The sequence below is a fragment of the Streptomyces sp. NPDC037013 genome (genome assembly GCF_055607265.1).
On sequence record NZ_JBVJRV010000001.1, the window covers coordinates 273,726 to 330,213 of the forward strand.

The window sequence follows — 56,488 nt, forward strand, 5'->3', positions numbered from 1 at the left end:
GGCCACGACGGGCTTCTCGACGCCCCGCTCGCGGAACTCGGCGACCACGCGCGCCGTCAGCTCGGCGAAGACCATGGGGGGCGTGACGATGGTGTGCCAGTAGCCGAGTACGAGGGAGTGGATGCGCGGGTCCTCCAGGCCGAGCCTGATGGTCGCCTCGTACGTCGACGGCGGCTCGCCGCCCGTGATGTCCACGGGGTTGCCCGCGGCCCCGAACGGCGGGATGAACGCCTTGAAGGCCGCGTCCAGGTCTTCGGGGATCTCCATCAGCCGCAGGCCGTTGTCGGTGACCGCGTCGGAGAGCAGCACCCCCGACCCGCCGGCACCCGTGATGATGACGATGTTGTCGCCCTTCGGGGTGGGCAGCACCGGCAACGCGCGCGCGTACTCCAGCATTTCGTTGAGACCCGGCGCCCTGATGACACCCGCTTGCGTGAGGATGTCGTCGTACACGGCGTCGTCGCCCGCGAGCGCGCCCGTGTGCGAGCCGGCGGCCTTGGCGCCCGCCGCGGTGCGCCCGGCCTTGAGGACCACGACCGGCTTCTTGGGCACCGTCGCCCGGGCGGCCTCCACGAAGGCACGGCCGTCCTTGAGGTCCTCCAGGTGCATGGCGATGCACTGGGTGTTGGGGTCCTCGCCGAACCACGTCAGGAGGTCGTCCTCGTCCAGGTCCGACTTGTTGCCGAGCCCGACGATCGCGGAGACACCCGTCTTCGTGGTGCGCGCGAAACCGAGGATCGCCATGCCGATGCCGCCCGACTGGCTCGTCAGGGCGACGGGACCCTTGACGTCGTACGGTGTGCAGAACGTGGCACAGAGGTCCTGCCAGGTGGAGTAGTAGCCGTAGATGTTCGGCCCGAGGAGCCGCACTCCGTGGCGTTCGCCGATCGCGACGATCTCGTCCTGGAGGGCGTGCTCGCCCGTCTCGGCGAAACCGGAGGGGATGAGGACCGCGTTGGGTATGCCCTTGCGACCGACCTCCTCCAGAGCCGATGCCACGAACTTGGCGGGAATGGCGAAGACGGCCACATCCACCTCACCGGGAACGTCCGTGACACTCTTGTACGCCTTGCGGCCCACGATGTCATCGGCCTTGGGGTTCACCGGATGGATCTCTCCGGAGAAGCCGCCGTCGATGAGGTTGCGCATCACCGAATTGCCGATCTTGCCCGCTTCGTTGGAGGCGCCGATGACGGCGACGGAGCGGGGCTGCATGAGCCGGCGCATCGAGGCGAGCATCTGCTCGCGCGTGTAGGTGCGCCGCGGTTTCGGCACCTCTTCGGAGAGGATGACCCGGATGTCGGCGGCGATGGCGTTTCGGGGCGTGGCGATGACCGGATTGAGGTCGACCTCGGCGATCTCCGGAAAGTCGGTGACCAGCCGGGAGACGCGGCGGATCTGCTCCGCCAGGGCCCACCGGTCCACGGGCTCCGCGCCGCGGACCCCGTGCAGGATCTCGGCCGCCTTGATCGAGTCGAGCATCGAGACGGCTTCGTCGGCGTCCACGGGCGCCAGGCGGAAGGTGACGTCCTTGAGGACCTCCACGAGGACCCCGCCGAGCCCGAAGGCCACGACCTTTCCGAACGTCGGGTCGGTCACCGCCCCCACGATGACCTCCTGCGCGGAGGGGCCGCTCGGCAGGAGTTCCTGCACCTGGACGCCGTCGATGCGTGCCCGGGCGTCGTACGCGCGGGCGTTCTCCACGATCCGGTGGAAGGCCGCCCGTACGTCGGCGGCGCCCTCCACGCCGACGACGACGCCGCCCGCGTCGGTCTTGTGCGGGATGTCCGGGGAGACGATCTTCATGACGACCGGGCCGTCGAAGCGGGCGGCGTGCGCCACGGCCTCGTCGACGTCGGTGGCGAGTTCCTCGCCGGGGACGGCGATCCCGTAGGCGTCCGCGATGACCTTGCCCTCGGGGGCGGTGAGCGCCGTGCGTCCCTCGGCGCGCACGGCGTCGAGGAGCGCGCGCACTCTCTGCCGGTGGTCCTCGGCGGTCACTCAGATCACCCCTTCCGTCTTGAGCAGGCGCAGTTCCTCGTCGCCGAGGCCGAGCTCGCCGATGAACACCTCTTCGTTGTGCTCGCCGAGCAGCGGCGAACTGACCATCTCTACGGGGGAGTCGGAGAGCTTCAGCGGGGAGCCGACGGTGGTGAAGCTGCCGCGTTCGGGGTGCGGGACCTCGACCACCATCTCGTTGGCGATCAGTGAGGCGTCCTCGATGATCTCCCTGGTGGAGAGGATCGGGCCGCAGGGGATGTTGTGGGCGTTGAGCCGCTCCAGGACGTCCCACTTCGGCAGCGTCGCGGACCACTCCTCGATGAGCTGGAACATCTTGCCGAGCTTGGGGAGGCGCGCCTCCGGAGTGGCCCAGTCCGGGTCGTCCGCCAGCTCGGGGCGTCCGATGAGCTCGGTGATCGGCCGCCAGCCCACGGGTTGCACGATGACGTACACGTAGTCGTTCGGGCCGCCCGGCGCGCACTTGACGGCCCAGCCGGGCTGGCCGCCGCCGGAGGCGTTCCCGGAGCGCGGGACCTCGTCCCCGAAGTCCTCGTTGGGGTACTCCGCGAGCGGCCCGTGGGCGAGCCGCTGCTGGTCGCGGAGTTTGACGCGGCACAGGTTGAGCACGGCGTGCTGCATGGCCACGTTGACGCGCTGGCCCCGTCCGGTGTTCTCCCGCTGGAAGAGGGCGGCCAGGATCCCCGCGACGGCGTGGATGCCGGTTCCGGAGTCGCCGATCTGGGCGCCGGTGGCGAGCGGCGGGCCGTCCTCGAAGCCGGTGGTCGACATGGAGCCGCCCATGGCCTGGGCGACCACTTCGTAGGCCTTGAAGTTGGTGTACGGGCCTTCTCCGAAGCCCTTGATCGAGGCGTAGACGATGCGCGGGTTGATCTCCTGGATGCGGTCCCAGGTGAAGCCCATGCGGTCGACGGCGCCGGGCCCGAAGTTCTCCACCATCACGTCGGAGCGCCGGATCAGCTCGGTCAGGAGCTCCTTGCCGCGCTCGGTCTTGGTGTTGAGGGTGATGCTCCGCTTGTTGCAGTTGAGCATCGTGAAGTACAGCGAGTCCACGTCGGGGAGGTCGCGGAGCTGCTTGCGGGTGATGTCACCGGAGGGTGCCTCGAGCTTCACCACGTCCGCGCCGAGCCAGGCGAGCAGCTGGGTGGCCGAGGGGCCGGACTGGACGTGCGTCATGTCGAGGACACGAATGCCTTCTAGAGCCTTGGTCATGGCCGTCGGGCTCCTCACTTGTACATGGTCTGGTTCATGGTTCCGGGGGCGTACGCGTCCGGGTCGACCCAGACGTTGATGAGCGAGGGCTTGCCGGACTCGCGGGCACGGAGCAGCGCGGGGCCGATGTCGGCGGGGTCGCGGACCTCTTCGCCGTGGCCGCCGAGCAGCTGGGCGAACTTGTCGTAGGGGACGTCGCCCAGGGTGTTGCCGACGCGTTCGCGCTCCTCGCCGTACTTGGCCTTCTGGCCGTAACGGATCTGGTTCATCGAGGAGTTGTTGCCGACGATGCCGACGAAGGGGAGGTCGTAGCGCACGAGGGTCTCGAAGTCCCAGCCGGTGAGGCTGAAGGCGCCGTCTCCGAAGAGGGCCACCACCTCCTTGTCGGGCCGGGCCTGCTTGGCGGCGAGGACGAAGGGGATGCCGACGCCGAGCGTGCCGAGCGGCCCGGGGTCCATCCAGTGGCCCGGTGACTTGGGCTGGACGACCTGGCCGGAGAAGGTGACGATGTCGCCGCCGTCCCCGATGTAGATGGAGTCCTCGGTGAGGAAGTCATTGATCTCGCTCACCAGGCGGTACGGGTGGATGGGCGAGGCGTCGGACCGCAGGCTCGGCAGCCGCTTCTCCACGGCGGTCTGCTCGGCGGCGCGCAGCTCGTCGATCCACTCCTTGCGCCGGGAGGCGCCGCCGTCGACCCGTCCGGACGCGGCCTCGGTGACCGACTTCAGGACGAGCCCGGCGTCCCCGACGATGCCGAGGTCGATGTCGCGGTTCTTGCCCACGGTGCGGTAGTCCAGGTCGATCTGGACGACGGTGGCGTCCTGCGAGAGCCGCTTCCCGTACCCCATGCGGAAGTCGAAGGGGGTGCCGACGACGACGATGAGGTCGGCGTTGGAGAAGGCGTAGCGCCGCGAGAGCTGGAAGTGGTGTGGGTCCCCGGGTGGCAGGGTGCCGCGGCCCGCCCCGTTCATGTAGGCGGGCACGTTGAGGGCGCGTACGAGCTCGATGGCGGCTTCGGTGCCCCGGGTCGTCCACACCTGGCTGCCGAGCAGGATGGCGGGCTTCTCGGCGTGCACGAGGAGGTCGGCGAGTTTCTCGATCGCCTCGGGGTCGCCGGCGGAGCGGGTCGACGCGCGGTACCTGCCGGCCGCCGGGACGCGCGCCTTGTCGGCGGGCACCTTGGCGTCGAGCACGTCGCGCGGTATCTCCAGGAAGGACGGTCCCGGGGCGCCGTGGTAGCACTCGCGGAAGGCCATGGAGACCATGTCGGCCGCGCGGGCCGTGTCCGGCACCGTCGCCGCGAACTTGGTGATCGGCGTCATCATGTCGACGTGCGGCAGGTCCTGGAGGGACCCCATCTTGTGCTGCGTGTGGGCCCCTTGGCCGCCGATGAGCAGCATGGGGGACTCGGCGCGGAAGGCGTTGGCGACACCGGTCACGGCGTCCGTGGTGCCGGGCCCCGCCGTCACCACCGCGCAGCCCGGCTTGCCGGTGATGCGTGCGTAGCCGTCGGCGGCGTGGGCGGCCACCTGCTCGTGGCGCACGTCGACGACGTCGATGCCCTCGTCGACGCAGCCGTCATAGATGTCGATGATGTGGCCACCGCAGAGGGTGTAGATGACCTCCACACCTTCGGCTTTGAGTGCTTTGGCGACCAGGTGTCCACCGGAGATGTCCTTCTGGCTGTTGTCGTCGGGCATGGCGAAGTCCTGTCCCTTCGTAGGGGAGTTGGAGTGCGCTCGCACGCTCTCTGGGCGCCCTCGCGGTAGATTGCATACAGTCGACGAATACTGTATGAAGCTTGTTATCCCGCATCCGGTGGGTTGGTGTCCAGGGGGCGTGCGGCACTTTTCGGGGGCTTTGGGATCGCACCCGATCAGACACAGCGGTCAGGAGCCGAAATGGATCTTTTCGAGCACCAGGCAAGGCAACTCTTCGAAGAACACGGCATCTTGGTGCCACGCGCCGAGATCGCCCGCACCGCCAAGGAAGCACGCGCGGCCGCCGAACGCCTCGGCGGCCGCGTCGTCATCAAGGCCCAGGTCAAGACCGGAGGACGCGGCAAGGCCGGCGGCGTGAAACTCGCCGCGGACCCGGCGGCGGCCGAGATCACGGCACGCCAGATCCTGGGCATGGACATCAAGGACCACACGGTGCACACCGTGATGGTGGCCGAACCCGTCGACATCGCCGCCGAGTTCTACGTCTCCTACGTACTGGACCGCGCCGCGGGACGCTTCCTCGCCATCGCCTCCGCCGAAGGCGGCATGGAGATCGAGGAGGTGGCGGCAAGCCGGCCCGAAGCGGTCGTGCGGATCCCGATCGACCCGGCCACAGGGGTGACCAAGGAGACGGCCGCGGAGATCGCGGCGGCCGCGGGTCTCCCGGCCGAGACGGCCGACGTGCTGGTCGGCCTCTGGCACGTCCTGACCCGCGAGGACGCCCTCCTCGTGGAGGTCAACCCGCTCGTCCGCACCACCCGGGGAGCGATCCTCGCCCTGGACGGAAAGGTCACCCTCGACGACAATGCCCGCTTCCGCCAGGAACGGTGGGGCGCCGAACAGGAGACGTACGACGAGGAACTGGAGGCGACGGCGGCCGCCAAGGGCCTCAACTACGTGAAGCTCGACGGCGAGGTCGGCATCATCGGCAACGGCGCGGGACTCGTCATGTCGACGCTCGACGTGGTCGCGGGCTGCGGCGCACGCCCCGCCAACTTCCTCGACATCGGGGGCGGCGCCTCCGCCGAGGTCATGGCGGACGGCCTCACCGTCATCCTCTCCGACCCCTCGGTCAGATCCGTCTTCGTCAACGTCTTCGGCGGCATCACCGCCTGCGACGCGGTGGCCGACGGCATCGTCCGGGCCCTGGAATCGGTACGGCTGACCAAGCCCCTGGTGGTCCGGCTCGATGGGAACAACGCCGCCGCGGGCCGCGCCATCCTCGAGAACCGCGCCCACCCCCTCGTCCAGCAGGCCACCACCATGGACGGCGCCGCCCGCCGCGCCGCCGACCTCGCCGACGCGCGCTAAGGAGCCGGGACATGGCGATTCACCTCACCAAGGAGAGCAAGGTCCTCGTCCAGGGCATGACCGGCGCGGTCGGCATGCAACACACCCGCCGCATGCTCGCCGCCGGCACGGACATCGTCGGCGGCGTCAACCCCCGCAAGGCGGGCCGCACCATCGACTTCGACGACCGCGCCGTCCCCGTCTTCGGCTCGGTCCAGGACGGCATGGCGGCCACGGGCGCCGACACCACCGTCATCTTCGTGCCCCCCGCCTTCACCAAAGCCGCCGTCATCGACGCGGCGGACGCCGGCATCGCCCTCGCCGTCGTCATCACCGAGGGCGTCCCCGTCCACGACTCCGTCGCCTTCCTCACGTACGCGAAGGAGCGGGGCACCCGCGTCATCGGCCCCAACTGCCCCGGACTGATCACCCCCGGCCAGTCCAACGTGGGCATCATCCCCGCCGACATCACCAAGCCCGGCCGCGTCGGCCTGGTCTCCAAATCCGGCACGCTCACCTACCAGCTCATGTACGAACTGCGCGACATCGGCTTCTCCACCTGCGTCGGCATCGGCGGCGACCCCGTCGTCGGCACCACGCACATCGACTGCCTGGGCGCCTTCCAGGACGACCCCGACACCGAACTCATCGTGCTCATCGGGGAGATCGGCGGCGACGCGGAAGAGCGCGCGGCCGCCCACATCAAGGAATCCGTCACCAAGCCCGTCGTGGCCTACATCGCCGGATTCACCGCGCCGGAGGGCAAGACGATGGGCCACGCCGGCGCGATCGTCTCCGGCTCATCGGGCACCGCGCAGGCGAAGAAGGCGGCGCTCGAAGCCGTCGGCGTACGCGTGGGCGACACCCCCACCGAGACCGCCCGGCTCGTGCTGGACCTGCTCTGACGTCGGCGGGCCCGGCCAGAGTCCCGCACCGGGCCCACCGACGCCCCTCCCCGCCCCGACCGTGCACCGTGAGCGGAGACAACGAGATGACACCTTCGACCACCCCGCAGGACGCGCTCGTCCGCAAAGCCGGGACCGCCTGGTCCGACGCCTGGCAACGCTGCCTCGCCGTCGCACCCGAGGCCTTCCGCGAGGACCGGGTCCTGAACCTGTGGAACAGCACGTGGCAGGCCGACGGGCGCACCCTGCCCGCCACCAGCCCCGTCGACGGCACCCCCATCGCGGGCCCGCCCCGCCTCGACGCCGCCACCGCCCGGCAGGCCGTACGCGCCGCGCTCGACCAGCACCGCGCCTGGCGGCACGTGGCCCTGCCCGAGCGCCGCGCCCGCGTCGCCGCGACGCTCGACTCCCTGAGCCGCCACCGCGAGTTGCTCGCGCTGCTCCTCGTCTGGGAGATCGGCAAACCCTGGCGGCTCGCGCAGGCCGACGTCGACCGGGCCATCGACGGCGTCCGCTGGTACGTCGACGGCATCGAGCCGATGGTCGACGGCAGGACCCCGCTGGACGGCCCGGTCTCCAACATCGCGAGTTGGAACTATCCGATGAGCGTGCTCGTTCACACCATGCTGGTACAGGCACTGGCAGGGAACGCGGTCATCGCCAAGACCCCGACCGACGGCGGCGTCGCCTGCCTCACCCTGGCCTGCGCCCTGGCCGCCCGCGAGGGAGTCCCCCTCACCCTCGTCAGCGGCAGCGGCGGTGAGCTGTCCGAAGCGCTCGTCCGCGCCCCCGAGATCGGCTGCGTCTCCTTCGTCGGCGGCCGCGACACGGGCGCCGACGTCGCCACGGCCGTCGCCGACCTGGGCAAGCGACACATCCTCGAACAGGAAGGGCTGAACACCTGGGGCATCTGGAACTACAGCGACTGGGACGCGCTCACCGCACTCGTCCCCAAACTCTTCGACTACGGCAAACAGCGCTGCACCGCCTACCCGCGCTTCGTCGTCCAGCGCGCCCTGTTCGACGAGTTCCTCGCCGCGTACCTCCCGGCGGTCCGTACGGTACGCGTCGGACACCCGCTCGCGGTCGCGCACCCCGAAGACCCGTACCCCGAACTCGACTTCGGGCCGCTGATCAACGCGGCCAAGGCCAAGGAGCTCACCGACCAGGTCGCCGAGGCCGTCGACCGGGGCGCCGTGCCGCTCCACCGCGGCGACCCGGCGGCCGGCCGCTTCCTGCCCGGCCAGGACACGGACGCGTACTTCCACCCCGTCACCCTCCTCAACCCGCCGTCCTCCTCACCGCTGCACCACGCGGAGCCGTTCGGCCCGGTCGACACCATCGTCCTGGTCGACACCGAGGCGGAGCTGCTCGCGGCCATGAACGCGTCGAACGGCGCGCTCGTCGCCACGCTCTCCACCGACGACACCGCCACGTACGAGCGTCTCGCGCCCCAGATACGAGCCTTCAAGACCGGCAGGGGCAAACCCCGCTCGCGCGGGGACCGCGAGGAGCTCTTCGGCGGCTTCGGCGGCTCCTGGCGCGGCGCCTTCGTGGGCGGCGAGCTCCTGGTGCGCGCCGTCACCCAGGGCCCGGCGGGGGAGCGGCCACCGGGGAACTTCCCGAGCCACCACCGCATGGTGTAGCGGGACGGGCGGGACGCGCAGGCATGCCCGGCCGTGCGTCGGGCACGGGTGTCAGCCGATGCCCTGCCGGTCCGGCAGCAGCGCGAACGCGCGGTCCGCCGCCTGCGGCACCGAGCGCTCCACGGCCTGCGCGAGGAGCTCCCGGTGCCGCAGCAGCGGCTCGCGCCGTTCCTCCGGGACGAGCAGCAGCAGATCGTCGAGCCCGGCCAGCATGCGCCGGGTGACCTGTGGGTTGCCGACCGCACTCCCCCTGATCTCGGCGAATCCCAGATCGACCAGGGCGGTCCAGTCCGGCACCGACTGCACGAGCCGGAGCGCCCCGCGCCGGTCTCGGTGGCCGAGCGCGCCCAGCGGGTACGGGGCGATCGACGCCAGGAACTGCACGATGCGGTCCAGGGCCTGCACGGCGGTCGTCGGATCGTTCACCGCGGGGGAGAGGGCCCGCAGGGCGATGTCGGACAGCTGCCGCAGACCGAACGCCAGATCCTGGTGAAAGGTCCGTTCCACCCCCACGAAGACGGTGTAGCTCAGCGCGCGGCGTGCGGGGGCCGGGCCGCCGTGCACCGAGAACACCGGCGTCCCCGGCACCACGTAGTCCCCGATCCGCGGGATGAGGCGCAGCACGACACCCTGACGGCGGGCCGCCCGGACGGCCCGCGCGATGTTCACGTCCCGCAGCACGCCGGCCCGCCCCTGGTGCGTGACCAGGGCGGTCTCCGGCCCGAGGAGTGCGGTGTCGACCGGCAGCTCCGTGGGCTGCTTCTGGGCGACCCGGAACGACTCGCGGGCGATCCGGTCGATGACGAAACCGATCCGCATCATCCGGACCGTCCCGTTCACGTACGCCACGAACAACAGGAGGCTCAGGAGCACCATCAGCATCGCGAGCACCGACTCGACCAGCGGCACCATGGTCAGGAGGCGGGGATCGCGCTCGCTGTCGAACGACGTCAGCGTCATCAGGGAGAAGAGGAACGTCGCCATGAACCCGGTGAGCGTGATCTTGGTGATGCGCGACCGGACGTACAGCCGCACCACTCGCGGGCTGAACTGCCCGCTGGCCATCTGCACGGCCACCAGCGAGATGCTGAAGACGACACCGATGAAGGTCATCATGGCGCTGCCGATGGTGCTGATCACCGTCTTGGCGTCGTCGGCGATCCGCTTCAGGTCCTTGATCACGTCGTACTCGCCGGAGTTCCGCAGCTCCGAGACGATCTGCGTGTCGATCTCCGAAGAGACCCACCACAGGAGCATGGCCCCCACGAGCCCCGCGGTCGGCGCGAACCACATGGTGTCCCGGAGGTGCTCGCGCAGCGGGGACAGCATCCGGGGGCGGCGCCGCTTCATGTCGCCGAGCGCCCCGGCGGCCTCGGTAATCAACCCGTCACTCATGGTGAGACTCTAGGGCGAATGGCCCCGACCGCCGGGCATCCCGTGGTCGGGGGCCGGATACGCAGGTGAAAGGCACTCCGAAACCTTGGTATTGTTGTCCATGTCGCCGCGGGGAACGCCCCGCGAAGACAGACACCTTGTCCGGGTGGCGGAATGGCAGACGCGCTAGCTTGAGGTGCTAGTGCCCTTTATCGGGCGTGGGGGTTCAAGTCCCCCCTCGGACACCAGCAAGAACCCCAGGTCACCTGGGGTTCTTTTGCGTTTCGGGGGCCCTCACCGCGCCTGGCGCGGGAGGCTCTGGAGGCTCGGCGCGGGCGCCGCGGACGCGTTCTCGGCCCACAGGGACCTCACATGTCCCAGATGCCGCGCCATGCACCGCTCCGCGGCCTTCGCGTCGCCGGACAGCATCAGGTCGAGCAGCTCGATGTGCTCCTCGGCGGACGGGGTCAGCTGGTCGCGCTCGTCGAGCGTGGTCAGGCCGTAGAGGCGGGAGCGCTTGCGCAGGTCGCCGACGGTCTCGACCAGGCGGTCATTGCCCGAGAGGGCGAGCAGCGAGAGATGGAAGCGGCGGTCGGCCTCCAGATAGCCGATGAGGTCGTGGTCGCGGGCGGCGCGCACGATCTCCTCGGCGACCGGACGCAGTACCTCCAGGTCCTCGCGGGCCGCCGTCGCGGTGATCCTGCCGATCATGGGGACCTCGATGAGGCCGCGGATCTCCGTGTACTGGTCGAGGTCGCGCTCATTGACCTCGGTGACCCGGAAACCCTTGTTGCGGACGGGCTCGACCAGGCCCTCCCTGGCCAGGTCGAGCATCGCCTCGCGGACCGGCGTCGCCGAGATGCCGAAGTCCTCGGCGAGGCCGGGCGCGGAGTAGATCTCGCCGGGGCGCAGTTCGCCGGAGATCAGGGCGGCCCGCAGGGCGTGGCCGACCTGATCGCGCAGCCGCTCCCTGGTGGTGATGAGGTTCTTCTGCTTCAGGTGCCCCATGATCTTCCCTCCGGTGGTCCCGCGCCCGCGCGGATCACCAAAGTACAATGTCACGTTGCCCGTTGGGGGTGGGAGGGCTCGGGACGGGGATCAGAGGAGGAAACCTGCGGGGAAAGGGTCGTCCGGGTCCAGGAAGTACTGCGCCGTGCCGGTGATCCACGCCCGCCCGGTGATCCGGGGGATGACCGCGGGCACGCCCGCCACCTCCGTCTCCGCCACCAGCCGGCCGGTGAACTCCGTGCCGATGAACGACTCGTTCACGAAATCGCGGTCCAGTGGCAGCTCCCCGCGGGCGTGCAGCTGTGCCATCCGTGCCGAGGTGCCCGTCCCGCACGGCGAGCGGTCGAACCAGCCCGGGTGGATCGCCATGGCGTGCCGGGAGCGCCGGGCGTCGGAACCGGGTGCGGCCAGGTAGACGTGTTTGACCCCGGCGATGTCCGGCTGCCCGGGGTGCGTGGGGCGCTCCGGCGACGCGTTGATCGCGTCCATGACGGCGAGGCCCGCCGCGAGCAGCTCGTCCTTGCGCGCCCGGTCGAACGGGAGCCCCAGCGCGTCGAGTTGCACGAAGGCGTAGAAGTTCCCGCCGTACGCCATGTCGTACGTGACCGTGCCGTGGCCCGGCACCTCCACCTTGCGGTCCAGGGCCACGCAGAAGGCCGGGACGTTGGTGAGGGTGGCCGAGACGGCCGCGCCGTCGGATACCTGGACGTCGACGGAGACCAGGCCCGCCGGGGTGTCCAGGCGGACCGTCGTGACCGGCTCGGTGACCCGGACCATGCCTGTCTCGACGAGGACGGTGGCGACGCCGATGGTTCCGTGGCCGCACATGGGCAGCAGCCCGGACACCTCCACGTACAGGACGCCGTGGTCCGCGTCGGGGCGGGTCGGGGGCTGGAGGATCGCGCCGCTCATCGCGGAGTGGCCGCGCGGCTCGTACATCAGGAGCGTGCGCAGGTGGTCCAGGTGCTCGATGAAGTGGAGCCTGCGCTCGGCCATGGTGGCGCCGGGGATCACCCCGACGCCACCGGTGATCACGCGTGTCGGCATGCCTTCGGTGTGCGAGTCCACGGCGTGGAAGACGTGACGGGTGCGCATCGTGCCCTTCCGTTTCTCGGCCGGCTCGCGCCGGTTTCCTTTCGGTCTTGCCGGGCTGCTGTGTCCGGGCTGCTCCCGGGCTCAGCGGTGTCCGGCCGCCATCGCCTTCTCGGTGGCCGAACGCACCAGCGCGCGGGTGGGGTCGGACAGTGGTGAGCGCGGCGGCCTGGTCGGGCCCCCGCGGCGGCCCACGATGTCCATCGAGAGCTTGATCGACTGCACGAACTCCGTCTTGGAGTCCTGGCGCAGGAGCGGGTGCAGCGAGCGGTAGAGGGGCAGGGCCGTCTCCAGGTCGCGGGCGCACGCCGCGTCGTAGAGCTCCGCGCAAGTGGCGGGGAACGCGTTCGGGTAGCCGGCGATCCAGCCGACGGCACCTGCGACGGCGAGTTCGAGCAAGACGTCGTCCGCGCCGATCAACAGATCGAGATCCGGGGCGAGTTCGGCGATCTCGTACGCCCTGCGGACGTCCCCGGAGAATTCCTTCACGGCCACGACCGTGCCGTCGCCGTGCAGCCGGGCCAGCAGCTCCGGCGTCAGGTCGACCCTGGTGTCGAGCGGGTTGTTGTACGCCACGATCGGCAGGCCCGCCTCGGCGACCTCGGCGTAGTGGGCGCGTACGGCCGGCTCGTCGGCGCGGTAGGCGTTCGGCGGCAGCAGGAGCACCGAACCGCATCCCGCCTCCGCGGCCTGCTCGGTCCAGCGGCGGGACTCGGCGCTGCCGTAGGCGGAGACGCCGGGCATCACGCGGGCCCCGTCGCCCGCGGCCTCGACGGCGGTACGGACGACACGGGCGCGCTCGTCGTCGGTGAGGGTCTGGTATTCGCCGAGTGAGCCGTTGGGCACGACGCCGTCACAGCCGTTGCCGATGAGATGGCGCACGTGCTCGGCATAGGCGTCGTAGTCGACGGAGAGGTCGTCGCGCAGGGGGAGCGCGGTGGCGACCATGATGCCGCGCCAGGGTCGCTCGGGGGTCCAGGTGGCGGAGGTCATGACGGGTGCCCTTCTGTGGGGTGGCGGGTCTCGGGGTGCTGCGCCTTCGGGGGATGCCCTCCCGGGAGAGGTGCCTCGGGGGCAGCGGTGCCGGGGAGGGAGTCTTCGGGAAGGGGCTGCTCCGTTGTCTCCGGCAGTGCCGCGAGTGTCGCGAGCGGTACCGGGACGGCCAGCGGGCGCCGGTCCGGAGGAGGAGACGGGTGGGCCGGTGGTGGTCCCTCGGGGGAGGCCGACGCGGCCAGGCAGGACACGGCGGTCCCGCACATGCGGCCCTGGCACCAGCCCATGCCCGTACGGGTGAGCAGCTTGACGGTCCGTGCGTCACGGGCTCCGTACTCCGTGACCGCCTCGCGCACCTCGCCCGCGGTGACCTCCTCGCAGCGGCACACGTCCGTCTCGTCGGAGAGCCACTCCGTCCAGCCGGAGCCGGGCGCGTGCGCGGCGGCCATGACCTCGGCGAAGGCGCCCATCCGGGCACGGCGGCGGCGCAGGGCGCGCAGCCGTGCGGCCGGGGCGGGGAGGCGGCCGGTCAGGCGGGCGGCGATGGCGAGGGCGGCCAGTTCGCCTTCGGCGCGGGCGAGTTGGGCGCCGCCGATGCCGGAGGTCTCACCCGCAGCCCACAGGCCGCGCAGGGAGGTTTCCCGCAGCGGTCCCAGGTCCAGCGCGTGGGTGCCGTCGGGGGTGAGGCGGGTGGCGCAGCCGAGACCGGTCGCCAGCTCGATCTGGGGGATCAGGCCGTGGCCGACGGCCACCGCGTCGCAGGCGATGCGGCGCTCCGTGCCCGGGACCGGTCGCCAGTCGCGGTCGACGCGCGAGACCGTCACCGCCTCCACCCGGTCCGTGCCGTGCGCCTCGGTCACCGCCTGCCGGGTGCGCAGGCGCACCCTGTGGCGCAGCAGGGCCGTGCCGTGCAGCGAGGCCTCGGCCAACTTCCGCGGCTGCGTGGCGAGTACGCCCGGGTGGCGGCCGTATCCGAGGTATCCGCCGGCCTCGATCAGTTCCGGCACCTCGGCGCCGGCCGCGGTGAGCGAGGTGGCGACGGCGAGCAGGAGAGGTCCGCTGCCCGCGACGACCACGCGCCTGCCGGGCAGGGCGAGGCCCGACTTGAGCATGGCCTGCGCTCCGCCCGCGCCCACCACGCCGGGCAGGGTCCAGCCGGGGAAGGGCAGATGACGTTCGTACGAGCCGGTCGCGAGGAGGACGGCACGCGCCCGTATGACCACGGGGCCCGGCCCGGCCCCGTCCCGCCCCGGTGCGGCACTCGTGCCGTGCTCCCCGGTGAGGGCGTGGACGGTCCACCGGTCCTCGGCCTCGCGCGTGACCGTCCAGACGTGGTGGCCGAAGAGCTGCGCGGCGCCGCTCGCCGCAAGGCGGGCGCGGAGGTCGGCGAAGACCGGCCAGTCGTGGTGCAGGGCCTCCGGTCGGGTGGCTCCCGTGGCCGGGTCGGGGTGCCGGTAGAACTGGCCGCCGGGGTGGCTCGAGGAATCCAACAGCGCTACGGAGAGGCCGAGTTCGGCGGCTCGTACGGCTCCGGCGAGGCCCGCCGGTCCGGCGCCGAGCACCACCACGTCGTACCGCTCGCGGGCGGACGGGCGCGGCTCGGGGCCCTTCTCCGGGAGCGCCCCGGGGCCCGGCGGTACTTCAGGTGTCGAGCCCGGCATGGCCGTGTCCTTCCTGGGTGGTGACCGTGTCGCCGGGGCGGGCGGTGACCAGGCAGGCCCGCCGGTTGGGCCGCCCGTTGACCGTCGCGAGGCAGTCGTGGCACTGGCCGATGCCGCAGAACGCACCGCGCGGCCGCCCGCCGACCCGGGTGGTCCGCCAGGCGAGGATCCCGGCGGACCACAGCACGGCGGCGATGGACTGGCCGGGCAGGGCGTCGAGCCGACGTCCGTCGAAGGTGATCGAGAAGGCTTTCCCGGGGGCTGCGCCCACGAGTTCGGCGGGGGTCCGGTCGTCACGTGCCATGGGGGCGGCTCCTCTCGGGGGTCGTGGAGGTGTGCGGGCGGCGAGCCGCATGCGGCCTCGGCACGGTCCAGTAGTCGGCTGGACCTGGTCTCGTCGTGGTCATGCGGTGAGGTGGGCGTGGAGTCATCGTGGGGCGCCCTCCCGCTCGAACCGATCCGGTGCGAACGGGCCCAGGGGCAGCGGCGGTTCGCGGCCTGTGAGCGTCGCCGCGATCAGCGCTCCCGTGGCCGGCGCGAGCCCGATGCCCGCCCCCTCGTGGCCGCAGGCGTGCAGCAGGCCGGGCACCCGCGGGTCGGGGCCGATCGCGGGGAGGTGGTCCGGCAGGTACGGGCGGAACCCCGCGTAGGTGCGGATCGCCCGCACCTCGGCGAGTACCGGGAACAGGTGCAGGGCCTGGGCCCCGAGGCGCCGCAGGACCTCCACCGACAGGGTGCGGTCGAAGCCCACCCGTTCCCGGCTCGCCCCGATCAGGACCGGGCCGGCCGCGGTGCCCTCCACGACGGCGGAGGTCTGCAGGGCCGCCGAGCCGCTCGCGACGTCGGCGACGTACTCCGCCGAGTACACCTTGTGGCGCACCACGCGCGGCAGCGGTTCGGTGACGAGGACGAAGCCGCGCCGGGGCAGCACCGGCAGCTCCACGCCGGCGAGACGGGCGAGTTGGCCGCCCCACGTGCCGGCGGCGTTGAGCACATGAGGGGCGCGGACCTCGCCCCGTGGAGTCCGCACGCCCCGCACCTCGCCCCCGGCGCCGGTGAGGATCGCGGTGACCTCCTCGCCGAGCCGCAGCGTCAGGCGCCCGGTGCGGGCGGCCGCCCGCAGCAGATGCGCCGCGGCCAGGGCGGGCTGCACCTGCGCGTCCTGCGGGTAGTGGAAACCGCCCGCGAGGCCGGGCGCGAGGTGCGGTTCGAGGTCGGTCAGGCGGTCGGCGCCGATCTCGGTGGCCGTGACGCCCGCCCGGGTCTGATCCGCGGCGAAGCGGTGCAGGGCGGCGAGCCCCGGTCCGGTCGAGGCGACGACCAGGCCGCCCTTCGCCTCGTACTCGATGCGCGCGGGGAGTTCGCGGGCCAGCGTTTGCCACAACTGAACGGAGAGCAGGGCCAGTTCGAGCTCGGGGCCGGCCTCCTTGTCGGAGACGAGGAGGTTGCCCTCGCCCGCTCCCGTGGTGCCGCCGGCGACGGGGCCGCGGTCGATGACGGTGACGCGGAGGCCGGCGAGGGCGGCGTAGTGGGCGCAGGCGGCGCCGACCACTCCCGCTCCCACGACGATGAGGTCCGGTGATCCGGACGAGTGTCCCGTGAGCACGCCAGTAATATTTCACATGGCACTGGTGCTGCCAAGAGGATGCGCGAGCACGGGAGTTGAGGAAGCGGGGCGTCCGCTCAGGCGCGGCGGTGGTGCGTGCCGGGCGTATGGCCGTAGGCCCGGCGGAACACGTCGATGAACGCGCTGGTGGAGGACCATCCGCAGCGGTGGGCGACCGCGGTGACCGGTACGCCGTCGGCCAGCATCCGCAGCGCGTGGTAGAGGCGCAGCTGGGTGCGCCACTGCGGAAACGTCATGCCCAGCTCGTGGCGGAAGAGCCGGCTGAGGGTGCGCTGGCCGGCACCCGCGGCCGCGGCGAGCTCCGCGAGGCCGCGCAGGTCCGCCGGGTCGCGGTGCAACAGCTCGCAGACGGCGGTGAGGCGGGGGTCGGAGGGGGCGGGCAGCTGGACGGGTTCCTGGGGTGACGCGCGCAACTGGTCGAGCAGGACGGCCGTCAGACGGCTCCGCTCGGGGGACGGGGTCTCGTCGTGCGGGGCCCGGGTGCGGGCCAGGATCAGTTCGCGCAGCAGCGGGCCGACGGAGAGGACGGTCGGGGCGTCGAGGCCGAGCGGGTTGGTCGCGGCGGGCAGGCCGACCAGGTGCAGGGCGAGTTGTCCGTGGGCGCGGTGGGCGTGGACGCAACCGGCGGGGACCCAGATGGCGCGGGTGCCCGGCGCGAACCAGGTGCCCGCGTCGGTGGTGACGGCCACGACGCCGGAGCCCGCGTAGATGATCTGGTGGTCGTCGTGCCGGTGCGCGTCGATGCGCTCGCCGGGGGCGAGTTCCCTGGTGACGGTGGGCGCCGCGGGGGAGTGGCGGATGTTCGACACAAGTCGGCAGATTATCGGAAGCGGGCCAGCGCGGACGGTGGCGAGGATGAGCCGGTGCCGACGAACCAGACCTCACCCTCCCGAGCCGCCCGCACGGGCCGTACCACTGACCACCGCAGCCGTACCGGTCGTCCCATCACGCTGCTCGCGCTCGGGCACGCCTGCGTGGACATCTACCAGGGGGCCGTCGCCGCCCTGGTGCCGTTCTTCGTCTCCGAGCGCGCCTACACCTACGCCGCGGCCTCCGGTGTCGTGCTCGCCGCCTCGCTGCTCTCCTCGGTGGTGCAGCCGCTGTTCGGCGCGCTCACCGACAAGTGGGCCATGCCGTGGCTGCTGCCGGTGAGCACGCTGGTGGGCGGGGCCGGTGTCGCCCTCGCCGGAGTGAGCGACACCTACGTACTGACGCTGCTGGTCGTCGCCGTGTCCGGCCTCGGCGTCGCCGCCTACCACCCGGAGGCGGCGCGCGCGGCCCGGCAGGCGAGCCGGGGCAGCCACACCGCCATGAGCTGGTTCTCGCTCGGCGGCAACCTCGGTTTCGCGGCGGCCCCCTTGCTGGTCTCCGCCGTCGTCGCCACGGGGGGCCTGGCCGCATCCCCGCTTCTGGTCGTCCCCGCCCTCGCGGGCGCGGCGCTGTGCGTGGCCGGACTGCGGAGCGCCCGGGCGCGGGAGGCGGCAGCCGCCGCGAGAGGCCTGGGAGACGAAGGGGATGCAGGAGAGGCAGCGGGTGCAGGGGGCAGAGGAGGAGATGGGCGCGGCGCCGCCCCTGAAGCGGTCGGCGCGGCGCGGGACGACTGGCCGTCGTTTCTTCGGCTGACCGGCGCCATCGTCTGCCGCTCGATCGTCTTCACCGGACTCGGCACGTTCATCGCGGTCCATGTCCGCGAGCGCACCGGCGGCGGCGAACTCGCCGGTACCGTAGCGCTGTTCGTGCTCTACGCGGGCGGCGCGGTCGGTACGCTCGCGGGTGGGCGGCTCGCCGCCCGGTACGGCCGGCTTCCCGTCGTGCGCCGGTCGTACGTCGCGACGGTCGTCGCGGTGGCGGGCGTGGTCCTCGTCCCCGGACCGCCGCTGTACGTCTTCGTCGCGCTCGCCTCGGCCGGCCTCTACGTGCCGTTCTCCCTGCACATCACCCTCGGACAGGACTATCTGCCCCGGCGCGTGGGCACCGCGAGCGGCGTCACCCTGGGGCTGACGGTCTCCATCGGCGGCCTCGCGAGCCCGCTCATCGGGGCGCTCGCCGACGCCACCTCGCTGCGGACGGCGCTTCTCCCGCTGATCGCGCTGCCGGCCCTCGGCCGTCTCCTCCTGCGCACCCTGAGCGAGCCGGGCCCGGAGCCCGCGCCACGCGGCTGAAAGCCGGAAACCGAAACGGTTGGCGGCTCCTGAGGGGTTGTCAGTGCAATTTCACATTACTACGTTACGCATCACATGACGTGGCGACGGGTCGTCAAGTGACCCTGAGCGCACGTCAGTTGCACGCGACATCACCCTCCACACCCCACAGGAGCCATCGGTGTCCCCACTACGTCAACCAACCCTGCGCAGATCCGTGGTCGCCGGCGCGATAGCGGCGACACTCTGCGTCTCGGCCGCCCAGTACGGGCACGCGGCCGACACCTCCCCGCCGGCCACCTCCCGCACGGCCGCACCCTCCGCGCCCGCCGAGCCGAACCCTCTGGACGTCGTCGACCGCAGGGCCGAGGCCCCGCAGCGTGACGCCTACGAGATCCCGGCGCCGGGCAAACTGAAGGACGGCCGCGTCCCGGGACCGCGCACACCGAAACCGAAGGCGGAACAGACGGCGAAGGGCGCGGTCGCGCCCTGCACCCTCGACGGCGTCACGGGGCTGTCACCCGAGCAGTTCGCCGACTTCCTCGCCGACCCGGCCGTCACCGCCGACGGCTGTCTGCGCACCCTCATCTGGAGCTGGGACCGTCGGCTCGCCCCCGTCATGTCCGACGCGCACGTCCAGGCCGTCTCCCGCCGCGTCACCCGGCTCGCCCCGGCCCACGACGGCAAGAACGGCAGCAACCTCCGGGAGCTGCTCACCTATCTCCACGCCGTCGCCTACCAGGACTTCTCGCACGACGAGATCGACGTGACCGACGCACCGACCGTCGACGCGATGCGTCGCGCCGTCGACGCCTTCGGCTCGGCCGCCCGCACCTTCGACGTGACCCGCAGCAACGCCGAGTCGCTGCGCGAGGCGCTCTACGCGGCGAGCGCGCCGGGGCTCCGGCAGCACCAACTCCCGCTGATCAAACGGGTACTCGCCACCATGGACGACGCTCACCCCGACACGGCGAAGGACACGTCCTGGGCCGGTTCCGCGCTCGCCGCGCTCTCCCTCAACTACCTCGGCGTGTACCCCGGCAACAAGGACACCGCCTTCCACGCAGCGGTGCGCGCCAACCCCTCCTACCGGGCCGCGTTCAAGGCCTTCGGCACGTACACCCACCTCAAGGGCACCGGCAACGCCTGGGTGGTACGGGACGCGCTGAGCGAGTACGGCAGGTTCGGCCAGATCGACGGGGTCACCGACGAGATCGTCTCCGGCCTCGGCGGCCTCGTCACCGTAACGGCCCGCAACTTCGGCGAGGGCAGCGCCCCTTGGGCGAAGGTCGCCACGTGGCTGAACGAGTACGGCGCCTGCGCTCCCTACAACGTGTGCAAGAGCGACATCGAGCGCCGCCTCTTCCCGTACACCTACACGTACGACAAGGGCGGGATGAAGGTCCGCACGGCGCTCGGCCGGGGCACCGTCGACCAGCTCTATTACGCCAGCAAACAGGTCAAGGCACACTTCCACCGCGTCGTCGGCACCGACGAACCGCTCGCGGGTGACCCCAACACGGGCCTGACGACCGTCCTTTACGCCTCGCGGGCCGACTACGAGAACTACCACCCGCTGCTCACCGGCATGGACACCAACAACGGCGGCGTCTACATCGAGCGCGGCGCGACCTTCTACACCTACCAGCGGCGCGTCCCTCAGGACTCCACGCTCACCCTTGAGGAGCTCTTCCGCCACGAGTACACGCACTACCTCAACGGCCGCTGGGCGGTGCCGGGCTTCTTCGGGGAGGGCCCCTGGTACCAGGGTGACCGCACCACCGCGATGGACGAGGGAACGGCCGAGTTCTTCGACGGCGCCACCCGGGACGACGGCATCAAGGTCCGCAAGTCCCTGATCCAGGGCATCATCGACGACACAGCCGCCGGCGGCCCGCGCATGACCGTGGACCAGCTCCTGCACGCCACCTACGACGGTGACGGCTTCCGCTTCTACGACTACGCGGGCACGTTCTTCGAGTTCCTGTGGACCGAACGCCCCGCCCTGCTCAAGGAGATGTACGGGTACCTGAGGGCCGACGACCCGGCGGGCTTCGACGCCTGGCGCGACCGGCTCGGCAAGGACGCCGGACTGCAGAGCCGCTACGACGCCTTCCTCGACCGGCAGATCGCGCACGTCGACGACCTCTTCGTGCCCGACACCGCGTACGTGCCGGTCGGCCGGTTGCGTGACACCACCGCCGAGCAGGTCCGCGCCTCCCTCGCCGCCACCACCGGCATCACACCCGACTGCCGGTCCAACGGCGCGCCGGAGCGGCCCCGTTACGCCTGCACGGGCCGGATCACCGCGAACCTCCGCGCGGCCGGCGACCCGGACGCCGTCTTCGAGGACATGTCGGAGACCGTCGACTACTTCCTGCTCGAACGCGCCGCTACGGGTGACAACAACCTGGCCGACATGAACTGCTCGTTCGGCGAGGTCGAGATCTGGTCCGACGGCCGCGCGGGCAGCGCGGACTTCAGCTGCGACGGCCCGCTGAAGGCTGCCACCAAGGGCTGAGAGAAAGGGCTGGGACCGGGGGGCCGTCGGAGTCACCGCCGAGGCGGCGGCCCCGGCGGCCCGCCACGGGCACGTCAGCGCGCGGCGCCCGCGAGCAGCTCCGCGGCGGCGATCCCCGACACCCGGGTCGCGCCGTGCGTGACGAGGTGGGCGGCGCCGACCGTGTCGCCCGCCGGGACGCCCATCTCGACGACCAGGGCGTCAGGGCGGCTGCGCAGGATCCGGTTGAGGGCCTCGGTCATCCAGCGGTGGCGGGCCGCGTCGCGGACCACGACCACCAGGGCACGGCCCGTCGCCGGGGTGAGGACCGTGCGGTTCAACAGGTCGCCGGTGTGGTCGAGTTCGGCCTCCGTGAGCCGTACGGAGGTCGTGCCGGGGCGCAGGTCGCGCAGGGGAACGGCGACGCCCCACGGGGTGTGGCCGTCCACCGCGAGGTTCATCGTGGGGGAGAGCTCCACGACGTGCGGGGTGCCGGCGAGCGGGATCGCGGCGTTCGCCGTGCCGGGCCGGTGGTGCACCCGCACCGCGCGCCGGGCCGCCACCAGGCCGATGTCGGAGGGCCCCGCGTCCCGCGCGACGGCCCGGGACCGCTCACCCGACCAGGCCGCGAACTCCCGTACCCGCGTGCTCGCCTCGACGAGTCGCTGCTCGGGCAGGGTGCCCTCAAGGACTGCCTTCACCAGCGCCGTGGAGAGCAGGTCGAAGGTGGCCTCGTCGGCGCTCTCGCCGCCCACGCAGACCGCGTCCACGCCGCCCGCCACGGCCATGACCGTCGCCCCGTCGATGCCGTAGCGGTCGGTGACGGCGCCCATCTCGATGCCGTCGGTGACCAGCAGGCCGTCGAAGTCCAGCTCACCGCGCAGCAGTTCCACCAGGATGCGGTGGCTGAGGGTGGCTGGCAGCTCCGGGTCGTAGGCGGGGGCCAGCAGGTGGGCCGTCATCACCGCGCGGACACCCGCCTCCATCGCCGCGATGAATGGCGGCAGCGCGGTGAGGGCGATCTCCTCGGCGGAGCCCTTCACCTGGGGCAGGCCGTAGTGCGAGTCGACGACCGTGTCGCCGTGGCCGGGGAAGTGCTTGGCGCAGGCGGCGACGCCGGCCCCCTGCAGACCGCGGATCCAGGCGGCGGTGTGACGGGAGACGACGTCGGTGCGGGAGCCGAAGGACCGTACGCCGATCACGGGGTTGAGCGGGTTGGAATTCACGTCGGCGCTGGGCGCGAAGTTGAGTGAGACGCCCGCGGCGTGCAGGTCCCGGCCGATGTCGTGGGCGACGCGCTCGGTCAGGTCGATGTCGTCGACCGCGCCGAGCGCGAGGTTGCCGGGCCGCGACGAGCCGGTCCAGGCCTCCAGACGGGTCACGTCGCCCGCCTCCTCGTCGATGGCGACGATCAGGTCCGGGTTCTCCGCGCGCAGGTCCGAGGTGAGCCGTGCGACCTGCTCGGGCGTCTCGATGTTCCGCGCGAAGAGGACGACGGAGCGCAGCCCGTCGGCGATCCTGCGGCGCAGCCAGTCCGGAGCCGTGGTGCCCTCGAAACCGGGCTGCAGCACGGAGTTGGCGAGGTGCTCCAGAGTCGGGTCACTGCTCGATGCCATGGCGCGACCTCCGAAGTTGCGGTGCGTGACGGGTACGGGCGCGAGCCCGCGATGGGGCGGCGGGTGGCGCGTGCGGTGCGTGGGGCGGGCGGTGCACGAGATGTGCGACGAGGCTTCTGCTTATTGGTCCAGGCCAATCGGATAGTGGATATTGGCTCGTACCGAACAGGGCTGTCAAGGAGTCGGAACCGGTCGAGACGGGCGAATCCACCATGATGGGGCGCGAGTTGGGGAATCCTTGGGACTTCCGCAGGTCGCATCCGCTGAGGGGAGAGGGTCATGCGCAGGTACGAACTCGTCGGCAGGCGCGACATCAGGCTGGTCACCGACGTCGCGGTGCCGGAACCGGGACCGCGGGAGGTCCTCGTCCGCGTCCGGGCCTGCACGGTCTGCAACCGCAGCGACCTCGCCTACTTCCACTACCACGGGCTGCGCGAGCACTGCTCCCAGGGCTGTTTCGGCCACGAGGTCGCCGGGACCGTCGAGGCGACCGGCGCCGGCGTGAGCCGCGTCGTTCCCGGCCAGCGGGTCTTCGTCCGCACACCGCTCACCACCGGCTACGCCGACTTCGCGCTGGCGCGTGAGATATCGGTGGGCGTGCTGCCCGACTCCGTGCCCTTCGAGCAGGGCGCGATCCTGCAACTCCTGCCGCTGGCCGTGCACGCCACCCGGGGCGTCCGGCTCGGCGACCGCGTGGTGATCGTCGGGCAGGGACCCGTCGGACAGCTGGCGCTGCGGGTCGCCCGGGCGCGCGGCGCCGCCGAGGTCGTCGCCGTCGACCTGGACGACTGGCGGCTGGCACGCTCCACCGCGGCGGGCGCCGACGCGGTACGCCGCGTGGACGGCACCGCCGGACAACTGGCCGCCGTCGGCGCCGACTTCGACGTGGCCGTGGATGCCGTGGGCACCCCCACCACTCTCAACGCCTGCGTGGGACTCGTCCGGCAGAACGGCCTCGTCGTCCTCCTCGGCACGCACCACGTCGACACCCACGTCACCGTCGACCTCGTCACCTGGGAACGCAAGGGGCTACGGGTGCACAGCTCCGCGGAACCCCTCGACACCGCCCGCGCGCAGGCACTCGCCACCGCCGAGCGGCTCGCCCAGCGCCGCACCGACGCCCTGCGCCTGCCCGACCTCCACACCCACACGTACCCCCTCGACGAACTCCCGAAGGCGATGGAGCAGCTCTCCGCCAGCCGCTCCCTCTACCCGGACGCCGAACAGGCCCCCTACGACGGCCCGCCGCGCGAGACGCTGAAGGTGGCGATCGCGCCCTGAACGACGGCCCGCGGCGAGACGACGGCACCATGGTGAGTGAGGAGTCCGCGTGAGATGGGGCATCGCCGGATACGGCGACATCGTGACCCGCCGCGTGCTGCCCGCCCTGCACGCGCTGGGCGAGGAGCCGGTGGCCCTGTGGGGCCGCGACCCGCACCGCGCGGCACGCACCGCCGAGCGGTACGGCGTGGCGCGGTCCGGCGCCGACCCCGACGTGCTCCTGTCCGGCGTCGACGCCGTCTACGTCGCCACCCCCGTCGTGCACCACGTACCGATCGCCTGCGCCGCGTCGGCGAACGGCCTGCCCGTGCTGATCGAGAAACCCCTCGCCGGCGGCCTCGGCACCGGCGATGCGCTCGACGGGGCGGGCCCGTGCGCGGCCGTCGCCTACTACCGCAGGCTCGCACCCGCCGTGCGGTGGCTGCGCGAGGAGCTCGCCGGGTGGACGCCCGACCGGGTGGACGTGCGGTTCCGCCGCGCCTTCGAACCGGGGCCCGAGGACCCGCAGCGCTGGCGCACCGACCCGGTCCTCGCGGGCGGCGGTGTCCTCGCCGACGCGGGCAGCCACCGCCTGGACCTGCTGCTCCACCTCTTCGGACGGCCGTACGAGATGACGGCCCGGCTCGGCCGCCGCTTCCCTCTCGGCGCGGAGCGGCAGGCCGAACTGGTCCTGCGCTGGCCGTCGGGCCTGCGGGCGCACTGCCTCGTGGAGTGGGGCGAAGGCCCGCCCGTGGACCGGATGCGGCTCACCGGCGGCGGCCGCACCCTGACGCTCGACCCGCTCGACGCCGGGCAGATCGAAGGCGCCGCGTCCCCGCTCCTGCTGCCGCCCGCGGACAACCCCCACGAGCCGCTGCTCGCCGACTTCACGGCCGCCGTCAGGACCGGCGCGGCCCCCGCGTGCCCGGTGCCCGAGGCCCGCCTCGTCGACGACGTGATCGTCGCGGCGGAACGCTCGGACGCCGCGGGCGGGCGGCGGGTCAGGCCCTGGGGCTGAACGTCAGACCGACGCGAGCAGCAGGTCTTCGCCGCTCGATGGGCGCAGGTCGTCGTCGCGCCCGGCGAGGTAGCGCTCGGCGAGCGCGGCGCCCGAGAGGTGCCGGGGGTCCTTGAGTCCGGAGTCGCGGGCGAGGGCCAGCACTTCCTCCGGGGCGTAGGAGCTGACGAAGGGCGTGCCGGTCTGCCGGGCGCCCTCCTCGCTCGCCCGGAGCCCCGCGTGTTCGGCCGGGTCGACGAGCTCGTACGGCAGCAGGAAGGTCATGGCGAGCAGGGAGCCGGGCGCGAGGGCCGCGACCTGGCGGAACGTCTCCGCCGTGGCGCTCTTGGAGATGTACATGCTGACACCTGTGGAGATGACGACCGCAGGACGCGTGGCGTCGAAGCCGGCGCCGGCCAGCTCCTCGGACCAGGACGCGCCGGCCTCGAAGTCGACCGGCACCAGATGCAGCGAGTCGGGGACGCCGTAGCCGAGTTCGGTCAGCCGTCGGCGCTTCCACGCCTGGGGGCCCGGCCGGTCGACCTCGAAGACGTGCAGCCCGGCGGTGAGACCCGGCCTGCGCTGGGCGAAGGTGTCCAGGCCCGCGCCGAGGATGACGCACTGGGTGACGCCGAGACCGGCCTGTTCGGCGATCAGGTCCTCGACGAAACGGGCACGGACCACGATGGACGCCCGGAATGCCCGGGTGAACGCCGGATCCATGTCCGGCCGGTCGCGCCAGCCCTCGCCGGGGTCCGCAAGCCGCAGGCCGACCTCGTCCTCGATCAGGTGGGGCGGCGCGTCGACCCGGAGGTGCATCGCCCGCCACAGCGCGGTCCGCACGGCGGTGCTGTCCGGCGCCGCCTCCTGCTCGTCTGCCATCGTGGTCCCTTCCCTGCCGTCGGTGCCCGGCGAAGCGCGGGGGCTCCCCGGCCTCTCGACGGTTCTCCCTGCCCACCGGCGCCACCGGGCAAGCCGGTACGGGTGTTCAGGCTCCGTCGTCCGCCGCCCACGGTCTCAGCCAGCGGGGGTCCGGGGTGTCGCCCGCGCGGATGAAGCGGGCGTCGGCGGAGAGCCGCATGGCGTCCGTCGTCGTGTCCAGCGACGCGTGGATGATGCGTGGCAGATGCACCATCACGTCGCCCGCCGCGAAGTCCGCGTACAGCCAGCGGCGCCCGAGCGTACGGGCGGTCAGCGCCAGGTCGTGGCAGATCTGGCGGCGGTCGCCGGGCCGGTCGGTGACGTCGCGCAGCGGGGCGTACTCCTCGGGCGGCAGCCGGTGGGAGCCCTCCAGGTACACCAGGGCGCCGGTGCGCGGCGGGCAGTCGCCGACGGGGATCCACAGGGTGACGACGCGCGGCGAACCCTTGTCCATGTAGTCGAAGTCGACGTGGGCGCGGGAGGCGCGCCGCGTGCCCCGGTGGAAGTGGCGCAGGATGCGCCTCGGCAGCATCTCGACCTTGCCGTCGAGGAGTTGGGCGGCGAGGTCGGCGAGCAGGGGATGGCTCACGAAGTGTTCGAAGGCGGCGGAGCGCACGAAGGCGTGCGCCGGATGGCCCGCCACCCCGTGCTCCGGGACCCCCGCAGGCAACCGGCCGGAGTACACCCCGTCCTCGGGGCCGGTGCCGGGCGCGAGCAGGCCGGGCGGGAAGAGGGAGAAGTACTGTCCGCGCAGCCGCAGCACCTCCGTGCGGTCGAGCAGCCCGGGCAGGTACAGGTAGCCGTCCGCGTGCAGCCGCTCGCGCAGGGCGGTGGAGTCCGCCGCCGCCAGCAGGTCCGCGCTGTCGCGCAGCGGCGCGAAGAGTTCCGGCGTGAAGGGTATGGGTACGCCGTTCGACGACAGGTTCACGATGCGTGTCCCTCGTTCCTTCGGTCAGTAGACGCCTTCCACCGCCTCCTCGGCGTCCGCGGGGTCCCGGTAGGGGCGCACCGCGGCCACCCCGTCCCAGGGGAACCACGGGTGCGGCCCGGTCCTGACGGCGCTGTCCCGCTCCAGGAGATTGGGCAGGAAGAGGTCTTCGAGGAGGGTGGTGGCCCGTACGCGGCCCCGCTGCCCGACGTCTACCTCGCGCCACGGGTCCGCCGGGTCGACGACCCGCAACACCGCGAAGGGTGGCGGCAGATGGTAGGAGTGGCCGGTCCCGTCCGGCGCCCCGGGCACCGCGTCGGCCTGCAGGGCATGGCCGACCAGGGTGTTGCCGTAGGTGTCGATCCACTGCACCCCCGGCAGGTGCTCCTCGCGCAGGAAGGCTGCCTCGGCGGCGGTGCACGAGGTGCCTCCGGTGCAGACCGCCCGGATGCCGTACGTGTACAGGGGGCGCGGCAGCCGCATGGCGAGTTCTACGAGCAGCCGCGAGGTCGTGAAGAGCAGCGCGGGACGCTCGGCGGCCAGCAGCGTCAGGGTCTGCTCGGCCAGGTGGGTGGTGTAGGCGTCGGCATCCCCGTCCGCGCGCAGGGCCGCCTTCACCCACCGCGGGTCGAAGTCGATGGCGTGCACGGCGCCGCGCCAGCTGTCCGCGAGGGCCTCGACGAAGTGCCCGTACGCGTGCGGGCCGCTCGGCGTCATCGCGAGCACGTCGCCGCCGGCCACCCCGCGCGCCTCCAGCACCGTGCGGTAGATCTCCACGTCGTACGCGAGCCGCGTGACGTTGACGATCCGGCACGGCGCGCCCGTGGTGCCGCCGGTCTCGAAGACCCGGAAGGGCCGGTCGCGGTAGCCGCGGGGGCGCAGGTCGCGGGCGCTCGCGGCGCGCAGTTCCGCCTTGTCGAAGAGGCCGAAGCGGTCGAGGGCGGCGAATCCGTCGATGTCCCGGACGGGGTCGAAGCCGAGCCTGTCGCGCCGCGCGACCCAGAACGGGCTGCCGGTCTCCGCGTCGAAGTGCCAGCGCATCATGCGGCGCGTCCAGGTGTCCAGGTCGATGCCCAGCTCCGGGACGCGTTCGCACAGCGCGTCGAAGAGCGTGCCGGAGGTGGTGGTCATGCGGGCCTCACTTCGCGGGGCGGTACACGAACAGGGACTCGGCGGTGATCGCCCTGACGGCCTCGGGGGAGGCGCTCAGGACGGCGGCGAAGGGGAAGGGGGGCTCGTGGCCGATCAGGGGGTGGGAGGGGGACGTGCCGGAGAAGTGGCCATGCAGAAGGGCGAGTTGGGGAAGTGCGCGAGGAGTGTGCGCGGGGTCGTGGATGACGGGTGGGCGGCGGGTGAGGATGCGGTCGCCGGGACGCAGGCGGTCGCGGACGGCTCGGGCCGCGCGCTCGGCGGCCCCCGGCTCGCGGAAGGCGGTCAGCGGCAACGGTCCGTCGGGGGCGAGCGCGTCGAGAGCCGCGGCCAGCGCCGGTGCCAGGGCTTGTGCCGCGTCGGGTGACGCGGTGACGACGGTGCGTACGTTGCTGCAGAAGCGGCCGGAGTCCGCCGCGACCAGGGGCAGCAGCCAGGAGACCGCATCGCCGGCCGCCAGGTCCGCGGGGACCAGGGCGCAGCCGCGGCCCGGGCCGTGCAGGGTGAGTCCGGGGGAGTCGCGGACCGCGGCGGCCAGCTCGGCTCCGCCGTAGACGACCTGCCGGTCCGTGAGCCGCACGAGTCCGCGCACTCCCCGTCGCTCGGCGGGGTACAGGCCGAGGCGGGCCGGGGGCCAGCCGGCGGCGAGGAGGGCGGCGGTGAACCGTGCGGCGGAGAGCGGCTCGCGGCGGCTCGGGCGCACCCAGACGCCCGCCGAGCGTTCGGCCTGGTCACAGACCGATTCCAGACAGGTGAAGGTGTTGCCGGGCAGTGCGACCAGGGCGAGCGCACCGTCGGGCTCGGCGGGCTCGCCCTTCTTGAGGAGGCCGTCACGCAGCATCGCGCACCACCGGTCGACCAGCGGACCCGGCAGTCCCGCGCTCTCCCACAGCGCCGAGCGGAACTCCTCGGGGCCCTGCTCGCCGAGGCCTCCGATGAAGAGGGTGCCTCGGTCGAACAACTCCAGGGCCGCGATAAGCAGTTCGCGCCGACCGGTGAGCGGGGCCAGCTCCGGCAGCATGGCGTCCCACCGGCGCCGGTCGGCATCGGCGACGATCTCCGGCACCAGCGACATCTCCCTGCCCGGCGGGCCCGGCAGGGGTGCCCGGTCCTGGGACGTCCGCCATTCGCCTCTGCGGAACGCGCGGAGCACGCCGCTCACGGCAGCTCGCTGCGGAGCGCGGCGGCCACCCGGATCTGCTCGGCCTCGGTGAGGGACGGGTACAGCGGCAGGGCGATGTGGTGCCGTGCGAACCAGCGGGCGCGGGTGAACGGGCCGTCCTCGGCGTGCAGTTGGCGCCGCGGCGCGAAGTACGGGTGATCGCACAGCAGGTGGTCGTAGACCTCGCCGGCCAGCGAGACGCCGTGCCCCTCCCGCAGCCGCTTCTTCAGGAGCGGCCGGTCCAGCGGGGCGTCGGGGTCGAGGTAGGCGAGGTACTTGTAGAAGTTGCTGTCCGAGGCCGTGGGCACGGCGTGCGGCCGGATCCCCGGCACGTCGGCGAGCAGCGCGTCGTACCGGGCGGCGAGCGCGCGCCGCGCCCGGAGCGTGCGGGAGAAGCGTTCCAGGTCCACCGTGCCGACGGCGGCGTGCAGTTCGCTCAGCCGCCAGTTGCCGCCCGGCCGGTCGTGGAGCGTGGAGCCCGGGGCGCTCTTGCCGTGGTCGCGCCAGCGCCGCACCTGCTCCAGGTCGTGCGCGGACGCGGCGCTGAGCAGCCCTCCCTCGCCGCTGACCGCGACCTTGGTGGGGAAGAAGGAGAAGGCGCCGAAACGGCCGAGGCTCCCGGCGGGGCGCCCGCCGAGCGTGGCGCCCAGGGCATGCGCGGCGTCCTCCACCACGGGGATGCCGCGCTCGCGGCAGTGCGCGAGCACCGTGTCGATGGAGGGCGGGACGATGCCGCCGATGTGCACGGGGAGCACGGCGGCCGTGTCGGGGTGCCGGTCGAGGGCGGCGTGCAGGGCGTCCGGGGCCATGCCGAGGCCGTCGAGCTCGATGTCGACGAAGCGTACGGCCGCCCCGGCGCGCACCGCGGCGGCCGCCGTCGCGAAGAACGTGTTGACCGGCATGAGTACCGTGCGGCCCGCCACGCCGATGACGCGCAGCGCGATCTCCAGGGCGGCCGCGCCGGAGGCGACCGCCGCGGTGTCGGCGCCGGTCCAGGGGCGGGCCAGCTCCTCGAAGCGGGCGACCTGCGGGCCCTGCGTCAGGATGCCGGAGGCGAGCGCGGCGTCGACACGGTCGAGCACGGCACGGCGGTCGCGGACCTCGAAGTGGACGCGCTGGGCGGGTACGTCGCGTACGGCACGGGACGCGGCACCGGCGGTGGCGGGCCGTGCGGGCAGAGAACGGGTGAAGAAGTCCACCGCGTGACCGATGTGCGTGCCGTGTCCCATGGGGAGGGCGTGGATCTCCGCCTCGGCGCCGGTGACGGCGTACGTCTCACGGACCCGGTCCGCCGCCGCGCGGGCGTCGGCCGGCTCCAGGTAGGTGTCGGCGGTGCCGTACTGGAGCTGGAGCGAGGCCGGGGCGAGTGCCCCGTACAGGTCGGGCAGGTCGGCGTGTTCCAGGATGCCGGGGAGCACCGCGCCCTCGTGGCCGGTCAACAGCCTTTCGTACAGGGCCGGGTAGCTGCCGATGTGCCCGGCCGCGCAGAGCGGGATGCCGGGGCCGGTGGTGAGCAGCGCGGTGTGCAGGGCGACGGCCGCGCCGAGGCTGTGGCCGAACAGGCCGACGCGGTCCGGGTCGACGAGCGGATGGGCGGCGAGGACGTCCAGCGCGCCGAGGGCGTCACCGGTGAGGGCACCGAGGAGGGAGTGGCCGGTGAGGGTGAACGCGTGGGCCAGCAGCGTCCCTTCGTCCCGGCCGGCCCTGCGGTCGGTGTCCATGCCGCCGCCGATGCCGTGGTCGAAGGAGAGGGTGACGAAGCCGGCCCGGGCCAGGTGCTCGGCGACGTTGCGGTCGGGGTGGTCCGGCGGTACGTCTCCGGTGAGCTGGTCGAGGCGGGCGTTCCGGCCGCCGAGGACGAGCACGGCGGGGCCGGGCGCGGCGTCCCGCGGCGCGAGGAGGGTGCCGGGGAAGGGGCCGCGTACGGGGGAGTCGAGCTGGAGCCGCTCGTGGTGCAGGCCGTCGCGGACCGAGGTGGTCGTCTCGGTCACGGTGAGCGGCGCCCGTTCGACGCGGGCCAGCCGCTCGACGACGGCGCGGATCCGGCGGGCCCGGGCCGCGTGCTCCTCGGGGGTGTCGTCGGCGGTCTCGGCGGGGCGCAGGGCCGGCTCGGCGGCGAGGAGGCCCTGGAGGTGGCGTAGCTGCATGCGCGGCTCAGACGAAGTCGCCGTGCAGGGTGCTCGGCACTTCCAGCGCGTAGGCGTCCAGGGCCTCGTCGAGTTTGATCTGGCCGCGTTTGAGGAGTTCCAGGAGTTCGTTCTGCGGCCGGTAGAAGCACGACTTGCACAGGTCGGTCCTGCGCGGGTTGGACGCCTCCCACTCGGCGCGCGGGCCGCCCTCAAGGACTTCCTCGTAACCCTGCTCGACGACATTGCCGATCAGATAGCGGCTGTTGAGGTGGACCTGCGGGCAGGGGTAGAGATTACCGTCGGCGCCGACGGCCGTGACGAAGCGGCTGTAGTGGCAGCGCTCGAAATCGCCCTCGACCTCGTCGACCTGGTCCATCGGGCCGCGGTCGAGTTTGGGCACCGAGACCTCGAAGGCGTCCGTGGAGAGTTCGGCGGCGCGGCCGAGCGACTCGGAGATCTCCGGCATCACGGATTCGATGGTCTCGTGTCCGAGCGCGCTGTAGAACTCGGGCTCGAACCTGACGTAATGCGCGCCGGATTCTTTCGCGATATGGGCCGCCGCCATGATCTCGCGGTAGTTCTGCAGCGTGATGACGTAGTTGAAGCCGATGCGGAACTCCGGGTCGACGGCGTTCTCCCTGAGCCTGCCGACCGACCCGATGAACTTCGAGAACGTCTGCTCACGGTCGCGCGTGATGTCGTCGAAGGTGGCCTCCGTCCCGGCGTTCAGGCCGATGCGGACCCAGGTGTGCGTCTCGGCGACACAGTCGGCGACCTTCGGGCGGCCGAGCCGCGAACCGTTGGTGATCAGCCCGATCCGCAGTCCGGCCGCGTGCCCGGCCCGGCAGATCTCCGGGTAGCCGGGGTGGATGGTGCACTCGCCGCTGCCGCAGAACGTCACGGCGCGGCCGTCGTTCGCGGCGAATTCGCGCAGCAGCGTGACGGCCTTGTCGGTGGCGATGGAGTCCTTGAACGAGAACAGGTCGTAGAACTGCTCTTCGTTGGGGGAGTGGAAGTTGCAGAAATTGCACCGCATGTTGCAGGCGCCCATGATGCCGATCCGCATGTGGACCGGTTTGATCTCCTCGCCCGCCACGAAACGCCGCAGCAATTCCCCGTGGGCGAGGACCTTCTGCGGCGAGTGGGCCTGATCGAGACTGACCACTGGCAGGCCTTCTCGATTCTGGGGGGCCGCCATTCCGATGTCGCCGGAACCAGGTGTGCTGTTCACGAACCCCCCACGCATGATCGATGTGTGCGGTGACGTTCTCAGAGCGGTGCTGGGGACACTAGGGAGCGGCACACCGGCTGTCAACGGGTCTAGACAACAGGGAAGTTGTTGGCGGAATCAGGCACCCCGGTCTGTCCGGAACGGGGTGTCCCGACGGTCAGGCGGAGGGCGGCGCCGACTCGGCGAGCGCCTCGGTGACCCAGGCGCTGATGCCGTCCTTGCCGAGGCCGAGCCCGGTGAGCGGGCCCGCGCCGTCCTCGAATTCGACGAGGGCGAGCAGGAGGTGCTCGGTGCCGACGTAGTTGTGGCCGAGGCGCAGCGCCTCGCGGAAGGTCAGTTCGAGCACCTTGCGCGACTCAGCGTCGTACGGGACGAGTTCGGGCACCTCGGTGGCCGCGGCGGGCAGGGTGTCGAGGGCCGCGCGGCGGACGCCCTCCAGGGGGATGCCTTGGGCGACGACGGCACGGGCCGCCAGCGCGTCGGGCTCGCTGAGGAGGCCGAGGACCAGGTGTCCGGTGCGCACCTCGTCGTGGTGTCCGGCCTTGGCTTCGTTGTGCGCGGCCATCAAGACGTTCTTGGCGCGGGCGGTGAAGCGGCTGAAGCCCTGCTCGGGGTCGAGGTCGGACGTCTCGCCCGGCTTCTTGGGCACGAACCGCTTCTGGGCCGCCTGCCGCGTGACGCCCATGCTCTTGCCGATGTCGGTCCAGGAGGCGCCGGAGCGGCGGGCCTGGTCCACGAAGTGGCCGATGAGGTGGTCGGCGACGTCGCCGAGGTGGTCGGCGGCGATGACCGCGTCGGAGAGCTGGTCGAGCGCGTCGGTGTGGACCTTCTTGATGGCCTCGATGAGGTCGTCGAGGCGGATGGTGGGCTGGGGCTGGGTGGGGCCTGAAGGCGTCATGTGGCAACCGTAGGTTGACAGTTGGGGCACTGTCAACCGTCGGTTGTCACTCCCTGATGTGACGTCAGAAGACGATCATGGGAGGACCGCCGTCCCCTCCCCGGACTCCCCGAGGAAAACCCTGGGTTCGGCCCCCCGAAACCGTGGCTGACGTGGGCGGGCACCGGCCCGCCGACCCTGCGTTCGAGGCCCCCCGCCCCACCCGTCCCCTCCACCCCGCCCGCACCGGCCGCCCACCCCGGCACCGGCACCCGTACTCCAGGGTTTTCACGGTCGCCCGCGCCCCCGATCGGGGCCATGGTGGTCCCACGGTCGCGGAGGCGCGGCGGACCTGGGAACACCGGACGGGGGAACGGGACCGGTGTCCGGACGTACTACGGGGGTGTACGGCCGGCGGGTCCGCCGGGATCGGGGGAGCGACCGTCACGAGGGCGGGGGACGGGGGTGTCCGTAGGCACCCCCGCTCGGGTGTGAGACGTGTCCGGGGCCGGGCACGCCGTTGCTGCCCGTCCGGCTGAGGGGAGCCGGACGACGGCGTCGGACCGGCCGCGCACCGGGACGGCTCGGCCCCGACGGTCCGGCCACGGCCCGGACTGCCCCGCCCGGCCCTTCCCGAAGGGCCGCGCCGGATCAGACCCCGGAGACCTCGGGGGCCTCGGCGGCCCGCGCGAGCAGCCGGACCAGCTGGGCCCTGCGGTGCACCCCGTCGAGCTTGCGGTAGATGTTGCTCAGATGGAACTCGACGGTCTTCACGCTCAGAAAGAGCCGCTCCGCCACCTCGTGGTTGGTCAGGCCCCGGCCCACCACCAGCGCCACCTGCAGCTCCTGCGGGGTCAGCCGCTCCAACGGGGCGCGCTCTGGCCGTACTTCGGTGCCGCCCGCCGCGTGCAGCTCGGCCGCCACCCGCGCCGCCCACCCGGCCGCGCCGAGACGCTCGAACGTGGCGAGCGCCCGCTCCAGCAGGCGCCGGGCCTCGCTGCGCCTGCCCTGCCTGCGCAGCTGCTCGCCCCAGGCGAACTCGGTCCGCCCCCGCTCGAAGGGCACCGGCCGTTCGGACAGCAGCGCGAGGGAGCGCCGCATGTGCCGCGAGGCGGTCTCCGGGTCCCCCGGTTCGAGCAGCCCCCGGCAGCGGGCCGCCGCTCCCGCGGTGACGGGCCGGTGGCCGCGGCCCGCCTCGTACTCCAGGACGTCGAGGACCTCACGCGCCTCGGCGGTCCGGTGCAGATGGACGTACGCGTCCGCGAGGTCGGCCGCCCACGTCAGGTAGAGGCCGTCCCCCCGGCCGTGCCGCTGCGAGAAGGCCCGCACCTCCTCCAGGTGGTGGACCGCCTCCTCGAAGCGCCCGAGCCCCAGCTCCAGGAGGCCGAGGCCGCCGAGCGAGCGGGCCGCGTCCAGTTGCAGCTCGGTGGAGGCCGCCCACTCCATGGCCTGTGCCGCGTGCCGCCGGCAGTCCTCCTCGCGGTTGAGGGCGGCCTCCGTCCTGACCAGGGCGGCCAGCCCACGCGACACCTCGATGAGCTGCCCGGAGGCCTCGGCGAGGCGCACCGCCTCGTCGGCGTGGGCGAGCGACGGCGTCCAGCGGCCCCGCCAGAACTCGACGACGGAGAGCGTGCCGAGAAGATGCGAGAGCAGCCCCACCGCGCTGGAACCGCGCGCCGTGTACGCGGCCCGGTCCAGCAGACCGTGCGCCTCGTCGAGTTCCTCCGCGGCGAGGTGGCACAGGCCGCCCACCCCGGCGACCGGATAGGGGAAGGTGGGGTCGGGCGAGGCGAGGGGCCCCGCCAGTTCCCGCAGGAGCGCGCGCCCCGTCTCGGCGTCCCCGCCGAGCAGCAGCATCAAGGTGCGCAACAGCCGTACCGGGACCAGGGGTTGGCCGGCGACGTCGGCGAGCTCCACCGCCGCCGCCGAGGTGCGGTGCGCCGCCGTGAGGTCGCCGACCGCCAGTTCGGTGAGGGCGATGCCGCCGAGCATGACCGCGGCGAGCGCCGGGTCGACCTTCTCCGCCTCGTCGACGGCGGACCTGAGCAGTTCGCGCGAGCGCGTCGGGCGGCCGCGCTGCACGTCCAGGTAGCAGCGGAGCTGGCGGATGTCGAGCCGGGTGCCGAGCCGCTCGGCGTGTTCCAGGGCGCGGTCCAGGATCGCGGCGGCCTCGTCGAGGGACCCCGCCGCCTGGGAGGCGCGGGCCGCGCACAGCAGCCGCTCGGCCTTGCGCTGCCCCTGCGGGGTGAAGCGGGCCGCCCGCTCGTACAGCCGTGAGGCCAGCGGATACGCGAGGGTCTCGGGGGCGCCCGCGGCGGCGTCGGCGAGGAGCGAGGCGACCTTCTCGTCCGGTTCGGCGCCCGAGGCGGCCAGATGCCAGGCGTACTGCTCAAGCGCGGGGGCGGTGGCGCCCTGCAGGGAGCGGGCGATGGCGTGGTGGGCCCGCCGCCTGCGCACCGGTGTCGCGCTGTGGTAGACCGCCGAACGCACCAGCGGGTGCCGGAAGGCGTACCCCTCGCGCTCCTCGACGACCAGGCCCGCCGCCTCGGCGGCCTCCAACGACTCGTAACTGAGCCCGTGGGCCCGCAGCGCCGCCTCCGTCCCCGCCAGCGGCCGCGTGCCGAGGACCGCGAGCAGCAGCATCGCGTCCTGCGCCTCGGAGGGCAGCCTGGCCACCGCGCTGCCGAACGTGTGGGCCAGCATCTCCCCGATGGGCAGCGGCGCCCCGGACCCCGCGTCCTCGTCGTCGGCGCCGCTGCCGGCCAGCAGCGCGGGCAGTTCGATCAGGGCCAGGGGGTTGCCGCGGGCCTCCGCGAGCAGCCGCGCGGCCTCCCGATCGGTGAGTTCGGCGGTGCCCTTCTCGGCGATCAGCCGCTGCGCGGACTGAGGGTCGAGGCCGGTGAGGGTGAACGTCTCGATGGAGGCGAGCCGGGAGGCGGTCTCCTCCTGCTCGTCGCGCGTGGTGAAGAGGACGACGACGCCCTCGCGGCCCAGCCTGCGGGTGGCGAAGGCGAGCGCGTCCAGCGAGTACGGGTCGAGCCACTGCGCGTCGTCGACGGTGACCAGGACGGGCCCCTCCTCGGCGAGCGCGCCGAGCAGGCTGAGCGTGCCCGCGGCCACGGCGAAGCGGTCCTGGGCGACGGCGGGCCCGAGCGCCAGGGCGCCGGTGAGCGCGGCCGCCTGCCGCTCCGGGATGCGGTCAAGGGAGTCCAGGACGGGCCGCAGCAGATCGGCGAGGCCCACATAGGGCAGGTCGGACTCGACCTCGACGCCGCGCGTGCCGAGCCGCATCAGGTCGCCGGCCTGCTCGGCGACGTAACCGACGAGGCTGGTCTTGCCGATGCCGGCCTCGCCGCGGATGAGCAGGGCTCCGCTCTCGCCCCCGCGTGCCTTGTCGATGAGAGCGAGAAGACGAGCGCATTCCGCGGAACGCCCCAGGAGCATACGTAAAGCGTACCGGCGGCAGGTGACTTGGGAGAGGGAGGGAAAGCGCCGTATCTCTTCGCGAGCTCTACTCGCCCGGTCTCGTGGGGTCGTGTTGCCGGGTCTCGTGGGGTCGTGCCTCTGTCAACCGTCGCCGCCCCTCGCTACCCTCCGCGCATGATTCCCACGGTGGTCTGGGGCACCGGCAACGTCGGCCGTGCGGCCGTGCGCGCCGTCGAGGCCCATCCCGGTCTGACACTCGCGGCCGTCCTCGTGCACAGCCCCGCCAAGGTCGGCGTCGACGCCGGTGAACTCGCCGGGCTCGGACGGAGGTTGGGCGTGCCCGCGACGGACGACGTGGCGGCCGTCCTCGCCGCCCGGCCGCACGCGGTGGTGTACGCGGCCTCCGGCGACCTGCGACCCGACGAGGCGCTCGACGACGTCGTCCGGGCGGTACGGGCCGGCGCCGTGGTGGTCACACCCGCGCTCTACGCGCTCTACGACCGGCTCGGCGCGCCGGCCGAGTTCAGGGAGCCGGTGCTCGCGGCCGTCGCGGAGGGCGGCGGCTCGCTCTTCGTCTCGGGGGTGGACCCCGGCTGGGGCAACGACGTCCTGCCGCTGCTGATCAGCGGCCTCGGTTCCACCGTCGACGCGATCCGCTGCCAGGAGATATTCGACTACTCCACGTACGACCAGGAGGACTCGGTCCGCCAGTTGATCGGCATGGGGCATCCGATGGAGTACGAGCCGCTGATGCTGGCGCCCTCGGTCCCGACGATGGTGTGGGGCGGCCAGATACGCCTGATGGCCCGAGCCCTCGGCGTCGAACTCGACGACATCGACGAGACGTTGGAGCGGTACCCGCTGGAGTCCGATGTGCGCACCCGCACGATGGGCGGGTTCGCCGCGGGCACCCAGGGAGCCGTCCGCTTCGAGGTGCGGGGACTCGTCGGCGGCGAGCCGCGCATCGTCATCGAGCACATCACCCGTATCCACCCCTCCTGCGCCCCTCACTGGCCCACCCCTCCCGACGGCGGCGACGGAGCCCACCGCGTGATCGTCGAGGGCCGACCCCGCATCCAGGTCACGGTGGAGGCCACCGACGAGGACGAGAACCGCTCCGCGGGAGGCAACGCCACCGCGGTGGGCCGCCTGGTGAACGCCGTCGACTGGCTGGTGGACGCCGGACCGGGCCTCTACGACGCGCTCGACGTCCCGCTGCGCCCGGCGGCGGGCCGACTGGGAAGGAAGTGACCCATGAGTGGTCCCCTGCGCATCGACATCCCCGAGGGCCAGGACGCCATCCCGTACGTGTGGGGCGACATGGTGCCCGAGATCGGGACGGCCGCGTCGAACTTCTCGCTCGCGGTGTACGCCCACACCACCCTGGGGCTGCGGGAGTTCGAGGCGGCGCGGTTGCGCGTCGCCCAGATCAACGGCTGCGTGTTCTGCCTGGACTGGCGCACCGAGCGGGACGGGCAGAAGGTCGAGGAGGAGTTCGCCGACGCGGTGACCCAGTGGCGTACCACCGACGCCTTCGACGACCGCACACGGCTGGCCGCGGAGTACGCCGAGCGATACGCCCTGGACCACCACAACCTCGACGACGACTTCTGGGCGCGGATGACCGCGCACTACAGTCAGGCCGAGATCGTGGAGCTGAGCATGAGCATCGGATCGTGGCTCGCCTTCGGCCGGCTCAATCACGTGCTCGGGCTCGACACGGTGTGCGTGCTGCCGAGGCCCTGAGGGCGCACGGCGGCCGCGGTGCGGGGCGGCCGGCTCACAGGTCGGTCGCGATGATCTTCTCGATGTTGCGCTCGGCGAGCGCCGTGATGGTGACGAACGGGTTGACGCTGGTGTTGCCGGGGATCAGGGCGCCGTCGATGACGTACAGCCCCGGATAGCCCTGCAGCCGGCCGTAGTTGTCGGTCGCCTTGCCGAGCACCGCGCCGCCGAGCGGGTGGTACGTGAGGTGGTCGCCCCAGATCTTGTACGTCCCGAAGAGGTCGGTCCGGTAGATCGTGCCCTCCTTGGCGTTGATCTTGTCGAAGATCGTCTTGGCGGCGTCGATCGACGTCTGCTTCCAGGCGGTCTGCCAGTTCAGCTCGGCGCGGTTCGCCGCGGGGTTCCAGGTGAACTCGGCGCGGTGCGGGGTCCTGGTGATCGACAGGTAGAACGAGGCGTACGTCTCGATGCCGGTGGGCAGCGGCGCGACCTCGGCGAAGGCGCCGCCCGCGGCCCAGTTGTCGATGCCGGCCGTGGGGATGGACGACTGGAGCTTGCCGGTCGGGTCCCACATGTGGTTGGCGCGCCCGCACATGACGTTGCCGTTGTCCCCCCAGCCCTTGCCGACCTCGCCGTTGAGGCGGGGCAGGGCGCCGGTGGCCCTCAGCTTGACCAGGAGCTTGCTGGTGCCGACGCTGCCGGCGGCGAAGAACACCCGGCCGGCCGTGACGGATTTGGTGGCGGTGGCGTCCCCGTCGGTGTTGAGCTGTTCCATGGTGACCGAGTAGCCGCCGCCGGCCGCCGGGGTGACCGAAGTGACCCTGTGCAGCGGGGAGATGGTGACCCGTCCCGTCGCCCTGACGCGGGCGAGGTAGGTCTGCTGGAGGGACTTCTTGCCGTGGTTGTTGCCGTAGAGGATTTCCCCGGCCAGCGCTGACTTGGGGACGGTGCCCGCCTGCTCCTTCTCCATGTAGTCCCAGTCGTACACGTCGGGCACGAAGGTGAACCGGAAGCCGGAGCGCTGGGCGTGCTTGCGGCCGACCCGGGCGTACTGGTAGCACTCGGCCGTCTCGAACCAGGCGGGGTCGACGGTGTTCACGCCGAGGCCCGCGTTGGCGCGCGGGTAGTAGGTGCCGTACATCTCGCCCGCGTCGACCGTCGGCAGGATGGCGCCGAAGTTCTCCCGCTTCGGGGTGACCGCCATGCCGCCGTTGACCAGTGAGCCGCCGCCCACGCCGCGGCCCTGGTAGACGATGATGCCGCCGAACTCCTCGGCGTCCAGGATGCCGGTGTGGCGCGGGACGTCCTTGTCGATGGGGAACCCCAGGAAGTTGCTGATGGGCTGCTTGGTCCTGGTGCGCAGCCAGAAGGAACGCACGTCGGGGCTTGTCGTGTTGGCGAAGATCTTGCCGTCGGAGCCCGGGGTGTCCCAGGCCATGCCCATCTCGATCATGTGCACGTCGACGCCCGCCTCGGCGAGCCGCAGCGCGGCGACCGAACCGCCGTACCCGGACCCGATCACCAGGGCGGGGACGTCGGCCCCGTCCCGGATCGGGGCGGCCGCAGCGGGGGACGCGGCGCGGGCGGGACCGGCCTGTCCGGCCAGCGCGACCGCGCCAAGAATGGAACCTGTTCCTGCGATGAATCTTCGGCGTGACACCCCATCAGATCCGGGGCCACGCGCGGTAGATGCACTCATGTGATCTTCCTCACGTTTGGCTGAATCGAAACGAGTTCTACTGCTGCCGGTGAGTGAAGTCACGCCATACCTATGAGTAATTTCCGGCCGGGCGAAGCGACCCTCGGGCCACGGACCGAATCAAGTTGTCACAACCCGCCCTGTTGGATCCGTCTTCCTTGCGACCTACCCTGGTACCGCCTGAAAGGGAGTCGCATGAGCGGACGCATCGAGCGAAGCGGCACGGATGCACGACCTGCACGGCCCGGCAGAGGGGAGCGGGTTGCCGACTGGGCCGACGGGCGGCTCGGCATCAACACCCTGGCCAAGAGCCAGATGCGGAAGATCTTTCCCGACCACTGGTCGTTCATGTTCGGGGAGATCTGCCTCTACAGCTTCATCATCCTGATCCTGACCGGCACCTATCTGACCCTCTTCTTCGACCCGAGCATGTCCGAGGTCACCTACAACGGCCCGTACGTGCCGCTGAAGGGCGTCCTGGTCTCCCGGGCGTACGAATCCACCGTGGACCTCAGCATGGAGGTGCGCGGCGGCCTGCTGATCCGGCAGATCCACCACTGGGCCGCGCTCGTCTTCATCGCCGGAATGCTCGTGCACATGATGCGGGTCTTCTTCACCGGCGCGTTCCGCAAGCCGCGCGAGCTCAACTGGCTCTTCGGCTGGACCCTGCTGTTCCTCGGCATCATCACCGGCCTGACCGGCTACTCCCTGCCCGACGACATGCTGTCGGGCACCGGCGTCCGCTTCGCGCAGGGCGCCATCCTCGCCACCCCCGTCGTGGGGACGTACATCTCCTTCTTCCTCTTCGGCGGGGAGTTCCCCGGCGAGGACATCATCCCGCGCTTCTACCCCATCCACGTGCTGCTGCTGCCGGGCATCATGCTGGGGCTCGTCGTCGCCCATCTGATCCTGGTCTTCTACCACAAGCACACCCAGTTCGCCGGGCCCGGCAGGACCGAGAAGAACGTCGTCGGGGCGCCGTTCATGCCCGTCTACATCGCCAAGGCGGGCGGCTTCTTCTTCCTCGTCTTCGGCGTGCTCGCGATCATGGGCGCGGTCGCCTCCATCAACCCGGTCTTCGCGATCGGCCCCTACCGCCCCGACCTCGTCTCCACGGGCGCTCAACCCGACTGGTACCTCGGCTTCTCCGAGGGGCTGATCCGGGTGATGCCGGGATGGGAGATCAACGCCTGGGGGCACACGCTCGAACTGGGCGTCTTCATCCCCTTCGCGCTCTTCCCGCTGATCCTGATGGCCATCGCCGTCTACCCGTTCATCGAGTCGTGGGTCAAGGGCGACAAGAGGGAGCACCACATCGCCGACCGGCCGCGGAACGCCCCCGTGCGCACCGGGCTCGGCGTCGCCTGGCTCGCCCTCTTCGGCGTGCTGATGGTCGGCGGCGGCAACGACCTGTGGGCCACCCACTTCCACCTCTCCATCAACGCGATCACGTGGTTCGTGCGGGTCAGCTTCTTCCTCGTGCCCGTCATCGCCTTCTTCGTCACGCACCGGATCTGCCTCGGGCTCCAGCGCAGGGACCAGGAGAAGGTGCTGCACGGGCGCGAGACGGGCACCATCAAACGGCTCCCGCACGGCGAGTACGTGGAGATCCACGAACCCCTGCCGCAGGCCGAGCTGTACCGGCTGACCGCCCACGAACAGCCCCGCCCCTACGAGATCGGCCCGCTGGTCGACGCCAACGGCGTGCGCCGCGACGTGAGCCGCTCCGACCGGCTGCGCGCCCGCCTCGCCCGCGCCATGTACGGCCCCAAGGCGCAGGTGCCCAAGGCGACCCCCGAGGAGTACCTGGCGATCCAGCGGGGGGAGGGCGGCCACCACTGACGGTCCCGGCTGCGAGCCGGGAGGGTGCCTCCCGGCCCCGCCGGGGCGGCGCCGGCCGCCCGGCCGGGGCAAGCTGGTCCCATGATGACCGTGCTGATCGTGGCCGAGGACGCCGTCGCCGCGGCGTTGCGCCCTCTCGTGCAGGACGGCCCGCACTTCCGTGTGATCTCCCACGCGCCGGGGCCCGTACCGGCCCTGGCGCAGGCCCGCGCGCTGCTGCCCGACATCGTCCTGATCGACAGCGCCGTACCCGGCGGCGGACAGGGTCTCGGGCAGCTGTTCCGGGGCGTCCGCGGCCTTCTGCCGCCCAGCGGCGTCATCTGGCACCTCTCCTCGGACGTGCCGGTGGCGGCCGCCCTCCTGGAGCAGGAGGAGGGCTGCGTGCACGTCGTCCGGCACGGCGACCGGGCCGCGCTCCGCGAGGCGCTGGCGGCCATCGGCCGGCGCCGGGCGAGCTGCGACCCCGACCAGCCCGCCTAGGCGTCGGCGCCGTGCCGCACACCGCCTCGGTTAGCCTCGCAGCGTGATGGCATCCGAGAAGACTCCGAAGCTGCTCGCGATCAGCGACCTGCACGTGGCGTACGCGGAGAACAGGGCGTACGTCGAGACCATCCGGCCCGAGACGGACGAGGACTGGCTGATAGTCGCCGGTGACGTCGCCGAGCGCATGGCCGACATCGAGTGGGCGCTGCGCACGCTCGCCGGGCGCTTCGCCAAGGTGGTGTGGTCGCCGGGCAACCACGAGCTGTGGACGCCCAAGGACGACCCGGTCCAGCTGCGCGGCGAGGCGCGGTACCGGCATCTCGTCGGCCTCTGCCGCGAGTTGGGCGTGTCCACCCCGGAGGACCCCTACCCCGTGTGGCGGGGCCCCGGTGGCCCCGTCGTGGTCGCGCCGCTCTTCCTGCTCTACGACTACACCTTCCGCCCCGAGGGGACGCACACCAAGGAAGCGGCGCTGGCGGTCGCCCACGAGGCGGGCGTCGTCTGCACGGACGAGTACTTCCTCCACCCCGACCCGTACGCCACCCGCGACGACTGGTCCCGGGCCCGGGTCAAGCACACCGAGGAGCTGCTCGCCGAGCGGCCCGCGGGCCTGCCCACCGTCCTCGTCAACCACTGGCCGCTGCTGCGCGAGCCCACCCGGGTCCTGCGCTACCCCGAGTTCGCCCTGTGGTGCGGCACCGAGCTGACCGCCGACTGGCACGTGAAGTACGGGGCGGCGGCCGTCGTCTACGGCCACCTGCACATACCGCGCACCACCGTGCACGACGGCGTGCCGCACATCGAGGCGTCCGTCGGCTATCCCCGCGAGTGGCGCAGGGACTTCCACCCCGACCCGCATCTGCGGCAGGTCCTGCCGGTGCCGCCCGCCGGGGCCTGACGAAGGGGCCGGTCAGGGCTGGGCGGGCAGCGGGCGGCGGGCCAGCAGCTCGGCCAGGCCCTGACGGGTGGCGGCAAGGACCACACGGTCCTCCGGGCACAGCCGGTACTCCGGGTCGAGCTCCCACTCCAGGCCCGACGGGTGGCCGGGACCCCGCCCCGCCGGCCGCTCCAGGGCGACGACGCGCCACGCCCCCGGCCGGAACACCTCGGCGATCGTGCGGCCCGTCAGCTGCGGCTGCAGCGAGACGTCGAGCGCGGCGAAGAGCAGCACCGACCGCTCCACGGGCAGCGCGCCCAGGATCTGCCTGCCCATCATCGCCCCGGCGAACGCGGGCGCGGCCAGCGCGGACACGCTCCGGCTGCGGGTCAGGGCACCGGGGTGCGCGGCGCGCAGGGTGCGGTAGACGGCGGTCGCGAACTCGTCGTCGTACAGCCGCAGCGCCACCCGCAGATCGGGCTTGACCGACCGTGCGTACAGGGCCGCCTCAAGGTTTATGGTGTCCGCGCTGGTCAGGGCGAGCAGGGCGTGGGCGCGGTGCACCTTGGCGGCCTCCAGGACCCCTTCCTCGGTCACGTCGCCGATCACCGTCGGCACGCGCAGCCGCCGCGCCAGCGAGATGCCGCGCGCCTCCGGGTCGGCCTCCACGCACACCACCGGGATGTCCAGCTCACGGAGGCGGGCCAGCACCCTGGTGCCGATCTTGCCGAGGCCCAGCAGGACGACGTGGCCGGAGAGACCGCGCGGCGGCCGGCGCAGCGAGGAGGCGGTGCGGAAGGTGCCGAGGGCCTCGAGGACGGCGGCGAAGAGGATCGGCAGGAGCAGCAATCCGACAAGGCCGGCGAGGAGTTGGAGGACCTGGCGGCTCATCGGTCCTTCGGTGGCCGGGTCGTTGATGGAGAAGAGGTCGAGGAGCGTCAGATACGTCGCGTGCAGCGGGGTGTCGTCGGTGGTGACGATCGACGCGATGGCCATGCCGAGGACGGCCGCCGCGAACCCCGCGACCGACCAGCGCAGCCGCCGCGAGAACAGCTGGCGCAGGGGCACGCCCCGCCCGGCGAGGAACCCGGGCGGCGGCGCCGACCCCGAGTACGAGACGGTCTCGAGGACGAGCGCGCCCCGCCCGGCCGCGGCCGCCACGGCGTCGTCGCCCGGCAGCAGCAGGGGGCCCGCCCCGGCGCCCGCGTCGTCGGAGCCCTCGGCGCCCGCCGGGTCGTGGGTGGTGGCCGAGAGCAGCGCGAGGGTGGCCAGACCGCGCGGCGCCACCTCGCCCGGCGCCGGGGGCGTCCGCTCCACCGCGCGCAGCAGCAGCCCGTCGGCGTGCACGACCTTGCTGGTCCCGGCGACCGCGGTGGCCGCGAGGGCCGGCGCCGCGGTGTCCGCGTCGGACAGGACGGTGACGCTGGCGTCGGTGGTGGCGAGACCGGCCACGGCGGCGGCCTGGCCGAGCAGCTCCTCCAGGTGCTGGCCGAGCTTGCGGTTGTACAGCCGGATCACCAGCCGCAGCCGGGGGTTGAGCCGACGCGCGGCGAGCGCGGTGCGGATGTTGGTCTCGTCGTCGTCGTGCATGAGGGCGAGCGCGGTGGCCCGCGCGACGCCCGCGTCGGCCAGGACGTCGTCGGTCAGGTCGACGGCCTCCACGGTCCGCGGCGGGTCGGGGGTGCCGCCGTTCTCGCCGGTCCCGTTGACGGTCCCGCCGCCGTTGCCGGCGGTGCGCGAGACGGCGGCCGTGATGCGGCCGAGGAGGGCCGTGGTCATCGCCAGCCCCGTCGGCCGGTTCCGTTCGCCGCGGCCCGCGGGCGGGACGACGAGGACGACCTGTTCGCCGTAGACGCCGCGGAGTTCGGCGGCGAGCCGGTGGGCCAGGACGTTGTCGCCGCCGCAGACGACCATGTGGCCGGTGGCGGGCAGCGGGGGACGCTGAGGGGGAAGCGAAGATGCGTGCGACACAGGAGGAAGAGTGCCGCAAGTGACGCCACGGTTCCCGGAGTCCGGCCACTCGGCGAGTTCCTTGCAGCTCCTGGGGGAGTGGCCGATGCGATCCTGACTGATGCATCAGTCAGCACAGACCTCAATATGCTCGATTACCAGCAATGATATGGGCCATGGTACACCTTCTCGGTGTCCTGTGTTGTGCTCAGCGCAACGCGTATGTACCGTGGCCCACCATGCAGTCAGAGCAGCGGGGCGACGTTTCCGAGCGGGTGCGCAAGGTCATCGCCGAGGCCGGGGTGACCCAGCGGGAGTTCGCCCGCCGGATCGTCATGGACCCCTCCAAGCTGTCCCGCTCGCTGGGCGGCACCCGCAGGTTCACCGCGGCCGAGCTGGCCCGTATCGCCGCCGCGGGGCAGGTCGACGCGGGGTGGCTCCTCGGCGCGGAGGCGGCGGAGGTGTCCGGGCCGCCGGCCCGGCGCCGGCGCGCGGGCGGGCCGTCGCCCGAGGGCGGGCGCCCCCTGCAGATCGTGCGGGAGACCGTACGTCTCATCGCCGAGCGCGGCTTCCACGCCGTCCGCGTGCAGGACATCGCCGCCGCCTGCGACACCAGCACCGCCGCCATCCATTACCACTTCCCCGGCCGCGACGACCTCCTCGAAGCGGCCGTGCGCTGGTGCATGGACGAGGACACCGCGCGCCGCGCCGCCAGGATCGCGGACGCCGGTGACACCGCCGACGAGCTGCGCCAGCTCATCGAGTTGCAGATTCCCCGCACCCCGGAGCAGCGCCGGCAGTGGAGCGTCTGGCTCGACCTGTGGGCCGAGGCCGCCCGCTCCACCGCCGTGGGCCGCCTGCACGCCGACTACTACCGCCAGTGGCGCGAGACCGTCGCCGACGTCATCCGCCGCGGCATCGCCGAAGGCGTCTTCCGGCCCGCCGACCCCGAGGCCGCCGCGCTGCGCCTCACCGCCCTGATCGACGGCCTCGCCACGCAGGTGCTGGCCGTGGCCCCCGAAGGCCCCGGCACCGGACCGGACGCCATGCACGAGGCCCTCACCGCCTACGTCGACGCGACGCTGACCGCGCACTGACCCCCCGTACGACCGCACGACCGCACGAAGTCCCCCAACCCCCCACCTCAGAGGGAGAGTTCCGCATGCCCGTGAACGACAACGTCATCATCACCTGCGCCCTGACCGGCGCGGGCGACACCGTCCGCAAGAGTCCGCACGTGCCCGTGACGCCCGAGCAGATAGCCGCCTCGGCGGTCGAGGCCGCCGGGGCGGGCGCCGCCGTCGTGCACATCCACGTCCGCGACCCCGAGACCGGCGAGCCCTCCCGAGATCCCCGCCTGTACCGCGAGGTCGTCGAGCGCATCAAGGAGACCGGCACCGACGTCGTCATCAACCTCACCGCTGGCATGGGCGGCGACCTTGTCATCGACCCGGACGAGCCGCTCCGGCACCTGCCCGGCACCGACCTGGTCAGCGGCCTCGACCGGCTCCCGCACGTCGAGGAACTCCTCCCCGACATCTGCACCCTGGACTGCGGCTCGCTCAACTTCGGCGACGGCAGCAACCTCTACGTCTCCACCCCCGACATGCTCCGCCAGGGCGCCCGGCGCATCCAGGAGCTCGGTGTCCGCCCCGAGCTGGAGATCTTCGACACGGGCCAGCTCTGGTTCGCCAAGCAGCTCCTCGCCGAGGGCCTGCTCGACGACCCCACGGTCTTCCAGCTCTGCATGGGCGTCCCGTGGGGTGCCCCCGCCGACCCCGGCGTCCTGCAGTCCATGGTCAACATGCTGCCCGAAGGCGCTCAGTGGGCCAGCTTCGCGCTCGGCCGCATGCAGATGCCGTGGGTCGCCCAGTCGATCCTGCTCGGCGGCCAGGTCCGCGTCGGCCTGGAGGACAACCTCTACCTCGGCAAGGGCAACAAGGCCACGAACGCGCAGCTCGTCGAGCGCGCGGTGCAGATCACCGAGGCCCTCGGCTCGCGCGTCGCGACGCCCGACGAGGCGCGCCGCAAGCTCGGCCTCAATCCCCGCTCCTGACCTCCCCCCACCTCCAAGGACCGCATCATGAGTACGACCACCCCTGAAGAAGTACGCCGCGTCGCCTGTGTCGGCGCCGGCGTGATCGGCGGCGGCTGGGTCGCCCACTTCCTGGCCCGCGGCTACGACGTCACCGCCTGGGACCCGGCCCCCGACGCCGGGGAGCGGCTGCGCCGGCTGGTCGGGGCGGCCTGGCCGGCCCTCACCCGGCTTGGCCTTGCCGACGGCGCCTCCCAGGACCGCCTCACCGTCACCGCGACCCTCGAAGAGGCCGTCGCCGACGCACAGTTCGTGCAGGAGAGCGCCCCCGAGAAGCTGGAGCTCAAGCGCGACCTGCTCACCCGGCTGGACGCCGCCACGCCCGCCGGCGTCGTCATCGCCTCCTCCACCTCCGGCTATCCGATGACCGACATGCAGACCGGGGCCGCCACCCCGGGCCGCCTGGTCGTCGGCCACCCCTTCAACCCGCCGTACCTGATCCCGCTGGTCGAGGTCGTCGGCGGCGAGCGGACCGACGCCGCGGCCGTCGCCTGGGCGTCCCGGTTCTACGAGGTCGCCGGCAAGTCGGTGATCACGATGCGGAGCGAGGTGCCGGGCTTCATAGCCAACCGCCTCCAGGAAGCCCTGTGGCGCGAGGCCCTGCACATGGTCGCCAACGGCGAAGCCACGGTCCAGGAGATCGACGACTCCATCACCGAGGGCCCCGGCCTGCGCTGGGCCTTCATGGGCCCCATGCTCACCTTCGCGCTCGCGGGCGGCGAAGGCGGCATGGCCCACATGCTCGACCACTTCGGACCGTCCCTGAAGTCCCCCTGGACGCGCCTGGAAGCCCCCGAACTCGACAAGAAGCTGTACGACGCCGTCGTCGCCGGCTGCGAGGAGGAGGCCGCGGGCCGCACCATCGCCCAGCTCGTCGCCGAGCGCGACCAGGGCGTCATCGACGTGCTGCGCGCGACGGGCCGGCTGAACGGGGGCGGCAAGTGAGCGGGCCCCTGCCCCTGCTGCACCGGACCGTGCGGCCCGAGTGGATCGACTACAACGGCCACATGAGCGAGGCCTTCTACGTCCTCGTCTTCGGTTACGCGACCGACGCCGCGATGATCGAGACGGGCCTGCACTCCGGCTACCGCGAGTCCACCGGCTGCTCCCTCTACACGGTCGAGGCACACGTGCGATACCTCAGCGACGTCTCCGAAGGAGCCCATCTCGCCGTCCGGAGCCGCCTGTTGGGCGCGGACGCCAAGAAGGCGCGGTTCACGCACGAGATGTACGTGGTCGACGAGGAGGGCGGCGAACCCGCCCCGGACGCCGCCCCCGCGGCGACCACCGAACTGCTGGCGATCCACGTGGACCGGAACGCGGGCCGTGCGACACCGTTCCCCGACGAGATCCGCGCGCGCCTCACGGGCCTCGTGGAAAAGGCCCCGGAGTGGGCGGGCCGCTCGATCGCGGCGGTGCCGAAGGCCTCCTGAGGGCAGCGGCCGAGAAGCTCACTTCTCCAGCTCCTTGTGCGCGGTCTCCGGCAACCGCAGGTAGACCACCGAGGAGACGACGCACAGCACGGCCACGTACACGGGGAACAGCCCGGGAGATCCGATCTCCTTGAACAGGGTGCCCATGTACGGGGCCGTGCCGCCGAAGAGCGCGACCGTGAGCGAGTACGGGAAACCGATTCCCGCGGCCCGCACCCGCGCGGGGAACACCTCGGCGTTGACCGCCGCCGAGATCGACGTGAAACCGGTGAGCAGCACCATGCCGGCGCACTGCACGAGCAGCAGCGAACCGAACGATCCGGTCAGGGACTTGAGCAGCGGCACACTCAGGACGGCGAAGCCGATCCCGAAGAAGAGTAGCAGCGGACGGCGCCCCCACCGGTCCGAGAGCACTCCGCCGACCGGCTGGAGCAGGGCGAAGAACGCGAGCGAGAGGGTGCCGGCGAGGAGCGCACTGCTCTTGCCGATGTCCGTGTTCAGCTCGGCGTACGTCGGCAGGTACGAGGTCCAGGTGTAGTAGGCGAGGGTGCCGCCCGCCGTGATGCCGCAGATCAGCAGCGACTGGCGCGGGTGGTGCCGGAGCGCGTCGAACAGCCCCGGTGAGTCGGCATGTTCGGCGGGCGCCCGGTGGGTCTCGTGGGCGCCCTGCCTGATCCAGAAGCCGACGAGGCTGAGCGCCGCCCCGACGACGAACGGCACCCGCCAGCCCCACCCGTCCATCTGCCCGTCCGAGAGCGTGGCGACGAGCAGGGCCGCGACGCCGGACGCCGCGAGCTGGCCCGCGCTCGTGGAGACGTACTGGAAGCTGGAGAAGAGGCCGCGCCGCCCGGGGCCCGCCGACTCGACGAGGAACGTCGTCGACGCGGCGAACTCGCCGCCGACGGAGAGGCCTTGGAGCAGCCGGGCGAGCACCAGGACGACCGGGGCGAGGACGCCGACGGCCGCGTAGGTCGGGGTCAGGCCGACCAGCAGGCTGCTGCCGCCCATCAGCAGGATCGTGACGGTCAGCGCGGCGCGCCGGCCGCGCCGGTCGGCGACAGCGCCCATGAGCAGCCCGCCGACGGGCCGCATGAAGAAGCCCACCGCGAAGACGGCGAACGTGGAGAGCAGCGGCACCAGGGAGTTGCCGGACCCCTTGGGGAAGACCTGGTCGGCGATGTACGTGGCGAGGAAGGTGTACGCGTACCAGTCGTACCACTCCACGGCGTTGCCGACGGAGGCGGCGAGGAGCTGCCGGATCGGGCGCCGCTCGGGGGCGGGGACGGTGGTGGCCACCTGCTGGTCGTGCTGTGTCATGATCACGACCTTCCCCTGTGCGGCGGCGCCCCACACGTCCTGTCCGGCAGGCGGACGGGGCGGGCGCTCAGCCCGTCGTCGGCGCGTACGCGTGCACCGCGGTCGTCACCAGGCACGGCGCGGGCGGCACCACCTCGACGCGCAGCGTGCGGCGGGCCGCGTCGTAGTCGACACCCTCCGTCTCGAACGTCCCGGAGCAGACGCTGCGCTGCGGCGCGGCGAAGAGACTCGTGACGTGGCCGGTCACCGGCGCGCCGTCGAGCGGGCGTGCCAGGTCGACCTGGAGGACGGGGCGGTCCTCGGGCCACAGCTCCCTGGACGCGTCGTTCGACGCACAGACCAGCCGGGTCGGTGAGGCGAAGTCGCAGCCCTGGACGTCCCGGACCGGCTTGTCGAGCGAGATCTGACCCGCCTGGGGCAGGGTCCCGCCGGTGGGCGGCGTCGAGGAGTTGAGCAGCGGGGCGGGGAAGACCTGGAGGCGGTCCTGGTCGCCCCACTCGCCGGAGACCAGCCACTGGTGGTCGGGCGAGACGGCCGCGAAGGAGTTGTTGAGCTTCTCGCCGACGTCGAGCGGGTGCTCGTAGAGGTAGCGCTTCCCGGCCGGCGTCGTCACCGCGAACATCTTCGACCGCGCGGTGTCACCGCCCTGGTAGGCGTCGAAGGTGTGGCCGTCCGAGATGTCCGGATCCCCTATGTGCCCCCACCCCTTGACGCGCAGGTCGAGGGGGATCGAGCCGAGGCCGCGGTAGAGGAGGCCGCCGTCGGCGCGGCTCGCCAGACCCTGGCCGGCCGTGAGGGAGTTGACGTACGAAGTGCCGGACTCCTGCCAGCCGCCCGGCGCGGCGGGCGCGGCCGACGCGGACCCGCCCGCGGCCACCGCCAGGGCGACGGCACCGAACAGGGCGCTGGTTGCCTTCCAAAGGGTCATCGGGGCGCTACCTCCGTGGGGGGTCGGAACGCTGCCGCGCCATCGTACGTAACGTGAGTACCGGTGATAACGGTCCGACAGAAGGCGGTTCAGACGTGAAGCTGGCAATTCTCGGCGGCGGCGGGTTCCGTGTGCCGCTCGTGTACGGGGCTCTGCTCGGCGACCGCGCCGAGGGCCGCGTCACCGACGTCGTCCTGCACGACCTGGACGCCGCCCGGCTGGACGCCATCGCCCGCGTCCTCGCCGAGCAGGCCGCCGGGGTCCCGGACGCGCCCACCGTCACCGCCACCACCGACCTCGACGAGGCGCTGCGCGGCGCCGACTTCGTCTTCTCCGCGATCCGCGTGGGCGGCCTCGAGGGACGCGCCGCCGACGAGCGCGTCGCCCTGGCCGAGGGCGTCCTCGGCCAGGAGACGGTCGGCGCGGGCGGCATCGCCTACGGGCTGCGCACCGTGCCCGTCGCCGTCGACATCGCCCGGCGCGTCGCCCGGCTCGCCCCCGACGCCTGGGTCATCAACTTCACCAACCCCGCGGGCCTGGTCACCGAGGCCATGGCAGGCCACCTCGGCGACCGCGTCATCGGCATCTGCGACTCGCCCGTGGGCCTCGGCCGCCGCGTCGCGCAGGTGCTCGGCGGCGACCCCGACGAGGCCTTCATCGACTACGTGGGTCTCAACCACCTCGGCTGGCTGCGCGGGCTGCACATCAGGGGCCGCGACGAACTGCCGCGCCTGCTCGCCGACCCCCGGCTCCTGCTCTCCTTCGAACAGGGCAGGCTCTTCGGCGCCGACTGGCTCCAGTCACTGGGCGCGATCCCCAACGAATACCTGCACTACTACTACTTCAACCGCGACACCGTCCGCGCCTACCAGCAGGCCGAGCGGACCCGCGGCGCCTTCCTCCACGGCCAGCAGGGCCGCTTCTACGCCGACATGCGGCACCCCGGCACGCCCGCCCTCAAGACCTGGTACGACACGCTCGCCGAGCGCGAGGCGGCGTACATGGCGGAGAACCGGGAAGCGGCGGGCGTGGGGGAGCGGGCCGAGGAGGACCTGGAGTCCGGCGGGTACGAGAAGGTCGCCCTCGCCCTGATGCGGGCCATCGCCCGCGACGAGCGCGCGACCCTGATCCTCAACGTGCGCAACGGCACGACCCTCGCCGCGCTGGACGCGGACGCCGTGATCGAGGTGCCGTGCTCCGTCGACGCCAACGGCGCCCACCCCATGTCGGTGGCCCCGCTGCCCGGCCACGCCACCGGTCTGGTGTGCGCGGTCAAGGCCGTCGAGCGCGAGGTGCTGGAAGCGGCCCGGAGCGGTTCGGCCGCCACGGCCGTCAAGGCCTTCGCGCTCCATCCGCTCGTCGACTCCGTGACGGTGGCGCGACGCCTGGTGGAGGGGTACCGGGGTGTGCACCCGGGCCTCGCGTACCTGAGATGATCACGACATGAGTCCCGTCGTCTCCATCGGCGCCGCCGCCCGCCGCCCCTGCACCCTCGTGGTGTGCCGGGGCTGCTGCTGCGGCGACGCGCGCAAGAACCCCGGCATCGACCACGACTGGCAGCTGGAGCGGCTGCGGTCGGCCGCCGCGGCCTCGCGCGGCCGCTTCGCGGTGCGCACGAGCGACTGCCTCGGGCCGTGCGGGCAGGCCAACGTCGTGGTGGTCCAGCCCTCGTACGAGGGGCGCAGGCGCGGCGGCCGGGCCGCCTGGGTGGGCTTCGTCACGGACGACGAGTCGCTGGACGGAATACTCGCCTGGGCCGGGGCGGGCGGCCCGGGGGTGGCCGAACCGTCGGCCGCCCTCGCCCTCCAGCTGGTGGATCCCCGCGCGGTCTAGCCGTCGAGGACCTGGTCGAGGAAGCCGTTCAGGTTCCGTATGGTGCGCGCGTTCTGCTCCTCCGGCGTGAGGCTCTCCTCCAGGCGCCGCGGCGCCAGTGCCGTGGTCTTCTTCCCGCGTACGTAGAGGGAGCAGGCCAGGTCCGCGCAGATGTACAGCCCCACCGAGTTGCCCTGGCGGCCCGCCGCGCCCGCCTTGGGCGCGACGAGCAGCGTGATGCCGGAGCCGGACTGCGGCGTCACGCACACCGAGCAGATGCTGGACTTGAGCAGGCTCTTGCGCGCCCCGGTGGAGGCCCGCAGGGAGATGCCCACCAGCTCGTCGCCCCGCCACGTCACCACATAGCCGCGCTCGGGCGCCTTGGGATCGCGCCAGCCCAGGAAGTCCAGGTCGGACCAGGGCGTGTCGGCGAAGCCCGCGGGGAGGGAGAGTCTGCGGGCCTCGCCCTTGGAACAGTTGACGAAGGACGTGCGGATCTCGTTCTCACTGACGGGCTTCATGATCCGGAAGGTATCAACGGGCCGGCGGAGCCGTCGTGTCATTTTCTCCCGGTACCTGCCACCCCCGGGGCCGGGGCGTCCACCGCCGTCACGCGGAGACCTCGATGACGACCTTGCCCCGGGCGTGACCGCTCTCCACCGCGCGCAGCGCCTCGTCCGCGCGGTCCAGGGGGTACGTCGCCGTCACCCGCGGCCGCAGCACGCCCGCCACGGCGAGGAGGGCGATCTCGTCGAGGACCGCCGCGGTGCGGGCCCGCGCGATCGGCGCGCCGCCCAGTTCGGCCACGGTCTCCTTGGCCGCCGCCGTGATCAGCTTCCCGCGGTCGGTCAGCAGCTCCGCCACCTCGGCCAGACCGGGGCCGCCGACCAGATCGAAGACGGCGTCGACGCGGTGGTCCGGCGCCGACTCCCGTATGCGCTCGGCCAGTCGGGGACCCGGCGGCACATGGACGGCGCCCAGCGACTCGACGAACTCCTTCTTGCCCGCGCTCGCCGTGCCCACCACCCGCAGCCCGAAGTGGAGCGCGATCTGCGTCGCGGCCACCCCGACGCCGCCGCCCGCCCCCGTGATCAGCAGCGTCGAACCGGCCGGCAGGCCGAGCTGGCGCAGCCCGTCGTACGCGGTCGCCGCCGCCACCGGCAGGACGGCCGCGTCCGTGAAGGAGAGGGCGTCCGGCTTGTGCGCGGCGATGTCCGCGGGGACCAGCGTGAACTCCGCGTACCCGCCGGTGACCGGGTTGCCGAACACCGCGTCCCCGGGCTCGAACCCCGTGACGCCGGCCCCGACCCGCTCCACGACCCCGGCGACCTCGCTGCCGAGCACCTCGGGCCCGGTGAGAGGCCCCTGCCCGGGGCGCCGCTTGCCCGCGCGCAGCTTCCAGTCGACCGGGTTGACGCCGGCCGCGCGCACCGCGACCAGCAGCTCGCCGGGGCCGGGCGCCGGCTTCGGGAGGTCGAGGAAGGCCTCCACCTCCGGGCCACCGTGTTCGGTGAATGCGTACGCCTTGGGCATCGTGCTCCCTCACTTCGGTCGGGCGGTCTTTCCGGTCTCCGCAGGGAACGACCACCAAGATCGGCCGGCTATTCCCGGGCGCCCGGCGGGCCGGGGGGCTGAGCGGCGATCTCGGGGGCAAGCTTTCGAATGGAGCCGGCGAGAGAGTACGAGAGGGAGAGGTCAACGCGTGGTGCCGACCGACGGGAACAACGACGACGATCTGCTCGATGGGCTGTCCGTGGACGAGGCCCGTCCGGAGCGCCCGGTGCTCCTCGACGCGGACGGGCGGCCCCTTCAGACGTGGCGGGAGAACTACCCGTATGACCGCAAACTGAGCCGGGCGACGTACGAGCGGCGCAAGCGGATCCTCCAGATCGAGCTGCTGAAGCTGCAGAAGTCGGTGCGCGACCAGGGGATGCGCATCGTGGTCCTTTGCGAGGGGCGTGACGCGGCGGGCAAGGGCGGCACGATCAAACGGTTCACCGAGCGCCTCAACCCGCGCGGCGCGCGCACGGTGGCGCTGGACAAGCCGAACGAGCACGAGGCCGGCCAGTGGTACTTCCAGCGGTACGTCGCCCAGCTGCCGTCGGCGGGCGAGATCGTCTTCTTCGACCGGTCCTGGTACAACCGCGCCGGCGTCGAGCCGGTGATGGGGTTCTGCACCCCTCGCGAGCACGCGCACTTCCTGGAACAGGCGCCCCTCTTCGAGAAGATGATCACCGACGACGGCATCATCCTCATCAAGTTCTGGTTCTCCGTCTCCCGGGCCGAACAGCGCACGCGGTTCGCGATCCGCCAGGTCGACCCGGTACGGCAGTGGAAGCTCTCCTCCACCGACCTGGCATCGCTTGACCTGTGGGACGCCTACACGTACGCGAAGGTGGAGATGTTCCGCGCCACGGACACGCCGCACGCCCCCTGGACCGTCGTGAAGACCAACGACAAGCGGCGCGGCCGCCTGGAGGCCATGCGCCACCTGCTGCTCCAGGTCGACTATGAGGCGAAGGACGACGAGGCGGTGGGCAAGGCCGACCCGCTGATCATCGGCGCCGCCAACACGCTGCTGGAACCGGGGGAGGACGCCACCGACCTGTCGCCCAGCAAGCTCGCCGACCACGACCGGGGGCCCGGCAGGCACCCGCGCGAGTGAGGCGCACCGGGGCGGCCCCGCCCGGGGGCCGCCCCGCGTCACAGCCCCACCGCTCCGTCGATCCGCTCCCGGAGCAGGTCCGCGTGGCCGTTGTGGCGGGCGTACTCCTCGATCATGTGCAGCAGCACCCAGCGCAGCGACACCGCGCCGAGCCACGCGTCCCGGCCCTCGACGTCGAGGTCGGGGGCCTCCTCGACGAACTTCTCGGCGAACGCCACCTCGGCCCGCCACGCCTCCCACGCCGCGGCGACGGCCCCCGGCTCCGCGACCGCGTCGTCGAAGTCCGCGTCGGCGTTCTCGGGCGTGGCGTAGAGGGGCGCCGGGTCCTGGCCGCCGAGGTCCCGGCGGAACCAGCGGCGCTCCACGTCGGTGAGGTGGCGGACCAGGCCGAGCAGCGACAGGGCGGAGGGCGGCACGGACCGCCGGTCCAACTCGGCTTCCAGGCCGGCGCACTTGAGCTCCAGGGTGGCCCGCTGGGAGCGCAGCAGGCCGACGAGCATCGGCCGTTCGCTCCCGGTGGTGGGGGCGCCGTACCGGGGGGCGTCCGCCTCGCCGGTGAAGAAGGCGGCTCTTCGGTGTGAGGTCATGTCCCCATCATCGGACCCTGGACCGGGCCGCGGCCCCGCAGCCCCTCGTACACCGCGCCGACCAGGTGGACGCTGCGCAGGTCCTCGCCCGAGGTGCCGGCGCCCATGCGGTTCATCACGTACGCGTACGAGACGCCGGTCTCCGGGTCGGCGAAGGCGTACGAACCGCCCATGCCGCCGTGGCCGAACG

47 protein-coding genes and 1 tRNA gene (2 of these 48 only partly in view) are annotated in these 56,488 nt (G+C 72.5%); 20 read left to right on the forward strand and 28 right to left on the reverse strand.

The genetic code is table 11. The annotated features are described in order from the left end of the window. The 3 genes in view from ACZ7DY_RS01215 to ACZ7DY_RS01225 are tightly spaced (at most 14 nt apart) and all read right to left on the reverse strand, a layout consistent with a single transcriptional unit that may run on beyond the window. Nucleotides 1-2,001 carry the 5' portion of an acetate--CoA ligase family protein gene (locus tag ACZ7DY_RS01215; RefSeq protein ID WP_471128415.1) on the reverse strand. The gene continues 153 nt to the left of window position 1, outside the view, so only the first 2,001 of its 2,154 coding nucleotides appear in the window; its start codon is at nucleotides 1,999-2,001; its stop codon lies beyond the left edge, outside the window. Continuing rightward, nucleotides 2,002-3,231 (reverse strand): formyl-CoA transferase, encoded by a 1,230-nt coding sequence (gene frc, locus ACZ7DY_RS01220; protein WP_471128417.1) that lies wholly within the window; start codon nucleotides 3,229-3,231, stop codon nucleotides 2,002-2,004. Between the two features lie 14 nt (nucleotides 3,232-3,245). Beyond that, entirely contained in the window at nucleotides 3,246-4,931 is a 1,686-nt protein-coding gene (locus tag ACZ7DY_RS01225; RefSeq protein ID WP_471128420.1) for a thiamine pyrophosphate-binding protein, read from the reverse strand. Between the two features lie 201 nt (nucleotides 4,932-5,132). Here ACZ7DY_RS01225 and sucC point away from each other — a divergent pair, with 201 nt between their 5' ends. From sucC to ACZ7DY_RS01240, 3 genes are all read left to right on the forward strand, one after another. After that, a complete protein-coding gene (gene sucC / locus ACZ7DY_RS01230; RefSeq protein WP_471128422.1) occupies nucleotides 5,133-6,263 on the forward strand; it encodes an ADP-forming succinate--CoA ligase subunit beta in 1,131 nt (376 codons plus the stop codon). An 11-nt stretch (nucleotides 6,264-6,274) separates the two neighbouring features. After that, nucleotides 6,275-7,147: a succinate--CoA ligase subunit alpha gene (sucD, locus tag ACZ7DY_RS01235; RefSeq protein ID WP_471128425.1), complete on the forward strand. Its 873-nt coding sequence runs from the start codon at nucleotides 6,275-6,277 to the stop codon at nucleotides 7,145-7,147. A gap of 86 nt (nucleotides 7,148-7,233) precedes the next feature. Beyond that, nucleotides 7,234-8,793 (forward strand): aldehyde dehydrogenase family protein, encoded by a 1,560-nt coding sequence (locus ACZ7DY_RS01240; RefSeq protein WP_471128427.1) that lies wholly within the window; start codon nucleotides 7,234-7,236, stop codon nucleotides 8,791-8,793. 51 nt (nucleotides 8,794-8,844) lie between these two features. Here ACZ7DY_RS01240 and ACZ7DY_RS01245 read toward each other — a convergent pair whose 3' ends face one another. Continuing rightward, a complete protein-coding gene (locus tag ACZ7DY_RS01245) occupies nucleotides 8,845-10,188 on the reverse strand; it encodes a DUF2254 domain-containing protein (protein WP_471128430.1) in 1,344 nt (447 codons plus the stop codon). Between the two features lie 139 nt (nucleotides 10,189-10,327). Here ACZ7DY_RS01245 and ACZ7DY_RS01250 point away from each other — a divergent pair. Further along, a tRNA-Leu gene (locus ACZ7DY_RS01250) sits at nucleotides 10,328-10,415 on the forward strand. 46 nt (nucleotides 10,416-10,461) lie between these two features. Here the strand turns inward: ACZ7DY_RS01250 and ACZ7DY_RS01255 are convergent. The 7 genes from ACZ7DY_RS01255 to ACZ7DY_RS01285 all read right to left on the reverse strand — a co-directional run bounded on the left by ACZ7DY_RS01255 (nucleotide 10,462) and on the right by ACZ7DY_RS01285 (nucleotide 17,357). Beyond that, a complete protein-coding gene (locus ACZ7DY_RS01255; protein ID WP_471128432.1) occupies nucleotides 10,462-11,175 on the reverse strand; it encodes a GntR family transcriptional regulator in 714 nt (237 codons plus the stop codon). 90 nt (nucleotides 11,176-11,265) lie between these two features. Then, nucleotides 11,266-12,270, reverse strand: a complete 1,005-nt coding sequence (locus ACZ7DY_RS01260) for a proline racemase family protein (protein ID WP_471128434.1) — start codon at nucleotides 12,268-12,270, stop codon at nucleotides 11,266-11,268. An 81-nt stretch (nucleotides 12,271-12,351) separates the two neighbouring features. Continuing rightward, complete coding sequence (locus ACZ7DY_RS01265) at nucleotides 12,352-13,260, reverse strand: dihydrodipicolinate synthase family protein (RefSeq protein ID WP_471128437.1); 909 nt, start codon at nucleotides 13,258-13,260, stop codon at nucleotides 12,352-12,354. Then, on the reverse strand, nucleotides 13,257-14,921 hold the full coding sequence (locus tag ACZ7DY_RS01270) for an FAD-dependent oxidoreductase (RefSeq protein WP_471128439.1): 1,665 nt from the start codon (nucleotides 14,919-14,921) through the stop codon (nucleotides 13,257-13,259). The genes ACZ7DY_RS01265 and ACZ7DY_RS01270 overlap by 4 nt, the downstream gene beginning before the upstream one ends. Then, a complete protein-coding gene (locus tag ACZ7DY_RS01275; protein ID WP_471128442.1) occupies nucleotides 14,902-15,225 on the reverse strand; it encodes a (2Fe-2S)-binding protein in 324 nt (107 codons plus the stop codon). The genes ACZ7DY_RS01270 and ACZ7DY_RS01275 overlap by 20 nt, the downstream gene beginning before the upstream one ends. Before the next feature lie 123 nt (nucleotides 15,226-15,348). Further along, nucleotides 15,349-16,527, reverse strand: coding sequence for an NAD(P)/FAD-dependent oxidoreductase (locus tag ACZ7DY_RS01280; RefSeq protein ID WP_471128444.1), 1,179 nt, complete (start codon nucleotides 16,525-16,527; stop codon nucleotides 15,349-15,351). Between the two features lie 77 nt (nucleotides 16,528-16,604). Beyond that, nucleotides 16,605-17,357: a helix-turn-helix domain-containing protein gene (locus ACZ7DY_RS01285; RefSeq protein WP_471128447.1), complete on the reverse strand. Its 753-nt coding sequence runs from the start codon at nucleotides 17,355-17,357 to the stop codon at nucleotides 16,605-16,607. 135 nt (nucleotides 17,358-17,492) lie between these two features. On the opposite strand from ACZ7DY_RS01285, the gene ACZ7DY_RS01290 reads away from it, so the two are divergent. Both ACZ7DY_RS01290 and ACZ7DY_RS01295 read left to right on the forward strand, forming a co-directional pair. Beyond that, nucleotides 17,493-18,710, forward strand: coding sequence for an MFS transporter (locus ACZ7DY_RS01290; RefSeq protein WP_471130162.1), 1,218 nt, complete (start codon nucleotides 17,493-17,495; stop codon nucleotides 18,708-18,710). 160 nt (nucleotides 18,711-18,870) lie between these two features. Further along, a complete protein-coding gene (locus ACZ7DY_RS01295) occupies nucleotides 18,871-21,210 on the forward strand; it encodes a collagenase (protein ID WP_471128450.1) in 2,340 nt (779 codons plus the stop codon). Nucleotides 21,211-21,284: 74 nt separating this feature from the next. Here ACZ7DY_RS01295 and ACZ7DY_RS01300 read toward each other — a convergent pair whose 3' ends face one another. Then, entirely contained in the window at nucleotides 21,285-22,805 is a 1,521-nt protein-coding gene (locus ACZ7DY_RS01300; RefSeq protein ID WP_471128452.1) for a glycoside hydrolase family 3 protein, read from the reverse strand. A 279-nt stretch (nucleotides 22,806-23,084) separates the two neighbouring features. Between ACZ7DY_RS01300 and ACZ7DY_RS01305 the strand changes: the two genes are divergently transcribed. Continuing rightward, a complete protein-coding gene (locus ACZ7DY_RS01305) occupies nucleotides 23,085-24,086 on the forward strand; it encodes a zinc-dependent alcohol dehydrogenase (protein WP_471128455.1) in 1,002 nt (333 codons plus the stop codon). Nucleotides 24,087-24,135: 49 nt separating this feature from the next. Further along, nucleotides 24,136-25,083: a Gfo/Idh/MocA family protein gene (locus ACZ7DY_RS01310; RefSeq protein WP_471128458.1), complete on the forward strand. Its 948-nt coding sequence runs from the start codon at nucleotides 24,136-24,138 to the stop codon at nucleotides 25,081-25,083. 3 nt (nucleotides 25,084-25,086) lie between these two features. On the opposite strand, the gene ACZ7DY_RS01315 is transcribed toward ACZ7DY_RS01310, so the two are convergent. The 8 genes from ACZ7DY_RS01315 to ACZ7DY_RS01350 all read right to left on the reverse strand — a co-directional run bounded on the left by ACZ7DY_RS01315 (nucleotide 25,087) and on the right by ACZ7DY_RS01350 (nucleotide 36,903). After that, a complete protein-coding gene (locus tag ACZ7DY_RS01315) occupies nucleotides 25,087-25,944 on the reverse strand; it encodes a class I SAM-dependent methyltransferase (protein ID WP_471128461.1) in 858 nt (285 codons plus the stop codon). Between the two features lie 106 nt (nucleotides 25,945-26,050). Beyond that, complete coding sequence (locus tag ACZ7DY_RS01320; protein WP_471128463.1) at nucleotides 26,051-26,911, reverse strand: phytanoyl-CoA dioxygenase family protein; 861 nt, start codon at nucleotides 26,909-26,911, stop codon at nucleotides 26,051-26,053. A gap of 24 nt (nucleotides 26,912-26,935) precedes the next feature. Beyond that, nucleotides 26,936-28,042 (reverse strand): acyl-CoA synthetase family protein, encoded by a 1,107-nt coding sequence (locus ACZ7DY_RS01325; RefSeq protein ID WP_471128465.1) that lies wholly within the window; start codon nucleotides 28,040-28,042, stop codon nucleotides 26,936-26,938. Between the two features lie 7 nt (nucleotides 28,043-28,049). Continuing rightward, a complete protein-coding gene (locus tag ACZ7DY_RS01330) occupies nucleotides 28,050-29,222 on the reverse strand; it encodes a hypothetical protein (protein ID WP_471128468.1) in 1,173 nt (390 codons plus the stop codon). Next, nucleotides 29,219-31,369: a DegT/DnrJ/EryC1/StrS family aminotransferase gene (locus ACZ7DY_RS01335; protein WP_471128470.1), complete on the reverse strand. Its 2,151-nt coding sequence runs from the start codon at nucleotides 31,367-31,369 to the stop codon at nucleotides 29,219-29,221. Before ACZ7DY_RS01335 ends, ACZ7DY_RS01330 begins: the two co-directional genes overlap by 4 nt. A 7-nt stretch (nucleotides 31,370-31,376) precedes the next feature. Continuing rightward, nucleotides 31,377-32,516, reverse strand: a complete 1,140-nt coding sequence (locus ACZ7DY_RS01340; protein WP_471128473.1) for a radical SAM protein — start codon at nucleotides 32,514-32,516, stop codon at nucleotides 31,377-31,379. 223 nt (nucleotides 32,517-32,739) lie between these two features. Beyond that, nucleotides 32,740-33,480 (reverse strand): Clp protease N-terminal domain-containing protein, encoded by a 741-nt coding sequence (locus tag ACZ7DY_RS01345; protein WP_471128476.1) that lies wholly within the window; start codon nucleotides 33,478-33,480, stop codon nucleotides 32,740-32,742. A 630-nt stretch (nucleotides 33,481-34,110) separates the two neighbouring features. After that, the gene (locus ACZ7DY_RS01350) at nucleotides 34,111-36,903 is read right to left on the reverse strand and encodes a helix-turn-helix transcriptional regulator (protein WP_471128479.1); all 2,793 of its coding nucleotides are present in this window, start codon (nucleotides 36,901-36,903) and stop codon (nucleotides 34,111-34,113) included. Between the two features lie 156 nt (nucleotides 36,904-37,059). On the opposite strand from ACZ7DY_RS01350, the gene ACZ7DY_RS01355 reads away from it, so the two are divergent. Then, entirely contained in the window at nucleotides 37,060-38,136 is a 1,077-nt protein-coding gene (locus ACZ7DY_RS01355; protein WP_471128482.1) for an NAD(P)H-dependent amine dehydrogenase family protein, read from the forward strand. 3 nt (nucleotides 38,137-38,139) lie between these two features. Continuing rightward, the gene (locus ACZ7DY_RS01360; protein WP_471128485.1) at nucleotides 38,140-38,631 is read left to right on the forward strand and encodes a carboxymuconolactone decarboxylase family protein; all 492 of its coding nucleotides are present in this window, start codon (nucleotides 38,140-38,142) and stop codon (nucleotides 38,629-38,631) included. 34 nt (nucleotides 38,632-38,665) lie between these two features. Here ACZ7DY_RS01360 and ACZ7DY_RS01365 read toward each other — a convergent pair whose 3' ends face one another. Continuing rightward, nucleotides 38,666-40,309 carry a GMC oxidoreductase gene (locus tag ACZ7DY_RS01365; RefSeq protein ID WP_471128487.1) on the reverse strand — a complete coding sequence of 548 codons (1,644 nt, stop codon included), beginning with the start codon at nucleotides 40,307-40,309 and terminating at the stop codon, nucleotides 38,666-38,668. 195 nt (nucleotides 40,310-40,504) lie between these two features. Here ACZ7DY_RS01365 and qcrB point away from each other — a divergent pair, with 195 nt between their 5' ends. The 3 genes from qcrB to ACZ7DY_RS01380 all read left to right on the forward strand — a co-directional run bounded on the left by qcrB (nucleotide 40,505) and on the right by ACZ7DY_RS01380 (nucleotide 43,532). Next, the gene (gene qcrB / locus ACZ7DY_RS01370) at nucleotides 40,505-42,151 is read left to right on the forward strand and encodes a cytochrome bc1 complex cytochrome b subunit (RefSeq protein ID WP_471128489.1); all 1,647 of its coding nucleotides are present in this window, start codon (nucleotides 40,505-40,507) and stop codon (nucleotides 42,149-42,151) included. An 81-nt stretch (nucleotides 42,152-42,232) separates the two neighbouring features. Then, the gene (locus ACZ7DY_RS01375) at nucleotides 42,233-42,631 is read left to right on the forward strand and encodes a helix-turn-helix domain-containing protein (RefSeq protein ID WP_471128492.1); all 399 of its coding nucleotides are present in this window, start codon (nucleotides 42,233-42,235) and stop codon (nucleotides 42,629-42,631) included. Nucleotides 42,632-42,677: 46 nt separating this feature from the next. Beyond that, nucleotides 42,678-43,532, forward strand: a complete 855-nt coding sequence (locus tag ACZ7DY_RS01380) for a metallophosphoesterase family protein (RefSeq protein WP_471128495.1) — start codon at nucleotides 42,678-42,680, stop codon at nucleotides 43,530-43,532. A gap of 12 nt (nucleotides 43,533-43,544) precedes the next feature. On the opposite strand, the gene ACZ7DY_RS01385 is transcribed toward ACZ7DY_RS01380, so the two are convergent. Beyond that, entirely contained in the window at nucleotides 43,545-45,425 is a 1,881-nt protein-coding gene (locus tag ACZ7DY_RS01385; protein ID WP_471130164.1) for an NAD-binding protein, read from the reverse strand. Nucleotides 45,426-45,700: 275 nt separating this feature from the next. Here ACZ7DY_RS01385 and ACZ7DY_RS01390 point away from each other — a divergent pair, with 275 nt between their 5' ends. The 4 genes from ACZ7DY_RS01390 (at nucleotide 45,701) to ACZ7DY_RS01405 (ending at nucleotide 48,989) form a co-directional block, all read left to right on the forward strand. Beyond that, nucleotides 45,701-46,558 carry a TetR family transcriptional regulator C-terminal domain-containing protein gene (locus tag ACZ7DY_RS01390; protein ID WP_471128498.1) on the forward strand — a complete coding sequence of 286 codons (858 nt, stop codon included), beginning with the start codon at nucleotides 45,701-45,703 and terminating at the stop codon, nucleotides 46,556-46,558. Nucleotides 46,559-46,623: 65 nt separating this feature from the next. Further along, nucleotides 46,624-47,517, forward strand: coding sequence for a beta-keto acid cleavage family enzyme (locus ACZ7DY_RS01395; protein ID WP_471128500.1), 894 nt, complete (start codon nucleotides 46,624-46,626; stop codon nucleotides 47,515-47,517). 27 nt (nucleotides 47,518-47,544) lie between these two features. Beyond that, nucleotides 47,545-48,501, forward strand: coding sequence for a 3-hydroxyacyl-CoA dehydrogenase NAD-binding domain-containing protein (locus ACZ7DY_RS01400; protein WP_471128502.1), 957 nt, complete (start codon nucleotides 47,545-47,547; stop codon nucleotides 48,499-48,501). Next, entirely contained in the window at nucleotides 48,498-48,989 is a 492-nt protein-coding gene (locus ACZ7DY_RS01405; RefSeq protein ID WP_471128504.1) for a thioesterase family protein, read from the forward strand. Before ACZ7DY_RS01400 ends, ACZ7DY_RS01405 begins: the two co-directional genes overlap by 4 nt. An 18-nt stretch (nucleotides 48,990-49,007) precedes the next feature. On the opposite strand, the gene ACZ7DY_RS01410 is transcribed toward ACZ7DY_RS01405, so the two are convergent. Then, nucleotides 49,008-50,306: an MFS transporter gene (locus ACZ7DY_RS01410; protein WP_471128505.1), complete on the reverse strand. Its 1,299-nt coding sequence runs from the start codon at nucleotides 50,304-50,306 to the stop codon at nucleotides 49,008-49,010. A 67-nt stretch (nucleotides 50,307-50,373) separates the two neighbouring features. Continuing rightward, a complete protein-coding gene (locus ACZ7DY_RS01415; RefSeq protein ID WP_471128508.1) occupies nucleotides 50,374-51,234 on the reverse strand; it encodes a hypothetical protein in 861 nt (286 codons plus the stop codon). A 95-nt stretch (nucleotides 51,235-51,329) separates the two neighbouring features. On the opposite strand from ACZ7DY_RS01415, the gene ACZ7DY_RS01420 reads away from it, so the two are divergent. Together ACZ7DY_RS01420 and ACZ7DY_RS01425 are read left to right on the forward strand one after the other, a co-directional pair. Next, nucleotides 51,330-52,670, forward strand: a complete 1,341-nt coding sequence (locus ACZ7DY_RS01420) for a 6-phospho-beta-glucosidase (RefSeq protein ID WP_471128510.1) — start codon at nucleotides 51,330-51,332, stop codon at nucleotides 52,668-52,670. Nucleotides 52,671-52,677: 7 nt separating this feature from the next. Then, nucleotides 52,678-53,067, forward strand: coding sequence for a (2Fe-2S) ferredoxin domain-containing protein (locus tag ACZ7DY_RS01425; protein ID WP_471128513.1), 390 nt, complete (start codon nucleotides 52,678-52,680; stop codon nucleotides 53,065-53,067). Here the strand turns inward: ACZ7DY_RS01425 and ACZ7DY_RS01430 are convergent. Both ACZ7DY_RS01430 and ACZ7DY_RS01435 read right to left on the reverse strand, forming a co-directional pair. Further along, nucleotides 53,064-53,567 (reverse strand): FBP domain-containing protein, encoded by a 504-nt coding sequence (locus ACZ7DY_RS01430; protein ID WP_471128515.1) that lies wholly within the window; start codon nucleotides 53,565-53,567, stop codon nucleotides 53,064-53,066. The genes ACZ7DY_RS01425 and ACZ7DY_RS01430 overlap by 4 nt on opposite strands. An 88-nt stretch (nucleotides 53,568-53,655) precedes the next feature. Then, a complete protein-coding gene (locus ACZ7DY_RS01435; protein WP_471128517.1) occupies nucleotides 53,656-54,579 on the reverse strand; it encodes an NADP-dependent oxidoreductase in 924 nt (307 codons plus the stop codon). 169 nt (nucleotides 54,580-54,748) lie between these two features. On the opposite strand from ACZ7DY_RS01435, the gene ppk2 reads away from it, so the two are divergent. Next, nucleotides 54,749-55,711 (forward strand): polyphosphate kinase 2, encoded by a 963-nt coding sequence (ppk2, locus tag ACZ7DY_RS01440; protein WP_471128520.1) that lies wholly within the window; start codon nucleotides 54,749-54,751, stop codon nucleotides 55,709-55,711. A 38-nt stretch (nucleotides 55,712-55,749) separates the two neighbouring features. On the opposite strand, the gene ACZ7DY_RS01445 is transcribed toward ppk2, so the two are convergent. After that, nucleotides 55,750-56,298, reverse strand: coding sequence for a DinB family protein (locus tag ACZ7DY_RS01445; RefSeq protein ID WP_471128522.1), 549 nt, complete (start codon nucleotides 56,296-56,298; stop codon nucleotides 55,750-55,752). After that, nucleotides 56,295-56,488 carry the final stretch of a serine hydrolase domain-containing protein gene (locus ACZ7DY_RS01450; protein WP_471128525.1) on the reverse strand. The gene runs 1,030 nt beyond the window's last position, so the window shows 194 of its 1,224 coding nt (coding positions 1,031-1,224); its start codon lies off the right edge, out of view — the gene reads right to left on this strand; it ends in the stop codon at nucleotides 56,295-56,297. The genes ACZ7DY_RS01445 and ACZ7DY_RS01450 overlap by 4 nt, the downstream gene beginning before the upstream one ends.

What these genes read in the sequence shown, in the direction of transcription:
- frc (WP_471128417.1), bottom strand. Translation starts at nt 3,231, where the DNA reads ATGACCAAGGCTCTAGAAGGCATTCGTGTCCTCGACATGACGCACGTC.
- ACZ7DY_RS01225 (WP_471128420.1), bottom strand. Translation starts at nt 4,931, where the DNA reads ATGCCCGACGACAACAGCCAGAAGGACATCTCCGGTGGACACCTGGTC.
- sucC (WP_471128422.1), top strand. Translation starts at nt 5,133, where the DNA reads ATGGATCTTTTCGAGCACCAGGCAAGGCAACTCTTCGAAGAACACGGC.
- sucD (WP_471128425.1), top strand. Translation starts at nt 6,275, where the DNA reads ATGGCGATTCACCTCACCAAGGAGAGCAAGGTCCTCGTCCAGGGCATG.
- ACZ7DY_RS01240 (WP_471128427.1), top strand. Translation starts at nt 7,234, where the DNA reads ATGACACCTTCGACCACCCCGCAGGACGCGCTCGTCCGCAAAGCCGGG.
- ACZ7DY_RS01245 (WP_471128430.1), bottom strand. Translation starts at nt 10,188, where the DNA reads ATGAGTGACGGGTTGATTACCGAGGCCGCCGGGGCGCTCGGCGACATG.
- ACZ7DY_RS01255 (WP_471128432.1), bottom strand. Translation starts at nt 11,175, where the DNA reads ATGGGGCACCTGAAGCAGAAGAACCTCATCACCACCAGGGAGCGGCTG.
- ACZ7DY_RS01260 (WP_471128434.1), bottom strand. Translation starts at nt 12,270, where the DNA reads ATGCGCACCCGTCACGTCTTCCACGCCGTGGACTCGCACACCGAAGGC.
- ACZ7DY_RS01265 (WP_471128437.1), bottom strand. Translation starts at nt 13,260, where the DNA reads ATGACCTCCGCCACCTGGACCCCCGAGCGACCCTGGCGCGGCATCATG.
- ACZ7DY_RS01270 (WP_471128439.1), bottom strand. Translation starts at nt 14,921, where the DNA reads ATGCCGGGCTCGACACCTGAAGTACCGCCGGGCCCCGGGGCGCTCCCG.
- ACZ7DY_RS01275 (WP_471128442.1), bottom strand. Translation starts at nt 15,225, where the DNA reads ATGGCACGTGACGACCGGACCCCCGCCGAACTCGTGGGCGCAGCCCCC.
- ACZ7DY_RS01300 (WP_471128452.1), bottom strand. Translation starts at nt 22,805, where the DNA reads ATGGCATCGAGCAGTGACCCGACTCTGGAGCACCTCGCCAACTCCGTG.
- ACZ7DY_RS01305 (WP_471128455.1), top strand. Translation starts at nt 23,085, where the DNA reads ATGCGCAGGTACGAACTCGTCGGCAGGCGCGACATCAGGCTGGTCACC.
- ACZ7DY_RS01315 (WP_471128461.1), bottom strand. Translation starts at nt 25,944, where the DNA reads ATGGCAGACGAGCAGGAGGCGGCGCCGGACAGCACCGCCGTGCGGACC.
- ACZ7DY_RS01325 (WP_471128465.1), bottom strand. Translation starts at nt 28,042, where the DNA reads ATGACCACCACCTCCGGCACGCTCTTCGACGCGCTGTGCGAACGCGTC.
- ACZ7DY_RS01335 (WP_471128470.1), bottom strand. Translation starts at nt 31,369, where the DNA reads ATGCAGCTACGCCACCTCCAGGGCCTCCTCGCCGCCGAGCCGGCCCTG.
- ACZ7DY_RS01345 (WP_471128476.1), bottom strand. Translation starts at nt 33,480, where the DNA reads ATGACGCCTTCAGGCCCCACCCAGCCCCAGCCCACCATCCGCCTCGAC.
- ACZ7DY_RS01350 (WP_471128479.1), bottom strand. Translation starts at nt 36,903, where the DNA reads ATGCTCCTGGGGCGTTCCGCGGAATGCGCTCGTCTTCTCGCTCTCATC.
- ACZ7DY_RS01355 (WP_471128482.1), top strand. Translation starts at nt 37,060, where the DNA reads ATGATTCCCACGGTGGTCTGGGGCACCGGCAACGTCGGCCGTGCGGCC.
- ACZ7DY_RS01360 (WP_471128485.1), top strand. Translation starts at nt 38,140, where the DNA reads ATGAGTGGTCCCCTGCGCATCGACATCCCCGAGGGCCAGGACGCCATC.
- ACZ7DY_RS01365 (WP_471128487.1), bottom strand. Translation starts at nt 40,309, where the DNA reads ATGAGTGCATCTACCGCGCGTGGCCCCGGATCTGATGGGGTGTCACGC.
- qcrB (WP_471128489.1), top strand. Translation starts at nt 40,505, where the DNA reads ATGAGCGGACGCATCGAGCGAAGCGGCACGGATGCACGACCTGCACGG.
- ACZ7DY_RS01375 (WP_471128492.1), top strand. Translation starts at nt 42,233, where the DNA reads ATGATGACCGTGCTGATCGTGGCCGAGGACGCCGTCGCCGCGGCGTTG.
- ACZ7DY_RS01380 (WP_471128495.1), top strand. Translation starts at nt 42,678, where the DNA reads ATGGCATCCGAGAAGACTCCGAAGCTGCTCGCGATCAGCGACCTGCAC.
- ACZ7DY_RS01385 (WP_471130164.1), bottom strand. Translation starts at nt 45,425, where the DNA reads ATGGTCGTCTGCGGCGGCGACAACGTCCTGGCCCACCGGCTCGCCGCC.
- ACZ7DY_RS01390 (WP_471128498.1), top strand. Translation starts at nt 45,701, where the DNA reads ATGCAGTCAGAGCAGCGGGGCGACGTTTCCGAGCGGGTGCGCAAGGTC.
- ACZ7DY_RS01395 (WP_471128500.1), top strand. Translation starts at nt 46,624, where the DNA reads ATGCCCGTGAACGACAACGTCATCATCACCTGCGCCCTGACCGGCGCG.
- ACZ7DY_RS01400 (WP_471128502.1), top strand. Translation starts at nt 47,545, where the DNA reads ATGAGTACGACCACCCCTGAAGAAGTACGCCGCGTCGCCTGTGTCGGC.
- ACZ7DY_RS01410 (WP_471128505.1), bottom strand. Translation starts at nt 50,306, where the DNA reads ATGACACAGCACGACCAGCAGGTGGCCACCACCGTCCCCGCCCCCGAG.
- ACZ7DY_RS01415 (WP_471128508.1), bottom strand. Translation starts at nt 51,234, where the DNA reads ATGACCCTTTGGAAGGCAACCAGCGCCCTGTTCGGTGCCGTCGCCCTG.
- ACZ7DY_RS01425 (WP_471128513.1), top strand. Translation starts at nt 52,678, where the DNA reads ATGAGTCCCGTCGTCTCCATCGGCGCCGCCGCCCGCCGCCCCTGCACC.
- ACZ7DY_RS01430 (WP_471128515.1), bottom strand. Translation starts at nt 53,567, where the DNA reads ATGAAGCCCGTCAGTGAGAACGAGATCCGCACGTCCTTCGTCAACTGT.
- ACZ7DY_RS01435 (WP_471128517.1), bottom strand. Translation starts at nt 54,579, where the DNA reads ATGCCCAAGGCGTACGCATTCACCGAACACGGTGGCCCGGAGGTGGAG.
- ACZ7DY_RS01445 (WP_471128522.1), bottom strand. Translation starts at nt 56,298, where the DNA reads ATGACCTCACACCGAAGAGCCGCCTTCTTCACCGGCGAGGCGGACGCC.